A 56,045-nucleotide genomic window follows, 5' to 3' on the forward strand; every position below is an offset into this window, starting at 1 on the left:
CGACGAAGACCCAGTACACGGGAATCAGGAAGTACAAGGCGACCACCACCAAAAGTGCGGTGACGATGATGGTGGATGACCGTCGTCGTCCGGCTGAGCGGTCCGGGCCTGCCGAAGCCTTGCTGCGGACGGCGGTGGTGGTGGGCTTTGTGGCGGTGGCGGTCATGAGGACTTCCTGTTCGTCAGTGCGAGGAAGGCGAAGGAAAGGGCGAACGCGGCCACGGCGATGATGACCGACTGGGCTGCTGCGACGTTGTAGTCGTTGTAGGCAAAGGCCGTTGTGTAGGCGCTGAGGTTGGGTGTGTATTGGCTGTCGATTGCCGGAGCCACCGTCTTGAGGACTTGCGCCTCAGCGAAGAGTTGCAGGGTTCCGATGATGGAGAACACTGTGGTGAGCATGAGGGCCGGACGAATGAGGGGGAGCTGGATGCTCCGGGCGACGCGCCAGGTGGAGGCACCATCCACCTTGGCGGCCTCGTAGAGTTCCACCGGGATGGCCTTCAGTTGCGCCACGATGATCAGCATGTTGTAGCCCGTGTAGCTCCACGTGACGATGTTCGCGATGGACCACAGCACGCTGTTCGCTCCCAGGAAATCCGGGGTCAGGCCCACAACCTTGGCGACGTCGAACAACGGGCTGAGCCCCGGCACGTACAGGAAGGACCACAGAATGGTGGCGATCACGCCGGGCACGCCGTAAGGGAGGAAGTAGGCGGCGCGGAAGAAACCCGGCCATCTTGCAGAGGCCGATTCGAGCATGAGGGCCAGCGCCGTGCAGAGGACGATCATGACTGGCACCTGAACTATGCCGAACAGCAGCATTCGGCCGATGGATGCGACGAAGCTGCCGTCGGCAAGGGCTTGAGCGTAGTTGCTGAAACCGGCGAATTCGCTGGTGACGCCTGCCTCGCCGAAGAGTCCGCTGCGGGTTACCTTGGTGAAGCTGGACATGATGGCCACAACAATGGGCAGCAGGAACGTGAGGACAAAGAGTCCCAGGAACGGTGCCAGCAGGAGCCAGGGCGCGCGGGCAGCGGCGCCCGCGCGCTTGCCGGCCTGCTTACCGGCCTGATTACCGGAGCGGATTGTTCCGGCCGAGCGCTGGGCGGTGGGTGTGGTGCGGGTGGTGGTCATGCCGTTTCCTTCCGGATGCTGAGGCCCTTGTTCTTGAAAACGGTCATGATCTGCTGCTCCGAAGCGGCAATGGAATCCACCAGTGAGGTCCCGAAGGCCTTCTTGCGGAAGCCGTCGCTGAGGATGTTGAAGGACTGCTGGGTTACCGGCCACCAGGACCAGTCAGGGTTCTGCTGTTGGGTAGCGGGGACGAAAACTTCCTCGTTGTACCGTTGTCCGCCGAAGAATGCCGACGGTTGCTGCCGCTCGGTGCCGATGAACCCGGGGTTGGGTGACCAGCCGATGCCGCTGTTCTTGATCTGGGCGTCGATTCCCTCTGTGGAGGTGGTCAGCCACACTGCGAACTCGACTGCTTCCTTGGGATGCTTGCTGTTTGCCAGGACGGCGGCAGTGGATCCGCCGAGGTAGCTTGAGCCGAAGCCTGTGTCGCCCCAAGTGGGCATCGGAGCTGCGCGCCACTTTCCTTCGGAACCGCTGACACCCTGAACCAAGGCGTCACCCCAGCTGCCGGTGATGGTCGAGGCAATCCCGCCCTTGGCGGCAGCTGCAAACCAGCCCGGGGAGAAAGCGCCGTACGCGGTGGTGACGAGGTCGTCGTCGATCGCTTTGTCGAAGAAACGCGCGGTGTTGAGCGTGGCGTCGTCGGTCATGTTGATAACCCAGCCATCCTCCTCCGGGCGCAGCCACTGCGCGCCGGCCTGCCCCGCGAAAGAGGCAAACGGAGAGGCATCGCTAATGGGGAAACAGTCCAGGTAGCTGTCCACGGAGCGAAGCTCGGCGGCCAGCGCAGCCCATTCGTCCCAGGTTTTCGGAGCGACTCCGCCCACCTTGTCCAGGACGGCCGGTTGGTAGAACATGCCCATGGGGCCGGCGTCCTGGGGGATGCCGTAGACGCCTGCGGTATAGCTGACCTGCTTCCACAGGGTTGGGTCGTACAAGTGGGCGTGGTCATTGGCGCCGTAGCGGGACACATCAACCAGGCCATTTACCAACATGAACTCCGGGATGGAGCGGAACTCCACCTGGGCCAGGTCCGGTCCGCCTCCTGCTGCCAGAGCCGAGTAGAGCTTCTGATATCCGCCGTTGTTGCCACCCGGGATCCACACTACGTCCACGTGGATGTTCGGATTGGCTGCATTCCAGACGTCGGCGACTTTCTGGAAATCCTTGAGCCAAGCCCAGTAGGTCAGTCGCACGGGCTCGCCTGCGGCGGCAATGGTTGGTGCAGCGTTGACGGACTGTGTGCCTGGAGTAGCGCACCCGGTCAGCAGGCCCATGGCTGCTGTGCCCAGGCCTGCGCCCAGAAGTTGTCTTCGCGTAAATCGGGTCATGAGCCTTCACCTCTTCGTGTCAGGTTGACGATGACGCGGGCTTGGATTCTGGGTCCCGCCGCGGCAAGTGTGACCACGGTAACAGAAAATTCGAGTGGTTACTCGAATTTCATATGGGGCCGTAACACGCATGTACACTGGCTAGCCATGACCACAAAGGACGTGGGTCGCGCAGCGCGGCGGGGCCCCTACGCGAAATCCGAAGAAAGGCGCCGAAGCATCCTGGATGCAGCCCATGAGGTGTTTGCTGCCCACGGCTATCGTGGCGGATCGCTACAGTACGTTGCCGACAAGGTGGGATTGAGCCAAACCAGCCTTCTGCACTATTTTCCGTCCAAGCGCGATCTCCTGATGGCAGTCCTGGAGCGCCGTGATGAAATCACCGGCGATGCCTTCCCGGACGACATGGAAGAAGGCTTGGTTGACTCAGTAATCCGGACGGCGCTCTTCAACGAGAACATCCCGGGCGTGGTTGAGCTGTACACCGTTCTGTGCGCGGAGTCGGTCACAGATTCGCACCCGGGGCGGGTTTACTTCACCGAACGATTCGAACGTCTCCGCAAGAGCTACGCGCGGCGATTCGCCGAGCTGGCTGCCGAGGGCCGGCTCCGCCCCGGCGTCGATCCTGATGAAGCTGCCACGTCCTTGGTTGCCCTGTGGGACGGGCTTCAGACGCAATGGCTGCTTGCCCCCGACGAAGTGGACGTGGTGAAGGGCCTGCGTGGCTACTTCAATCTGGTGGTCCTCCCCAACCCCGAACCCTCACCCAAGTAGGTAGCAGTTCAGGTCGTTCTCAGACCTGAAAACGACCTGAACTGCTACTTAGTTGGGTGGGCTAGCCGCGGAAAGCCCCGATGCCCGTGATGTGCTGGCCCAGGATCAGGGTGTGGACCTCATCCGTGCCCTCGTAGGTCCGGACCGACTCCAGGTTGTTGGCATGGCGCAGCGGTGAGTAATCCAGCGTGACGCCGTTACCGCCTAGGATGGTGCGTGCCTCGCGGGCGATCTTGATGGCCTCGCGGACGTTGTTCAGTTTGCCCATGGAAATCTGTTGGGGCTGAAGGTGGCCGGCATCCTTCAAGCGGCCCAGGTGAAGCGCCAGCATGGTGCCCTTCTGGATCTCCACCAGCATGTTCACCAGCTTCTCCTGCGTGAGTTGGTAGCCGGCCAGCGGGCGGCCGAATTGGAGTCGGTTTCCGGCATACTCCAGCGCAGCTTCGTACGAGTCGCGGGCAGCGCCCATGGCACCCCACGCGATACCGTACCGCGCCTCGTTCAGGCAAGAGAAAGGTCCCCTAAGCCCGAACGCCCCCGGGAGGATGGCCTCGGGACTCAGCCTCACGCCGTCGAACATTACATCGCATTGAACCGAGGCGCGCATGGAGAGCTTCGGCTCGATGGGCGTCGCGGTCACGCCGGGCGTTCCGGCGGGAACAAGGAAGCCGCGGATTCCGTCCTCGGTGTTCGCCCACACCACCATGACGTCCGCGATTGAAGCAAGCCCGATCCAGCGCTTTGCCCCGTCCAGGACCCAGCCGTCGGCACTTTCGCGGGCAAAGGTGGTCATGGACGACGGGTCCGAGCCCGCCGTTGGCTCCGTCAGTGCGAAGCAACCGATCAGCTCGCCTGCGGCCATCCGCGGCAGCCACTGTTCTTTCTGCTCCTCCGAGCCCCACTTATGGATCGCTGTCATGGCCAGGGAGCCCTGCACCGAGACGAAGGTGCGGATCCCCGAATCCCCGGCCTCCAGTTCCATTGCCGCAAGGCCATATTCGACGGCGGTCCGCCCGGGACAGCCGTAACCCTCCAGGTGCATGCCCAGGACACCGAGCTCGCCCAACTCCGGGGCGAGCTCGCGTGGGAAATGAGCGTCCTCGTACCAGCGCGCGATGTTCGGACGGATCCGTTGCGCGGTGAAGTCGCGGACCCGGTCGCGGAGGTCCAGCTCGTCCGCAGTCAGCAGGGAATCGAGGGCAAGGACGTCGGAGGTGTTCGTCGTTGAGTCGCTCATTCCAGCATCCTAAGTGGCTAACCCGCCGGCCAGCAGCACCGCCTACTCACCGCGGACAGCCCCAGCCTCTGCGCGGTCACCCGTGAAGTAGCCACGGGTGGACGGTGCGAAGCGGCACACCACGGCCAAAACGACGCCCAGGGCCAGCAGCAGCACGCCGCTAACGAACGCCCCGCCGATGCCGAAGATCTGCGTGTCGCCATACGCCGGGTCCCACATCTGGACTGCGGAGATGAAGAACGCCACGGTGAGGGACAGCGCACCGAGGAACGGCAGGATGCCTCGGAACCACAGGTTCCGTGCCGAGTCCCGGAGCGTGGAGCGGAAGAACCATACGCAGGAGAAGCCGGTCAGTGCGTAGTAGAACGCGATGAACAGGCTGATGGCGCTGATGGAGTCCGAGAGCAGGTTTTCGCTCAGGAAGCTCATGGCCACGTAGTACACCACGGCCACCGCACCCATCACCTGAGTGGAGAAGCCCGGCGTCATGAAGCGCTCGTGGACCTTGCCAAACCGGGGCGGCAGCGCACCGTGGACCCCCATGGAGAGGGTTCCGCGGGCAGTCGGGAGGATGGTGGTCTGTGTGGAGGACAGGACGGACGCCAGCACGGCCACGATGATCAGCCAGCCCCAAGGTCCCAACACAACGTCCTTCATGGCTAGGAAGACGTCGTCTTGGTTTGCTTCGTTGCCCAGCCCGATACCGTCGGTACCGATCGTGGCGTACATCATCACCAGAAGGGCCACGGAAACGTAGATCGCCACCAGCACAGAGGCCGAGATCACGGCGCCGCGGCCGGGGGTCTTGGCCGGGTTTTCCGTTTCTTCGTTCAGCGCCAGGCACGTGTCCCAGCCCCAATAAATGAACAGGGCAAGCAGGACACCGTGAACCACGGCACCGGGGTCGGCAAAGGCGCCGGCAGGGTTGAACCACTCGAAGTCGAAGGGCTGCCCTTCGGGCGCGCCACCGGCGATACGGACGACGATGGCCACCGCGAAGATGCCCAGCGCGATGTACTGGATATAGGTCAGGGTGCGCTGGATGTGCTCGCCCAGCCGAATGCCGCGATGGTTCACATACGTCATGAACACGATGAACAGAACGCCGGTAGCGGTCACCAGCCACGTATTGTCGGCCAGGGAACCGTCCCCGATCAGCAGCCACAGATACTTGCCCGCGATTTGCGCCAGGTTGGCCAGCACCACCACGCCCGCGAGGGCCACGCCCCAGCCGCCCAGCCAACCAGCCCACGGGCCGAAAGCTTTGCGGGCCCAGAAGAACGTAGTGCCGCAGTCGGGCATGGCGCTGTTGAGCTCACGGAAGGCGTAGGCAATGAACAGCACCGGGATGAAGCCGAGGATCAGGATCAGGGGAGTGTAGTTGCCGTTGACCGCGACAATAAGGCCCAGCGTGGCAGCCAGCGAGTAGACGGGTGCGGTGGACGCAAGGCCAAGCATGACGGAGTCGCCCAGGTCAAGGATCCCGGCATGGAGGCCTTTGGAAGGCACGACGGCGGTACGGTCGCCGCCCGCTGGGCCGCCACCCGGCGTCGAAATTTCAGTGCTCATAGTGCAGCTCCGTAGGAAGTAGCAGGGGGCGCGACAGGCGCCGGGGCGTCGATGGTGTTGGGGACAAAGCGGCAGTAGTAGTCCGTGATTGGTCCGTCGGATTCGCGGATCCCGCACCCCACGGATTCGCCATCCACTACCCAGAGACCCAGTACCGGGTGGTTCCCGTCGAAGTCGGGGAGGGAATGGTATTGCTGGAAGCACCAGCCTTCGCGCCCGTAACCACCAGGCTGCTGGATCTCGATGCCCGGGGCATGAATGCGGATGTTGTCGCCCTCACGTCCGTGCAGCGGCTTGGCCACCCACTCCTTGAGGGGACCTGGATCGCCGAGGTAGGCGGGAAGCAGGTTCTCGTGATTGGGGTAGAGATGCCATAGCGCAGCCAGCAAGGCTTTGTTGGACAGCAGCATCTTCCACGCCGGCTCAACCCAGCGGGGGTTGTGGGCGCGTTGGAGGAGGCGGTGTCCGAAGGGCTCCTTCATCATCAATTCCCACGGGTACAGCTTGAACATGGTGCTGATCATGAAGTTGTCCAGGTCCACGAACCGGTTCAAGTTGGGGTCCCAGCCAATATCGGACATGTTGATGCCAATGGTGGTCCACCCGCCTTGGCTCGCTACATCGCGCATGTAGGCCGCAGTCATCCAGTCCTCGCCGGATTCCTCAGCCTCCGAGTGGGCAACGTGCAGGGTGCTCATGCCGGTACGGAACTGCAGCTTCTTCCACTGACGGATCAGGGCCTCATGGATTCCGTTCCACTGGTCCTTCTCCGGGAAAACGTCCTGCAGCCAGAACCATTGGGCCACGGAGGCTTCGATCAGTCCGGTGGGGGTATCGGCGTTGTACTCCAGCATCTTGGCCGGACCGCCCTTGCCGTCATAGATGAAGTCGAAGCGGCCGTAAATGTCCATGTCGGCGGCCAGCAGTGATTCGCCGGCGAGTTCCAACGCCTGCTGCCCGATGCCGATATCGCCCATGGCCCCGGTGGCCAGGTACTTCGCGGCCTCCAAGCACATGATGTGCATGTCCTCGGCCGTCTTCTCGAGGGTTTCCACCTCGTCCATGGTGAATTCGTAGTATGCCGATTCGTTCCAGTATTCGATTTTCCGGCCATCGGGCATGGTGGTAGTGGAAAATACCAGGCCCTGTTCTTCGATCTTTTGCTTCCAGTCCGGCCTGGGCTCGGAGGGCAGTCGACGCACGCCTAGCCTCCCGAGCTTCCGCCGCTTTTGGAGCTGCTGCCAAAGCCGCCGCGGCTTACTGTGCCGCCCTTGGTGCTGTATCCGGTGGCTGTCTTGGCCCCGGTGGGCACAGTCTTGGTGTAGCTCGGGTAGGAGCTGCGGTTCTGGCCCACGGCGGGCACACTGGCCCCGCGGGAATAGAAGTACCAGGCGTAGATCGCAGAGCTGCGGCCCGCCGAACTGCTGTTGTCGCACTGGTTGTCGTCAACGCGCTCGCCGGTTTCCTCATTGAAACAGACCTGTGCGTAGTCGGCTTCCTTCTCGTTGCTGGCTACGATCGCTGTGATGGTTCCGGCCAGGAGGGCAGTCACACCGAGACCCACCACCACGGTGCGGCGCTGCGAGCGCTTTTTCTTCTTTGCTGCCTCGGCTTCACCGCGTTCGCGTTCTTTGGCGAAGGGGTCAACCACGGGGAGGGGCTGGCCGGGCTGGGGTGCCCCGGATGGGAATGCTCCGCCCTGCTGTGCCCCGGCGGGGGTTTTCTTCCTCTTGCCAGTGCTCCCGTTGCCGGATCGGCCATTCACGGAGCGGCCATTCACGGGGCCGCCTTGACTCGGGTCCTTTTCCACGGGCATGAACAGCTCAGGATGGAGTTCAGGTTTGGGTACCTGCCATGGAGGAGGCTTGGGCTGGTTGTTGCCCGCTCCGAAGTCGCCGTTGTTGTCCCTGCTGCTGCCGTTGTTGCCGGCCGCGTCAGGGCTGTCTTTCGGGTCCATGTATATCCCCCTGGATAGACCGTTGAAGTGTCCGGCGCCACGCCGGACCAGAATGCTCAGAGCAAGCCTAGTCCTTGTGCGCGGTGCTGGCACTGATGACAGCCGTAAATGGGAAGAAGTCCCCATCTACGGAACCATGTAAGGATGTAGCCATGCCGGGACCTGAAGCACATAGCAACGTGGACGACGGCGTGCTGCTGCGGCTTCCGCCGGTTCGCGGCATTGGCTCCGCCCGGGTCATCACGGGTCTGGTGTTGGCTGTCCTGTTGCCGCCCGGCATTGAACTCCTGGTAACTGTCCTCGGGTTCCGCAACTTCGCCATGATCATGCTGTTGCAACTGGCAGTAGCTGTTGCGGTGGCGGCCATCGGTGGTTTGTGGCCGGCAGTGGTGGCCGCGGTGCTGGGCAGCTTCCTTCTTAACTACTTCTCCGCCGACCCCGTCGGGTCCCTGTCCATCGCCGATCCCACCACGTTGTTCACGTTGGTGGTTTTCCTTGCGGTGGCCTGTGGGGTGGCGCTCGCCGTGGGCCTCGCAAGCCGCCGTGCCCAGGAGGCGGCTCGGTCCGGGGCCGAGGCTACGGCCCTTAGTGGGCTCGCCCTGCAGATTCTTAGCTCGGATGGGAGCTTGGAATCGTTTCTTGAAAAAGTGCGCAGCAATTTGGGCATGGAGGCGGTAACACTGCTGGGTTCGTCCGGGCTGGGCTCATCAGCTCAAGGTTCATCAGCCGGTACCCCACCCGAGCTGCGTGTCCTGGCGAGTGCCGGCCCGAATCCGCCGTTGACCCATGCCGCCGCCCACCATGCCGCCGTCGTCGATCCCCACTACACCCTGCTGCTGCGTGGCGGGCCGTTGTCAGCGCAACATCAACGGTTGTTGGCTGCGTTCGGGGCTTTCGTGGTGGCTGTCCGGGAGAGGCAGCAGCTGGTGAAGAGCCGGCGGGATAACGTCCGGTTGGCCGAGGGCAACAAGATGCGGACGTCCATCCTCCGCGCTGTGTCGCATGACCTTCGGACGCCCTTGGCCGGGATCAAGCTCGCCGTCAGCAGTTTGCGCCAGGAGGATGTGCATTTTCCGCCGGATGTTGAGCGGGAGTTGCTGGAGACCATCGAGGATTATGCGGACCGACTGGACCATTTGGTGGACAACCTCCTGGACATGTCCCGCATCACCGCGGACGCGGTCAATCCGCTGTTGACCGGAATAGTGTGGGCTGAGGTGCTGCCGCAGGCGCTACGGGGGATCCCCCAAGAGCGGTTGCGCAATGAACTCCCGCCCAACCTTCCCCCGGTGCAGGCCGACGCCGGAATGCTTGAGCGGGTGGTGGCCAACATCGTGGAGAACGCCGTGAAGTACGCGCCGGACTCGGATGTGGTCCTCACCGCCCGTGCGGGCGCCGGCATTACCTTGGGGGACCGGCCCGCCAGCGAACTGAGGATCATCGATCACGGAAGCGGAGTAGGGCAGAAGGAAGTGGTGGATATTTTCCAACCGTTCCAGCGCTTTGGTGATCAGCCGTTGCCTGCGATGGGAGGCGGAGCCAGCGCTGGTGGCGGGATTGGCTTGGGACTGGCTGTCGCGAAGGGTTTCAGCGAGGCCATGGGTGGCAGGCTAGCAGCGGAGCCGACGCCGGGTGGCGGGCTGACCATGGTGGTCACGCTGCCGCTGTGGACCGGGGGCCCGCAATGACGCTGGTGCTGATTGTCGAGGATGAAGTCCGTATCGCCAGGGCCATGCAGATCACCCTTCAAGCCCATGGCTACCAGGCATTGACGGTGGGCAATGGTGCCGACGCCCTTCAGGCCGCGGCCAAGCAACCTGTGGAGATCGTGGTGCTGGACCTTGGCCTGCCGGACATGGACGGGGTGGAGATCATCCGACGCATCCGCGGCTGGAGCAATATGCCCATCATTGTGCTGTCCGCCCGACACGCCTCGGAGGACAAAGTTGAAGCGCTCGACGCCGGTGCGGACGACTACGTGACCAAGCCTTTCGGTCTGGATGAGCTGCTTGCGCGGCTTCGGGTCGCTTCGCGCCGTGTTGTGACCGAACATGAGGAACCAACGCTGGCCACTACGGACTTCATGGTTGACCTGGCGGGCAAGAAGATTCTCAAGGATGGCTCGGAAGTGCGCCTGACGCCCACGGAATGGAACATCCTGGAGTTGCTGGTCCGCAATAAGGGAAAGCTTGTGAGCCAGCAGCAGATCCTCACCCAGGTATGGGGGCAGGCGTACGCGAAGGAAACACAGTACCTGCGCGTATATATAGCCCAGCTACGGCGAAAGCTGGAGCGGGATCCCGCCGAGCCCCGGCACCTGCATACGGAAGCCGGTATGGGCTACCGATTCGATCCTTAATCTTGGAGCTGCCCGTCCGTACACTGTGAACATGAACACCGCATCCCTCCTTGCCGTCTGCCGTGTCCACCAGTTGCTGCCAGACCCCGAGGGGAGTGTGGGAGTCACGGGCATGGACAAGCGTCCGGTGGAGGGGCCAGCCAAGGTTCATAAACTTGGGCTCCACGGGGATGTTCAGGCGAACCGGGTGGACCACGGCGGCGAAGACCAAGCCCTGTACGCGTATTCCCAGGCGGATGCGGACTACTGGTCAGGTGAGTTGCAGCGGGAGTTGCCGGCTGGCGTCTTCGGAGAGAACCTTCGCGTGGCTGGAATCGAAACCACCGGCGCGGTCATCGGCGAACGCTGGAAGATTGGCTTGGATGTGGAGCTGGAAGTCACGTCCCCGCGTGTGCCGTGCGCCACTTTCCAGCGGGTGATCGGTGAATCCCAATGGGTGAAGCGCTTCACGCAGGCCGGCCGGGTTGGTACCTACCTCCGCGTGATCAAGACAGGCACCATTTCCGCGGGGGACCATATTCACCGCACCTTCGTTCCCAAACATGGCATTACTGTGGGGCAGTGGTTCAGCGAGCCCACCCCTGAACTGGTGCAGATCCTGTTGGATGCGGACGCCGATGGGGAGATCCGTTTGCAGGAGGACTACCACCCGGTTTTCGAAAAGGTACTGCGGAGAAACGGGCTCTAGAACCTTGGTGCGGGAGCCTTGCAACCCGGTGTGAACAAGCTCACCCGGACTTAGCGGACTCTCAACTCGCGGTGATGGGCCTCCGTGCCCTACACTTGAAATATCCCCCACTCCGGAAATCCCTTTATCCTGCCCAATTCTTGAGGCAGGACTGGTAAGTGTTGGGGCCCGCAAATGTGTGCGGGCATTTTCATAGGGAGAGCCGGCTAAAGAAAACGCTGTACAGACTGCTGGGATAGCAGCCAAGAGATGCAGCGGGAAGTCCTGCCATGGGATTGCGATAGCGCCGGACTTCTTGCGAAAGCAGGGCACCTTTTCCTGTTTCTCGCGACGAGTAATGCGGCCAGCCCAACCGGGCCGCGCCGACTGCCCTATGGATGAGGAATTTCCCCCTATGACCGAAAATCTCAACGAAAACTTCGACGCCACCACTGCTGAGTCCGCTGAAGTAGCAGAGACCTCCGCACCCGCCGAAGCTGAAGCACCGGCTGCTGCCGCTGCCCCCGTCGAGACCGCTGCAGCTGAGACTGCAGCCCCCACCTTCACCGAAGCTCCTGCCCCCAAGGCAGAAGACGAGGAAGAAGAAGGCGTCCGCTTCGTCGATCTTGGCATCGACGGACGCGTTCTGGCCGCCCTGCAGGATGTCGGCTACGAAAAGCCGTCCCCCATCCAGGCCGCCACCATCCCGCTGCTCCTCGAAGGCCGCGACGTTGTTGGCCTCGCCCAGACCGGTACCGGCAAGACCGCAGCTTTCGCTGTTCCTGCCCTGTCCCGCCTGGCCGAACTTCATGACCTCAACGGCCCGTCCCGCAAGACCCAGGCCCTGGTCCTGGCTCCGACGCGTGAACTGGCCCTCCAGGTTGCGGAGGCATTCACCTCCTACGCCAAGCACATTGACGATTTCACCGTGCTCCCGGTTTACGGTGGCTCGGCTTACGGCCCTCAGCTCGCAGGCCTGCGCCGCGGTGCACAGGTTGTTGTCGGTACCCCCGGCCGCGTGATTGACCACATCGCCAAGGGCTCCCTGGATCTTTCCGAACTCCAGTACCTGGTACTGGACGAAGCTGACGAAATGCTGCGCATGGGCTTTGCCGATGACGTGGAGCAGATCTTCCAGCAGACCCCGGAGACCCGCCAGGTTGCGCTGTTCTCTGCCACCATGCCGGGCCAGATCCGCCGCATGTCCAAGCAGTACCTGAACAACCCGGCCGAGATCTCGGTGAAGTCCAAGACCACCACCGGCGCCAACACCAAGCAGCGCTACCTTCAGGTCATGGGCCCGCACAAGCTGGATGCCCTGACCCGCATCCTCGAGGTGGAAGAGTTCGACGGCGTCATCGCCTTCGTGCGTACCAAGATGGCTACCGAGGACCTCGCCGACAAGCTGAAGTCCCGCGGCTTCCAGGCTGCCGCCATCAACGGCGACATCCCGCAGCAGCAGCGCGAGCGCACCGTTGACGCGCTGAAGGAAGGCCGCATCGACATCCTCGTGGCTACCGACGTCGCGGCCCGTGGCCTTGACGTTGAGCGCATCAGCCACGTGATCAACTACGACATCCCCCACGACACCGAGTCCTACGTGCACCGCATCGGCCGTACGGGCCGTGCAGGCCGTTCCGGTGACGCCATCCTCTTCATGACGCCGCGTGAGAAGTACTTGCTGCGTTCCATTGAGAAGGCAACGCGCCAGCCGGTGGAGCAGATGCACCTGCCCACGGCTGAGACCGTGAATACGCTCCGCTTGGGCAAGTTCGCCGAGCGCATCACCGAGACCCTCGCGTCTGAGGATGTTGCAGCGTTCCGCGATCTCATCTCCTCCTACGAGGAAGAGCACAACGTTCCGGCTTCGGAAATCGCTGCAGCCCTGGCCGTCATGGCCCAGGGTGGACAGCCGCTGCTGGTCAAGGAACTGCCTGCCGCTCCTGAGTACCAGAAGCGCGAGCGCTCCAAGGACGGCTTCGGCTCCCGTGGCCCCACCCGTGCACTCACCGAGGGCAACGCTACCTACCGGATCTCCGTGGGACGCCGCCAGCGCGTCATGCCGGGCTCCATCGTTGGCGCCATTGCCAACGAAGGCGGCATCTCCTCCGCACAGATCGGCGGCATCGACATCCGCTCGGACCACTCCCTGGTGGAGCTCCCGGCAGACCTGAGCCCCGAGCAGCTGCGCGCACTGTCCCGCACCCGCATCGGTGGCGAACTGATCAACCTCGAGCTGGATAACGGTCGCAGGCCCACTGGCGACCGTGGCAGCTACCAAGGCGGCGGCGCTGGTGGACGTGGTGGCTATGGCGACCGCGAAAACCGTGGCGGCGGAAACTTCAAGGGTGCCGGTGGCTTCAAGAAGGACTTCCGTAAGTCCGACGGCGAGCGTACCTCCGCCGACCGTGGCGGCCGCTCCTACAGCGACCGTTCTGAGCGCACCGCAGGCAGCTTCGGCGACCGCGATCGCGGCCAGGCCAGCGGGTCACGCTTCGGCGGTCACGGTGATGGCGCACGCAAGCCCCGCAGTGGCGGCGAAGGCGGACACCGCGATTTCAACCGCAAGGGCAAGTGGTAAACACTCTCTTGGTGATCATCACTAAGTAGTTCCCGTCAGGGGGTCGGCTTTCGAGCCGGCCCCCTGACGCGTTTAAGGCTTCACCCCGGGCCTTGTTCGCTTTTCTGGCCCTTCTGCGTGGGAGTCTCGAACGAGACCGGGTTCCATGGGGCCGGGCTCCGCCGTACGATCGAGGCACGGCTGAACGCAAGCAGAAATCAGGAGGGTGCTCCATGGGATTGCTGGATAACGTGAAGAAGAACCTGGGCTTCGGCGGCAAGGGTGCTGGCGAAAGAAGCGAGGCAGCTCCCGTGAACCGGGATGCGGCGAGCCAGGGCGCGGTAGACAAGGGCGCAGTAGACCAGGGCGCAGTAGACCAGAGTGCGGCGAGCCAGGCAGCGGAGGATGCTGCCGCCGTCGAGGTTTCCGCCGCGGACAAGGCCGCTGCGGAGGCTGCTGCCGCACAGGCAGCCCAGCAGCAGGCAGCTGCGGACGCAGCAGCAGCGCAGGAGGCCGAGCAGGAGGGCTTGGAACCCGAGGCCCCGGAAGTCCAGCCGCAGGCGCAGGAGGCCGCCTCTGAGGCCGCTGCAGGGACCGGCCAGCCGGGTCCGGTGGCGCCGCGGGTCACGGAGGTTGTGGTGGAGCAGGGAGACACCATGAGTGGAATCGCTGCGCAGTACGGTGTGGACCTTGGAGCGCTCATCGCCACCAACGCAGATACGGTGCCGAATCCGGACCGGATCTACCCTGGGCAGGTTCTCCGGCTGCCCTGATTCGATCCGCCCAAAGAGCCGACGGTGATTGCCAGCGGCGCGAAATATGGATCAGGAAATCTGCGTCTTCGCAAATTGTGTCGGCGCTGCTTTTCCGCGTTTTTTCGCCGATTTGTAGCTTCCGAAAACGTCCGGTAGAGTATTTACTCGTTGCCCCCCTAGCTCAGTGGTAGAGCGCGTTCTTGGTAAGAACGAGGTCACCGGATCGATTCCGGTGGGGGGCTCTGGATGAGGGCCTGTGTCAAGGCGGTTTTGACCGGCTTGACACAGGTTTTTCTCATTCGTGGCGGTGTAGCTCAGTTGGTTAGAGCGCACGACTCATAATCGTGAGGTCGGGAGATCGAGCCTCCCCACCGCTACAGAGCAAGACCCCGCAGCATTCGCCTGCGGGGTCTTTTTTCGTTCTGTGGGACAGAATGGGTCCATGAGCCGAATCGCAATCATTGGCGGCCACGGGAAAGTGGCCCTGCATCTGTCCCGCATTCTTAGTGGCGAAGGTCACGACGTCATGTCGTTCATCCGAAATCCCGATCATGTGGCAGATGTCACGGAGACGGGTGCAAGTGCTGAGGTGCTGGACGTGGAAAATTCGACGACGGCGGAACTCGCACAGGCGTTCAAGGGCCACGACGCCGTGGTCTGGTCGGCCGGGGCCGGCGGCGGCAATCCTGCCCGGACCTATGCCGTGGATCGTGACGCTGCCATCCGCTCGATGGACGCCGCGGCCGAGGCCGGCGTCAAACGGTATGTGATGGTGTCCTATATTGGAGCCGCCAAAGATCACGGCGTCCCGGAAGATCACCCGTTCTTCGCCTATGCCGAGGCCAAAGCGGCGGCAGACGACTACCTGCGGAGCACTGACCTCGACTGGACCGTCCTGGGCCCGGGAACTTTGACGAACGAGCCCGCGACTGGTCTGATCGAAACGGATCCAGCCAACCCCGGCAATGGCACCGAGACCTCCAGGGCCAACGTTGCCTTGGTGACGGCGGCCGTCCTGGAACTGCCGGGGACCATCCACAGGACCATCACGTTCAAGGATGGTACCGACGATGTTGTGGACGCCCTCACGGAGGACTGACACAGCGCTGCCGAATCAATCGCTGCCTATGCAAGCGTTGCCTATTCGCCGGGATAGGCCTGCGCACCGGGATATGTTGGTAGGGAACTTTTTCGGCTTCGCCTGGGGAAGTGCCGTGCAACTTCAGGGGAAGCAGGAAAATGGATCAGTTGGCGCTCATTGTCGGGTTGCTGCTTGCGACGGTGGTTGCAGTGGGCCTGGGGGACAGGCTCCGGCTTCCCTACCCCGTCCTGATGCTGCTTCTGGCTGTTGCGCTCACCTTCATTCCGGGCTTCCCCGAATTTGAGATTTCGCCTGAACTGATTCTGCCCATCTTCCTTCCACCCTTGCTTTTTGCAACGGCCCAGAAGAGTTCCTGGGCGGTTTTCCGTGTGCGTTGGCGGACGCTCCTGCTGATGGCTGTGGCCCTGGTGGTGGTGTCCACCGCAGTGGTGGCCGGTGCAGCCTGGCTGATGATCCCGGGTATCGGTATCCCGGCTGCCATTGCACTGGGTGCCATGGTGGCCCCGCCGGACCCCGTTGCCGTGGAGTCCGTGGCCGGCCGCGTGCACATGCCGCGCCGGCTCATCACGGTCCTCCAGAGCGAGGGACTCTTCAACGACGCCGCGGCAATCGTGATCTTCCAGGCAGCGGTGGCAGCAACAATGTCCGGCAAGGAAGTGGGCCCGGAAGTTATTCCGCAGTTCGTCATTGGCGCGGCGTTGGCTGTTCTGATTGGCATCGCGATGGGCTGGCTGACCAAGTTCATCACCAAGCTGGTCACCTCCATGGTTGCCCGTAGTGCCGTGACCTTGGTTGTTCCTTTTGCCGCCTATATTCTCGCGGAAGAGCTGCACGCCTCAGGTGTGGTGGCCGTCGTCGTCACCGCCTTGGAACTGCAGCGTCATACGCGGCCGCATGACGCTGCAGAGCGGATTACACGCACCGCCTTCTGGGACGTGGTGGAGCTGCTGGCCACAGGGCTGGCCTTTGGGCTGGTGGGGCTGGAGATCCGTCACGTCATCCGCGATGAAGGTACTGCCATATTCGGGATGATTGGCATGGCCGTGGTGATCTGCATCCTGGTGTTCGTGGTGCGCTTCCTCTGGCTGGGCCTCCTCGCCCTCACGGCACGTAAGCGCAGAAACCTGTTGCAACCAACGTCACCCAAGGAAGTGCTGATCCTGACATGGTGCGGCATGCGCGGCCTGGCCACGTTGGCCCTTGCTTTGGCCCTCCCCATGACCTTGCCGGATGGAAGCGACTTCCCGGCCCGTCACGAGATCCTGGTGATTGCCTGCGCGGTGCTTCTGGCCACCTTGGTCCTCCCCGGCCTCACCCTGCCGTGGCTCATGCGCGTCCTGGAAGCGACGGAGGACGGATCACATGAGCAGGACGCGGCCAAGGTCCTGGCCAAGCGCGCCCAGTCGGCGGCCGTGGCTGCTTTGAAAGACCATGACCTCATGAAGGAACTCCCCGCCGAAAAGGTGACCTTGGTCAAGGAAAAGATGCGCCGCCTCCATGCCGAGCTCTTGGATGGCACGCTGCAGAACGAATCCGTTGCTGAGAAGCGCAAGCGTGGACGGGAGCTGTCCATCGCCGTGCAGACCATCGCCCTCGATGCCGCCCGCCAGGAAGTGGTGGCAGCCCGCAACGAGCCAGGGACCGATCCGGAAGTGGCTGACAGGGTCCTGCGGCAACTGGACCTGCGGACCATGTCAATGCCGGACTAAGGTCCATGCCGGACTACGTTCTTGCCAACTCAGGTCAATCCCTGATCAGCCCGCGGCAACCTGCTTCGACAGTGAGGCCGGATAGAGATCCAGTGCATTCTCTTCCACATAGTCCAAGGCGTGGCGGATCGCGCCGAGGGACACAATGCCGTCTCCCAAAGCTGATGTTGCAAGGCGTGGGGGAGTGAAAGTGAACTCGGGCACCTGCTTTTCCATGGCTGGGATCAGGGTCTGGGCAGAAGCCGCGACGGCTCCGGCGATAACCACCAGCTCGGGATTGACCAACGTACTGATGGAGCCAATCACCCGGGCCATGCGGTGCGCCATACGGTCCATGACCTTGCGCGCTGCATGGTCACCTTCCTTTGCCGCCCTGAAAACCATCTCCGCCGTCAGGACTTCGGGATCACCACCGCACAGAACCCGCAGTTTCGTTTCCGCGCCGGAATCGAGGGCTTCCCTGCCCCATAGTGTTGCGTAGTGGGCAATGCCGTAGGTGTCGCCTACGCCGTCCACGTTGTCCAGGTATCCCAGTTCGCCGAAACCACCAACCTGCCCGTGGAGCAAACGGCCGGATTCGAGGATGCCGGACCCCAAACGGTCGCCGGCGAGCATGACTACCAGGTTGTCGACTCCCTGTGCGCTGCCCTGCCAGCGTTCTGCGAGGGCTGCGAGGTTGGCGTCGTTTTCCAAAAGTACGTGCCAACCGTGTCGCTCGGACACGATCTTGCGGACATCAAACGACTTCCAGAATTCCTGTGCCCTGAGGACCTCGCCCGCGCGGCTGACCGGGGCGGCCACGCCAACAGACACGGCGAGAACAGAGTCGGCGGATACGTCCGCCTTTTCCAAGGCCTCTGCCGCGATTCTGTCCAGCACGTCTGCGCGTTCCTTGGCGGGCACGTTGTAGGCGCGGAAAGGCATCGTGACCTGGGACAAGGCCGTACCGGCCATGTCGGCCACAATCGCTGTGATCTTGTTGGCGCCGATGTCAATGCCGATCACGCTGGCCGCACTGTCGTCAAAAGCGAAGCGCCGCGCAGGCCTGCCTTTGACGTAGTCACCGGCTCCTCGCTGGTTTTCCAATTCCTGGAGCCAGCCGAGTCGGACCAGTTCGTCGCAGATCGAAATGACGGTGGCTCGTGAGAGCCCGGTGGCAGCCATCAGCTCGGTGCCGGTGACGATGCCCGCGCCGCGCATGGCCTTGAGCATGGCGCTGGCGTTGACCCTGCGTACCAGTTGCGTTGACGGTGCGGTCCCGGTCTGCATACGGAGCTCCCACTTTTCAGCCGTCCCATCGGAGTGATAGATCGATCTCTCTAAATTTAGTACATAAATTTAGATGACGACGCATTTCACCAAACTCTTGACCCTGTGGCGGGCATCACTCACCATGGTTAGCGATAGGGCATAAATTTAGCACCTATCTAAACTTCGGGTGGCGATGCGCATGGTCCGCCTCACGATGGAAATGCGGCCACTGAGGTCCGCAAGACGAAAGGGCTACGGTGTCTGTGAAATCGACACGCAGGAAACGCTTGGCAGCAATAGGCCTGGGCTTGGCATTGCTCGCCGGCCCACTCTCCGGCTGCGCCGGGGACTCAGGTAGTAGCGGGAATTCGGACAAAGAGACGATCCGCTTCACGTTCAGCAAACGCGAAGCCATCGGGTTCATGACCAAACTTGTTTCCGACTACAACGCGTCCCAGGATGAAACCGAGGTGGTACTCGACACTTCCGGCGTCGACGTCGTGTCCGCGAGTTTTGTTCGCGGAAACCCGCCGGACATCGCCCTGGCCAACTACAACATGGAGACGTCCCGGTTCGTCCAGCGCGGAGCGTTGAGCGACTTGTCCGGGACGGAGGCAGCATCCCGCATCCGCGAGGACCTCCGGCCGCTCATGGAGCAGTACGGTTCGTATCCCGGCCGGACCAGTGCCCTGCCGTATTCGGTCATGGCGTCCTCCGTGATCTACAACAAGGAAATCTTCGCTGCCAACAACATTGCCGTGCCCACCACCTGGAGCGAATTGATCGCAGCGTGTGAAGCGCTGAAAGCCGCTGGAGTAACGCCGTTTTATGCCACCTGGAAGGATGACTGGACCATTGCCCAAGGGTGGTTTGACTACTCGGTAGGCGGCCAAGTGGACACCCTTGACTTCTTCAAGAAGCTTGAAGCTGAAGGTGTGGACGTCGGGCCGGAGTCTTCAGTGTCATTCCAGAAGGATTTTGACCAGCCCGTGCAGAAAATGTTGACGTTGGCCAAGGGCTACGTGAACAAGGACGCTGCCAGCCGGGCGTACGGTGACGGCAACCTGGCGTTTTCACAGGGCAAAGCTGCGATGTATCTGCAAGGTCCGTGGGCCTTCAGCGAGATCGCCAAGACCGCCCCGGACCTGAAGCTCGGAACCTTTCCGCTGCCGATGACTGAGGACCCCGAGGACTTGCGGGTCCGCGTCAACGTGGACCTCGCAGCCTGGATTCCGGAGGCCTCCAAGCATAAGGACGCTGCCCGAGGCTTCCTCGAGTATTTGTACCGGCCCGAGGTGATTGATGCCTACAACAAATCGCAGCTGGGTTTCACGCCCACCAAGGAGACCGCAAACGTCCCGGACCCTCGGATTGAGGGAATGGTGGAGTACTACGACAACGGCAAGGTCTATCAGGGTCCCTCGGTGCTCGTTCCCCGCACCATCCCCATCATGAACTACACGCAGGCAATCGTGTTCGGCGCACCCCCTGCATCCACCCTCCGCACCCTCGACGCAGATTGGGCGCGCCTGGCGTTCCGCCAGTAGTGCAGACCATAGGGAGTCAGCTACATGTCCACCATCACCACCCCCACCACGTCCAAGCAGGGCCTTCACAAGCAGGGCCGCCAAAAGCAGGGGCACCAAACCCCCCGCAGCAGGCGGCGCGTTGAACCGATCTTCTACCTTTTCCTGGTGCCCAGCCTGATTCTGTTCACGCTGGCCATCACGATTCCGGGCATCATGGGCATCTTCTTCAGTTTCACGAACTCCATCGGAATCGGTGATTGGGAGTTCATTGGCCTAACCAACTACATCGCGATCTTCAGTGACCCGGCGATCCTGCAGAGTTACCTCTTCACTTTCGGGTTCTCCATTGTCACAGTGATCGCGGTGAACGTGATCGCCTTCCTTCTTGCCGTCGGGCTTACCGCGCGTATCCGGATGAAGTCGGCGCTTCGGACCATCTTTGTCATCCCCATGGTGGTTTCCGGCATCATCATCGCCTACGTCTTCAACTTCCTGTTTTCGAACTCCCTGCCGTCGCTTGGTACTGCAGCAGGAATTCCATGGCTGGAAAGCAGCCTGCTGGCCAATCCCGACCTCGCCTGGATTGCGATCGTGCTGGTCACAGCCTGGCAGGCAGTCCCCGGGGCTCTGCTCATTTATATTGCGGGCCTGGTTGCGGTGCCCGGAGATGTGTATGAGGCCGCGGAAATCGACGGAGCGAGCAAATTCCAGCAGCTTCTGAAGATCACGCTTCCGCTGGTGGCCGGTTACGTGGTCATCAACATCATTCTCGGGTTCAAGGGCTTCCTCAATGCCTACGACATCATCGTCGGGCTGACGAACGGAGGCCCGGGAACCTCTACGCGGAGCATCGCGATGACCGTCATATCCGGCTTCAACGGCGGCGACTACGCCTATCAGATGGCCAACGCAACGATCTTCTTCGTGGTCGCCATCCTCATCTCTCTCGTACAGCTCTCGCTGACTCGCGGACGGAATGCACTGTAATGACCAACGAATCGATGACCAACCAACTGATGACCAAAAAATCCAGCTCCAAAGTGGAACGCGTCAACTGGCCGGCAACCACTGTCCTCGTTCTTTGTGCAGTGACTGTGCTTCTTCCCCTGTATGTCACGGTCTCCATGGCTTTCAAGACCCAGGGGCAGGCGGTGGACGGCAATGCCTTCTCCTTCCCCGCACCCTTCAGTCTCGAGGGCTTCTTCCAGGCCTGGACCCTCACGAACTTCCCGGTGGGGGCCGCGATGTCGTTGCTGGTGACGGCGGGGACCGTAGTTGCCACGATCATCCTGGCTGCCTTCGCCTCCTACGCGATCGTGCGGAACTGGGAACGGCGGTTGTTCAGGTACTCGTTCTTCTACCTTTTGGGAGCCATGTTCATCCCCTTCCCTGTGGTTGCCCTGCCGCAGATTCAGCTCACCGGCCGCCTCGGCCTGGACAACCCGTTCGGCGTGATCCTGCTGGCCACCATGTTCCAGCTGAGCTTCAGCGTCCTGCTCTTCACCGCATTCCTGCGTTCCATCCCGATGGAACTGGAAGAGAGCGCCAGAATAGACGGCGCAACAACCTGGCAGACCTTCTGGAAACTGATTTTCCCGCTGCTGGCACCGATGAGCGCAACCGTGGGGATCTTCGCGTTCCTCTACGCCTGGAACGATTTCATGATGCCGTCGCTGATTATTTCCGATCCGGCAATGCAGACGCTTCCCGTGCGGCAGAACCTTTTCCAAACGCAGTTCAGCAACAACTACCACGTGTCCTTCGCCTCTTACCTGATGGCGATGGCGCCGGCGATCGTCGCCTACCTGTTTACGCAGCGCTGGGTCATGGCCGGCGTGACACAAGGTGCCGTAAAGGGCTAGCCGTTGTTGACCTTCCCGGACCGGCGTTTCATACTGGTCCAGAAGATAAATTTAGATTCTAAATCAAAGGAGTTTCGTGAGCACTTCCGCCACTCAGGCACACCGCACTGACGCCCGCCGCATGTCCGATCCCAATTGGTGGCGCCAAGCGGCCGTCTACCAGATCTACCCGCGCAGCTTCTACGACGCGAACGGTGACGGACTTGGAGACATCAAGGGCATCACGGCCAAAGTCCCGTATCTGAAGGAGCTTGGGATCGACGCCGTCTGGTTGAGCCCGTTCTACCCGTCGGCGCTCGCGGACGGCGGCTACGACGTGGACGATTACCGCAATGTGGACCCGAAGCTGGGGACTCTTGAGGACTTCGACGAGATGGCCGCAGCCTTGCACGCCGCAGGGATCAAGATCGTGGTGGACATCGTTCCCAACCACTCCTCTGACCGCCACGAGTGGTTCAAGGAAGCGCTGGCCTCACCCAAGGGCTCCGCGGCACGCGACCGCTACATCTTCCGCGACGGCCGGGGCGAAAATGGCGAGTTGCCGCCGTCGGACTGGGACTCTGTCTTCGGCGGACCCATCTGGGAGCGCATCACCGAGCCTGACGGCACGCCCGGACAGTGGTACCTGCACATCTTCGCCAAGGAGCAGCCGGACTTCAACTGGGAGAACCCGGAGGTCCGCGAGGACTTCTTGAAGACCTTGCGCTTCTGGTCGGATCGCGGCGTGGACGGTTTCCGCATCGACGTCGCCCACGGCATGGCCAAGGATCTTTCCGAGCCGCTGCCCATGAAGGCTGACCTGGAAGCCAAGGCCCATGGCACGGACGGCTTCACCGACGGTTCCCACCCGTTCTGGGACCGCGACGAAGTCCATGAGGTCTACGCCGAGTGGCGCAAACTCTTCAATGAGTACAACCCGCCGCGCACCGCCGTCGCGGAGGCCTGGGTCCACGAGTCCCGCCGCTCCCGCTACGCCAGCCCCGAAGGACTGGGCCAGGCTTTCAATTTCGACCTCCTGCAGTCCGATTACGACGCTGCCTCTTTCCGGAAGATCATCACGGACAACCTGGTAGCAGCCAAGGAGTCGGGGGCTTCCTCCACGTGGGTCTTCTCCAACCATGACGTCGTCCGTCACGCCACCCGTTACGGCTTGCCCAAGGGCGGTTCCGTAGCGCAGGGAACCAATGCGGCGCAGGACATCACCGGCGACAAGCCCAAAGGCCAGGACGGCAAGGGCTGGCTGCTGGCCGGCGCGCCGGCTGAAGAGCTCGACGTCGAACTTGGCTTGCGTCGTGCACGCGCCGCGACGCTCTTGCTGCTTGCGCTCCCCGGCTCTGCCTACCTCTACCAGGGTGAAGAGCTAGGCCTGCGTGAAGTCTCGGAAATTCCTGACTCCGAACGTCAGGACCCGTCCTTCTTCCGTAACCCAGGGGTCGAGATTGGCCGCGATGGTTGCCGTGTACCGCTGCCGTGGACCGCGGAGGGTCCTTCCTTCGGATTCGGCGCGGGCAAGGCACACCTTCCGCAGCCGGAGTGGTTCAAGGACTATGCAGTGTCCAAGCAGGAGGCCGTGGAAGGTTCCACCCTGGAGCTCTACCGGAAGGCACTGAGCCTGCGGAGCGAACTCCAGACCGATGAGGAACTTGAGTGGGTGGAGACCGGCAACCAGGACGTGCTCCACTTCAGCCGCCCCGGCGGCTGGCACACGGTGACTAACTTCGGCAGCAAGCCCGTGGAGCTTCCGGAAGGCAACATCGTGGTAGCAAGCGGACCCCTGGAGGGCGGCAAATTGCCCTCCGACACCACTGCGTGGATTGTCCGCAACGCCTAAGCGCTGCGGACAATCCGGACGCTGGGGCAGAATACTGAAGTTATGACATATGCGAACGGGCGGGGACGCCTTATTTATGGCTGCATGGGACTCGGCGGCCCTTGGGGCGGTACGTCCTACGGGCCTTCGGAGATCGATCAGGCAGCCGCGGTGATTGAAGCTGCGCTGGGGATCGGCATTGAGCTTTTCGACCATGCAGATATCTATCGCAGCGGAAAGTCCGAGGCCGTGTTTGGTGAAGTCCTCGCCCGTTCGCAGGGTCTGCGCGACAAGATCCAGCTTCAGACCAAATGCGGGATCAGGCTGGGGGAGCGCGGGCTGGAGACACATTACGACCTCAGCCGTGACGCCATCCTCGAACGGGTCAATGAAAGCCTGAAACGGCTCCAGACGGACTACGTGGACGTGCTGCTCCTGCGCCGGCCCGATCCGTTGATGGACCCGCGCGAGGTGGCGGACGCCGTCGGACAGCTCATGGCGGAAGGCAAGGTGCGGCAGTTGGGTGTGTCCAACATGTCCGGCGCCCAGATCGCCTTCCTGCAGGACGAGTTGGAGACGCCCATCGTGGCGAACCAGCTGGAAATGAGCCTGCTGCGACGGGATTGGCTGGAGAGCACTGTGCTGGTCAACCACACGGAGGGTCTGGAATACAGCTTTCCGCATGGGACTCTTGAGCACTGCATGGCCAAGGGAATTGAATTGCAGGCATACGGGTCGTTGGCCCAAGGGCGCTATACAGGTGCGCCGTCTGCGGAGTATTCGCTTGCCGAATCGGCTACCGCGGACATGCTTGAAAAATTGGCGGGGGAGAAGAACACCACGCCGGAGTCGGTACTGCTGGGCTGGCTGATGAAGCACCCTGCCAGGATCTCGCCGGTAGTGGGAACCACCAATCCTGCCCGTATCGCTGCTTGCGCCGATGCCGCCTGCGTGGCTGCTGACATGACCCGTGCCGAGTGGTACGGACTGTGGGTCGCAGCGCGGGGAAACAACATCCCCTGACGCCGGTTTTAACCCAACTGAGTCGCAGTTGAGGCCGTTTCCAACGCGCTGAATCATGCGGTGATCGCAACACCTGATTATTGAAGGGTGTCGATTGCCATGGTGAAGTTCACGAATCGTTTGGTTGCTGAGGTTGTCCAGTCGTTCTGGCAGCAGGTTGCGGACGGTGCCCGTTTTGAAGATGCTGGTGCGTTCGTCGGGTGGTCCGTAACGACGGTCCGCCGTGAGCTGAGGTCCTCAGGAGGGGTCCGGCCCCGTCGGGGCCGGACCCTGACCGGCCGTTCCCTATCGTTCCAGGAGCGGGAGTTGATCTCGTTATGGCGGGGCAAGGAATCGGTCCGTGAGATCGCCAGACGTTTGGGTCGTTCCCCGTCAACGATCTCCCGGGAGCTCCGGCGGAACGCTGACAAGGTCTTTTTCTACCGGGCTACCACCGCCCATGCCCGCGCCCACGCCCGGGCAGCCAGGCCCAAGACCGCTAAGCTCAACAGCAACAAGCCCTTGCGCCTGGAAGTCGAAAAGCGGCTCGAAAAGAAAGACTCACCGGTCCAGATCGCTGGCAGACTCCGCAAGGACTTCCCGAACAACCCGGAGATGTGGGTGTCACACGAGACCATCTACCAGTCCCTCTATCTCGAGTCCCGGGGCGGGCTAAAGCGGGAACTGGTCAAGAACCTGCGCACCGGCCGGACCCTGCGCAAACCCCAACGCCGCCCCGACGAACGCCGCGGCAGAATCCAGGACAAGGTCATGATCGCCGACCGTCCCGCCGAGGTCGAAGACCGTGCCGTGCCAGGGCATTGGGAAGGGGACCTGATCGTAGGCAAGGACGGAAAAACCGCCATCGGCACCATCGTGGAGCGCACAACCGGGTTCGTGATGCTCCTCCATGTCCCGACCGGTCAAAACCGTGCCGAGTCTGTTCGGGATGGGCTGATCCGCAAAATGGGCGCCCTTCCCGACGAACTGAGGCTCTCACTGACCTGGGACCAAGGCACCGAAATGCGCAGGCACAAGGAAGTGAAGATCGCAGCCGACATCGACATCTACTTCTGCGATCCCCACTCACCTTGGCAACGCGGCTCGAACGAGAACACCAACGGGCTCCTGCGCCAGTACTTCCCCAAAGGCGCAGACCTAAGCATCTACAGCCAAACCGACCTCGACTACGTCGCCCACGAACTCAACGACAGACCCCGCCAACGATTCGACTTCTGCACCCCCAATGAGATGATCAGAACCTTCCTGTTGCGATAACCGCTAGAAACCACCCGCTCAGAACGGCCTTAACTGCGACTCAGTTGGGTGCGAACAGCAACACATACTACGAGGCGCGGCTGATCGGCGCGACCACGGAGTAGGTGCTCGAGTCACCCTGCAAGGCCTGGCTCGGCTTGCCATCGATGCTCACCGGAATGTCGCCCGCAATGGTCACGCGGTTGAGCTTGCGGGGCTGGCCGTCGTAGTTGTCCGGTGCGTAATGCTGCGTGATGCGGTTATCGAACAGGACCACCTGGTTGGGCTCCCAATTCACCCTCACCACGTTCTCCGGACGCGTTACGTAGGCCTGCAGCAGGCGGATGATGTCCTTGGATTCGGTGTTGGACAGGCCAACGATCCTGAGCCGCTGCGCGAAGCCTCCAATAAACAATCCGCGCTCGCCGGTCAACGGGTGGACCCGCACCACAGGGTGGGCGGTTTCGAACTTCAGCCGGGTGAATTCCTTGCGTCGTTCTTCCGCGTTGGAGTGCTCAAGGTTCTTGGGCACCGAGTAGTCGTAGTCGTTGGTGTGGATGGCCCACAGGGTGTCCGCGAAATTCCGCAACTCCTCCGGGAGGTCCTGGTACGCCCCGGCCGAGGACGCGATCAGGGTCTCGCCACCGTAGGCGGGGAGATCGATGCTCCGCAGTGTGGAGGCCTGCGGCGGGTTGACCACGAAGGTGACGTCCGTGTGCCAATTGTTGGCCGAGCCATTCTCGCTGTCCACGGGCAGGACATTCTCTTCGCCGTCCACAGAAGCCACCGTCGGGTGCGCCTTGGTGAGCGGGCCGAAGTGGCTGGCGAACTTCACCTGGGCTTCGTCGGTGAGGATGTTGGCCTCGCGGAAAACAAGTGCCTTGTGCTCGTTCAGCGCAGCCCGGATCTGCGCAACAGTTTCTTCACTCGGGTCTCCGCTGATGTCCAGGCCACGAATTTCGGCGCCGATGCGGGAGCCGAGTTTGGCGAACTCGAGTTTGGTTTCGGTAATGACGGTCATGACGTTTTCCTTACTTGTTGATGGATCTTTTTGTGATGCTTGCGGAAGGTGCCGCGGGGTGGGTCAGGAAGCGGCAGCGCCAACAGCGGTCCGCCAACGGGAGAAGTGCTTTTCGAGGGCAACCAGCAGGAAGTTCACGCCGAGCCCCAGCAAGGACACTGTGAGGATGCCCGCGTACATATCCGGGATGAGGAAGCTGCTTTGCGCATTCACGATCAGGTAACCCAGCCCAGCCTTGGCTCCCACCATTTCAGCGGCGATCAGCACCAGGATGGAGGCGGTGCCGGCCATACGAATGCCCGTGAAGATCGTGGGCACGGCCGACGGGAGAATGACCTTCTGGAAGAGCCTGAAGCTATTAAGCCCCAGGGAGCGAGCGGCCCTGATCAGCAGAGGGTCCACCGTCTTCACACCAGCAATGGTGTTCAGGAGCACCGGGAAGAAGGCCGCGTACGCCACGATGCTGATCTTGGACTCCTCACCGATGCCCAGCAGCAGCGTGAAAACGGGCAGCAAGGCAAGAGCGGCAGTGTTCCGGAACAATTCCAGCAACGGGTTCAGGACTGAGTTCAGGCGCCCGTACCAGGCAATGAGCAAGCCTAATGAGACACCCGCCACCAGAGCCGCGCCAAAGCCGGCCACGGAGCGGGTGAGGCTGGCCGCAATATGGCCCTGAATGGTGCCGGCTTCGAAGAGCTTGCCCCAAGCCAACAGCACTTCATGCAGCGGCGGAAGGAACACCCTGGTGGACGGGCTCGCCAAATACGTGGGTCCAAGCTCCCACAGCGCCAGGAAAGCCAGGACCGCTGCGGACTTCCACAGACCCGACCCCACGGCACCGGCGACGCGCCGCACTATGCCGGGTGCCGGCGTCGTACGCTCTTCAGCTGCTGCCCGAGTGTCGGAAGGCGCCTGAGTACCTGAAGGCTCGACGGCGGCACTTGGGTCAGTCGCCGCACCCGCCTTGGACCCTGCAGCGGCAGTTTCGGCTTGAGTGAGTGTGGTGGTCATCAGGCGGCGCTCCTTTCGGCGATGGTTGCCGGTTCGTCCGGCGCGCTGCCGTCAGGCAGGATCTTGCGGTGGCCGGCGTCCTGCGCCCGGCGGACTTCATCGTGCAGGAGCGTCCACACCTGGTGGCGGTGCTCCACAAAGGCTTGGTTGGAACGGATGTCCTCGTTGCCGTCACGGTCCGGGATGTTGATGTCCACGATTTCCTTGAGCCGGCCCGGGCGGGCGCTCAGCACCGCGACGCGCTCGCCGAGGTACACAGCTTCATCGATGCCGTGCGTGATGAAGACAATGGTCTTGCCGGTGGCCTTCCAGATCCTGAGGAGCTCATCCTGAAGCTGCTCGCGGGTCTGGGCGTCCAAGGCCGCGAACGGCTCGTCCATCAGCAGCACATCCGGCTCATAGGCCAGGCTTCGGGCGATGGCAACACGCTGCTTCATACCGCCGGAGAGTTCGTGAGGGTAGCGGTCCTCGAAGCCCGCCAGGCCTACGAGGGCCAGGTATTCGCTGGCTTTCGCGGCGCGTTCGCGGCGGTTCAGCTTCTTGCCGTCCGGTCCCACACCTTCGAGCCCAATGGAGACGTTGGCCGAGGCCGTACGCCAGGGGAACAACGCATACTGCTGGAACACCACGGCGCGGTCCTTGCCCGGCGCGGTGACGGTTTTGCCATCCACCAGGACTTCACCGGAAGTCGGGGTGGAGAGCCCGGCCAGGAGGTCCAGGAGCGTGGTCTTGCCCGAGCCGCTGGGCCCCACCAAGGTGAGGAATTCGCCGTCGCGGACGTCCAAGCTCAAGGAATCTACGGCGGTGAGGCGGGTGGCGCTTGTGGTTTTGGTGGCCCGTACCGTGAATTCCTTGGTAACGTTCCGGAGGCTGATTTTGGCGGTCATGGCTATCCCTTCGCTGCAGCGAGCTCGTTGAACTCGTTCGTGTAGTACTTGGAAGGCGTGAGCTTGTCCCTGACGATTCCCGACGAGTTCAGCCAGGCCTCCCAGCGGGTGAAGTCCTCATCCTTGACCACACCGTTTTCCGGAACGCCGGGGCTCTTCCAGAACTTCAAATTGGCTGTGCTCTCATTGCGGCCACGGCTCTCGATGATCTTGGTGTAGCGCGCAATGACCTCCTCGCGGGGCGTTTCAGTGGCCCACTTGAGTGCTTTTGCGATGGCCGTGGTGAAAGTCCGGGTGGTTGTGTTGTTCTTTTCGATGAAGTCGTTGCGGAGCACAATCTGGCCGCCGGCGAACGTGCCGAACAGCTCGTAGTCGTTGAACAGCGACCTCAACCCGCCTGCCTCGATGGCCCGGTCCTGCAGGACGCCCCCCAAGGTTCCGACGTCCACTTGTCCGCGGCGGATGGCTTCTTCGGTGTCATTCGGCGCGAGTGGCACCAGCTGGACTTGCTTGATCTCGTCCTGGCTGAGCCCGTTCTTTGTCAGGTAGGTGTTGATGACGGCCTCATGGTGGGCGCCGAGGGTGTTGACGGCGATTTTCTTGCCGATCAGGTCCCGCGGTTCCTTGATGGCGCTGTCCGCCTTCACGTAGTACCCGCTGAAGTTCTTCTCGTCAGCACCGTAGTAGTTGATGACGCCTTTCACGGGCGCCCCGGCTTCTATCAGCTTGGTGACGGCGCCGGTGAAGGCGCCACCAAAATCGGTCTGGTTCGTGGCCGCGGACTGGATGTCTTGGGGACCGCTGGTGGTGTTTCCCACCCACTTCAGCTTGACGTCACCGAGGTATCCAAGGTCTTCCGCCAGTTCCGGGAAGGTGACCTGGTTTGCCCAGCCTTGGTACCGGAGTTCCGTAACTTCATCGCCGGACTTGCTGGATTCGTTCGATTGTCCGGCATCGGCTGCACCGCCGCAGCCGGACACCGTCAGCGCTAGTACGACGGCGGCCGCGACGCTCAGCAGGGGCAGGTGCAGTTTCATTGGGAGCTACTTTCGATGGGTTGTGATGTGTTGGGTGGCCGGCTTACGCAAGGGCTTGGGAGCCTTGCAACGGCTTGGGAACGATGTAAACCCATCCCGACGCCGACTGGGAAGTGCAGTGGTAACTCCCGGAAACGCTGCGAAACAGCCCGAAACGGAACGAAATCCGGAGCCACTCCCGGCAACCCAGGGACACAAAGACGCAGTGTTGAGCCCTGTGAACAACAGCGACAGGTAGGCCGGATATGACTGGCGCGTACCGTCGTCGCGCGTTCATACTGCGGGACCCCACAGTCATATGGGGTTTAGTTCGTATTGATCCTCACAACCGGGCGGAATTCTTCGCTGTGCGGGGCGCCGGACGGATACGGTAGATACATGACGTCTAGCATCGCCGCCGAATCAGTTCGGCCTACCCGCAATATTCCCGCCGATATCGCCCGTTCATGGCTCCTTGTGAATGCCATGAAGACTGAGCTTTTTGACGAATCCGCGGGTTCACGGGCAGACGCCATCATCCTCGATATCGAAGACGCTGTTGACCCTTCCCAGAAGGACATTGCCCGCGAGAACGTGGTCAACTGGCTAACCGCCGGCGGCAAGGCGTGGGTCCGCATTAATGACGCCACCAGCAAGTTCTGGGCCGACGACCTCGCGGGATTGCGCGGCACTCCGGGCCTGCTCGGCGTTATGCTCGCCAAGACCGAGTCTGCCGACCAAGTCACCGAGTCCTACCACCGCATGGATGGCAAGACTCCCGTAGTCGCACTGGTTGAGTCCGCCCTCGGCATTGAGGAAGCCAACCACATTGCGCGTGCACAGGGCGCATTCCGCCTTGCTTTCGGTTCCGGCGACTTCCGCCGCGACACCGGTATGGCGGCCACCCCGGAGGCCATGGCCTACCCGCGCGCCAAGCTCGTCGTCGCCAGCCGCGTTGGTAACCTGCCGGGCCCCATCGACGGCCCCACTGTGGGCACCAACCACCCCATCCTGCGTGAGCAGACGGGCATCACCGTGACCATGGGCATGACCGGCAAGCTCTGCCTGGCCATCGACCAGACCACCGTGATCAACGAAGTCATCAGCCCCACGCCGTCGGACGTCGCCTGGGCCACGGACTTCATGAACGACTTCGAGGCCAATGGCCGCGTCATCCGCGATGGTTCCGACCTCCCGCGCCTCGGCCGTGCTGAGAAGATCATGAAGCTCGCAGTGGCCTTCGGAGTCCAGCCTTCCCTGTAAGCATGCTTGTCCACGGGGTCGCTTGGGATACTTCGTCCCCTTCCTTGCGAATGTTCACGCCGGACGCGGAGTTCGCCGATGTTGCGTTGGCCCAGGGCTCAGCCTTGGGCCTGCGCGTTATCCCCGGTTTGTGGTGCCTTGGCCACACCAAAGTCCACGGCCCCGGGGATCGGACGCATGTCCCGTGCCGCAGCGGCTCTCCAGCCGAGCGTGGGAAGCAATGCGGAGCCTGCTTCGCCCGGGACGACTCCCGGCTGATGCACGACTTCCACCGCGGCACCTCCGTTCCCACCGGTCTGCGCGCTTACCTGATGCAACCGCACTGGCTCTACGTGGCCACGTTCGGGAACGGCGCCACCAAAGTGGGGACGGCCTCTGCTCCGCGCAAGTGGAATCGGCTCGCCGAACAGGGTGCTGTGCACGCCTCCTATGTGGCGCACACCGAGGACGGCCGTGTTGTTCGTGTTCTCGAGGACTTGGTGACCAGGGAGCTCGGTCTCGTCCAACAGGTCCGTTCCGCAGCCAAGGCTGCAGGACTCGTGGAGCCGCGTGCCGGCGTCGAGCTTTTGGCGCTGAACCGTCAGCACGCCACTCGGGTGCGCGAATTGTTGGGCGGGCTGGCGATGACGGGCTATTCCGTTGTGGAGGAAGAGTGGGAGCGGCCGGAAGTGGCTGAGCGGCTCTGTGTCGCCGACGCTGAGGCGAGTCGTCGCCATGCGTACCCCGCAACGTTCGACGGCGGCGGGCACGGTTTGCGGATCCACTCGCTCTCCGGGGCGATCGCCTTGGCGGGACTCCCGGACGCTGCGGGTAACCAGGTAGAGGGCAGCTTCGTAGCAGACCTGGGTGCTTTGAAGGGTCGCAAGATCGAGTTCGGCCCGTACACCACGGAGATCCCGGCGTTACAGGACTCCTTGTTCTAATTCGTTGTGAGGCCCGCTTTGCGGGGATGCAGAGTAGGCCTCGCAACGCACCCCCTTTCGTTGTGAGGCCCGCTATGCAGGGTATTTCGGGGTTTTGGGGTGCAGAGTAGGCCTCGCAACGCACCCCTTTTCGTTGTGAGGCCCGCTTTGCGGGGTATTTCGGGGTTTTGGGGTGCAGAGTAGGCCTCGCAACGCCCCCCCTTTCGTTGTGAGGCCCGCTATGCAGGGTATTTCGGGGTTTTAGGGTGCAGAGCAGGCCTCGCAACGCACCCCGTAGACTTGGACGGTGCTAGAAGAATTTTGGGCCACCGCCTCCACGTCCTACAAAGCGCTGGTTTTCAGCGCCATGGGGCTCATCGCCGTCGGGCTCGTGCTCTCCATCGTGGGGAACACCTCCGGCAACCAGGGCTTGGCCATTGCTTCGTTGCCCGTCATTGGCGTCGGCCTGCTCCTCCATGTTGTAGGACTTGTGGTTCGAGGCCAGAAGATCCGCAAGAGCTACAAGAAGTAACGCCTTCACCCAAGCATCGTGCTGCACTCGAGCTCCCGAGGCCCGATAGGGTTGGAGCATGAGTATCAATCCGGACCTGCAGGGCCGAAGCTACCCTGCCGCAGAGGTATACGACGTCGGCCGAGAAAAGATCCGCGAGTTTGCCACGGCTGTGAAAGCCAACAACCCCGCGCATTTCGATGTTGAGGCAGCCAAGGCCTTGGGCCACAGCGACCTCGTAGCCCCGCCGACCTTCGCCATCATCGTCGCCCAACGTGCTGACGCCCAGTTGGTGCAGGACCCGGAGTCGGGCATTGACTTCTCCCGGGTGGTCCACGCCGACCAGCGGTTCACGCACCACCGGGCCATCGTCGCCGGCGACCGCCTTGTTGCCGAGCTACACGTTGACGGAGTGCGGGCCATGGGCGGGGGAGCCATGATCACTACCCGTTCCGAGATTTCCACCGAGGCAGGCGAAAAAGTCGCCACCACCACGTCGTCCATCCTGGTCCGCGGAGAGGGACAGTAACCATGAGCCCCACATTCGAAGAACTGACGGTCGGCCAGGAAATCGGCAGCCGCAGCATTGATGTCACCCGCCAGGACCTGGTCAAGTACGCAGGGGCCTCGGGTGACTTCAACCCGATCCACTGGAACGAATCTTTCGCAACCTCCGTGGAACTGCCGGGGGTCATCGCGCACGGCATGTTCACCATGGGTGCCGCAGTGCAGTTGGTGAGCGACTGGGCAGTGGACCCCGCCGCCGTCGTCGACTACCAGACCCGTTTCACCAAGCCTGTCCTCGTCACTGACACCACGGGGACGGATGAGGCCGGCGCTGTCATCGACGTCACGGGCGTGGTGGGAGCGCTCGACGCCGATGCCCGCACCGCGCGTATCGATCTCACCGTTGTTGCGGGCGGGCAGAAGGTCCTCATGAAGTCGCAGGCGGTTGTGAAGCTCTCTTGAACCAACCGAACACCACTCAACGGCGCGCCACTTCGACTGAAATGTCGCGGTGGCGCGCCGCTGTTCTTGCTTCATACGGGGCCAGCGGTATCGCCTTCGCAACGTGGGTTTCCCGCCTCCCTGCCATCCGTGACGGACTGAACCTCACGCCGGGTGGCATCGGTCTTTTGCTCATGTGCATGACGGTTGCCTCGTTCATCTCGATCTCAGCCTCGGGGCTTATCGTGCTGCGGCTCGGTCCCAAGCTGACCACGAGGATCGGCAGTTGCATGGTGGGTGCGGGTCTTGTCATCGTGGGTGTGGGCACCTCTATTGCAGCCAATCCACTGGTGGTTGCGGCAGGCTTGGTAGTTCTTGGCCTGGGCACAGCCAGCTGGAACACTGCCTCCAATGTGGAAGGTGCGTCGCTCGAACGCGAGTTGGACCGGCACATCATGCCCCATCTGCACGGTGCATTCAGCCTCGGAACCGTGGCCGCTGCGGGATTCGGTGCCTGGGCCGCTGCCATCCACATGCCGGTGTTCTGGCACTTCCTGATTTCGGGCGTCGTAGTGACGGCGTCGGTGGTGGCAGCAACGTTGTGGTTCCGTGCTGAAAAGACCGCTGCAGCTACGCAGACCTACCGCTCCAAGGAAACGGACACTTTCCAGGATCCTTCCACGGGTCCTCTGCCCATCATCACTCCCGAATCGGCCGGCCCCCAGACGGACGCTGGCATAGCTGCCGCTCCTCTGGATAACAAGCGGCTCGTGGCTCTTGCGTGGCGTGATCGCCGGACTTTGCTGATCGGAGTCCTGGTCCTCGGTTTGGCCTTGGCAGAAGGAGCCGCCGGGGACTGGGTGGCACTGGCACTCGCTGACGGCTACGGGCAGTCCGATGCGGCGGGAGCTGTCGGTTATGGGCTTTTCGTCACCTTCATGACCATCGGGCGTTTCACCGGCACAGTCATCCTGGATCGTTTTGGCCGAGTAGTGGTGATGCGCTGGTGCTCGGCTACCGCCGTCGTGGGCCTTGCGCTGTTTGTTTTTGCTCCGGTCCCGTGGCTCGCGTTCGTGGCCTTGGCAGTGTGGGGCCTGGGAGCCTCACTCGGATTCCCGGTGGGGATGTCTGCCGCTGCGGATGATCCTGTGCACGCAGCGGCCCGTGTGTCGGTGGTATCCACCATTGGCTACGGCGCCTTCTTGTGTGGTCCTCCGCTCCTGGGGCTCTTGGCTGAACATTTTGGCATCCTGCATTCGCTGCTTGCACCGCTGGCATTGCTGGTGGTCAGCTTCTTCCTGGCACCTTTGGCTGGCCAGCAGAGGGCGAAGTCTGCGCTGCCCAACGAAGCCAGTTAGGCTTGATTGGTGACCCAAACGCTGCTTTCCGAACTGACCACTGCTGCCGTTGGCGGCCCCGCGGGCAACTATGTTGAGGCCCGCACTGAGGCAGAAATCATCGACGCCGTCCGGTCGGCCGACGCTGCCGGCGAAAAACTCCTGATCATCGGCGGTGGCTCCAACCTGCTGATCTCCGACGAAGGCTACCCCGGTACGGTCCTGAAAATCGCTTCCGAGGGCTTCACCGTGAACTCCGAAGACAGCTGTGGAGGCGTCTCGGTCGTAGTTCAAGCGGGCCACAACTGGGATGCCCTGGTGGAACACGCGGTGCTGCACGCCTGGTCAGGCCTGGAAGCACTGTCCGGAATTCCGGGAGCAACCGGCGCCACGCCCGTGCAGAACGTGGGAGCCTACGGCGCAGATGTTTCACAGACCATAGCGGCTGTCCGCACGTGGGACCGCGAACGCAACGCAGTGCAGACGTTCACCAACTCAGAGCTCAAGTTCGGATACCGCGATTCCATCCTGAAGCAGACCACAGTTGAGGGCTCGCCCCGCTACGTTGTACTGACCGTGGAGTTCCAGTTGCCGCTGGGACGGATGAGTGCCCCCATCAGGTACGCCGAGCTGGCAAGGGTGCTGGGCGTAGAGGCCGGTAAGCGCGCCTACTCCAACGATGTGCGGCGCGAAGTCCTCCGGCTCCGCGCTTCCAAGGGAATGGTCCTGGACTCTGCGGACCGCGACACCTATTCCACGGGTTCATTCTTCACCAACCCGATCGTCCCAGCGGAGCGTGCCTCAGCTTTGCCGGAGAACGCGCCCAAGTATCCTGCCGGGGACGACGGACTCGTGAAGATCTCCGCTGCCTGGCTCATCGATCAGGCCGGATTCGGTAAAGGCTTCGGACTCGAGGAGTCCAGCGTTTCCGGCGGGCGGGCTTCCCTGTCCACGAAACACACGCTTGCCATTACCAACAGGGGTTCAGCAACGGCTACCGACATGGTGGCCATCGCGCGTGAGGTGCGTTCCGGCGTCGTCGAGCGTTTTGGCATTGAACTGCACCCGGAACCGTTGTTGATCGGCGTCAGCCTCTAGCGTGTGCGCCTCTCGGCTATCGGCAGGACCTTGTTGAGCAGCAGGAACGTGAGGCCGCAGCTGACCGCTCCCAGCAGGAAGATCTGGCTGAACGCGATACTTTGCGGCGACGGTCCGCTGGGCATGAACAGTCCGGCCGTGGCGAAGCCGACCAAACCCAGGAGCAGGACGATCGCCCCGAGCAGGAAGCTGCGGACCTGGGCTGCGGCTGCCGGGTAGAACCAGGGTTCGGGGGCGTCGTCGTCGCGGTCGGCTACGGGCTGGGTGGCGGCAGCGGTTCCGATGAGAAGCGCGGCTGCCGCAGTTGCCACCAGACTGACTGTCTGGATGGCCTGCATTGAAGGGGAGAGGCTCACGCCGGTCCCTACCGCCACGATCAGCCCGGCGCCAAGTCCGGCGAGCGTGCAGAACCAGCCGCCGGTAGCCAACCACCGGCTCATCGGTCGCACGAACGGAGCAAGATCACCAAAAAGCATGAACCCATCCTAGGATCTACTGCTGGGTGACGGCTGGGAGGCGCGGTAAGGTTCCCTGTGCTCGCCGGTCCTCTTAGGATGAAGCATGCCTGCAGAGAGAAGCGCTCCCACTCCGCGCATCATGGGCCGGTTGCGGCTAGCCAGCCAAGGCTTGTTGGGTGGCGGCTTCACCACAGTTTCGGATGCGGTCCGTTGGATGACCGCCATGCAGGCACAGGACCTTGGCTCAGCGTTGTGGGCAGCCGGCCAGCGCGTTCCGGGCACGGTTGCGTCGGACGTCCGGGCCGCCCTCGACGCCGGGACGGTGGTCCGCTCATGGCCCATGCGCGGGACACTTCACTTGCTTGCCCCCGAGGACCTCCAGTGGATTCTGGGCATCACCAGTGACCGTCTGATGAATTCACTGGCAGCTCGCCACCGTGAACTCGGCATCACGCCCGATGACATCAGCCATTGCCGGGACATCGCGTTCAAAACCACCGAGGTCCTCAAGGCAGAGGGCGCGCCAGGAGCCACACGGGAGCAACTGTTTCAAGCGTTCGAGGAAGCCGGCCAGCTCACCAAAGCGCAGCGGGGCATTCATATGCTGGGGAGCCTTTGCCAGCGCGCGTGGCTGGTCCAAGGACCCATGGCAGGGACCAACGGCAAAGTGGGTGTGCAGCAACTGTTCGTGCCGTTCGACGAGTGGATCCCGGAATCGAGGGAGCTGGGACGCGAGGAGGGAATTGCCGAACTGCTGTTCCGCTACATCCAGAGCCACGGCCCCGCCACCATCAGGGATTTTTCGTGGTGGAGCCAGGTGCCCATGACGGCAGCGCGCCAAGCCCTGAACGAGGTGCAGGGCCGGCTGGTTGAGCTGCAGATGGGCGGCGCCAGTTACTGGCTCTCGCCGGAGACAGCAGAAATGCTCGACGACGGCGTCCCCGGCTCGCGCTCGTTCCTGGCGCTCCCGGGGTTCGACGAATTCCTGCTCGGGTACCAGGACCGGAGCCTGGTGCTGGCACCCGAATATGCGGAATTGGTGGTGCCTGGTAAAAACGGAGTCTTCAAAAGAATCATGGTGTCCGGCGGAGAAGTGGTGGGAACGTGGGCGAGGACCGTGAGCGGCAAGAACATAGGTGTCGCGCCGGAACCGTTCACGGGACAGCTGGGTCCGGCCGCTGAGCGTTCGTTTCAAGCCCAGGGCCGTGCCTACCTGAACTTCATGGCCGGTTGACTTGGAGGCTCACCAACGCGTTCCCGGCCCGCAATTACGTTGCCGGCCCGCAACGTAATTGCGGCCGCACAACGAGTTTGTCCACATACGGCGCCCGGCAGCTCGCTGCATAGACCGCCCCAGATACACGATGGGCCCATGCAACGCAGAAAACTTGAAGCCCAAATCGTCACCCATTGGCCGGACACCGTCATTGCCACCACCTCGGATCTTGCACTGAAAGGGCTGAGTGACCGGGTCCTGACGCTGGGCGTACGTTCCGGAACGCTGATCCGGCTCCGGCGGGGCGCCTTCATTCGGACACGTGACTGGCGCCAGCAGAAACCGTGGGAGCAAGAGCTACTGCGAATACAGGCACATCATTCCAACGTGAGCCGCATAAGTGTCTACAGTCATGCAAGTGCCGCCCGGTTGCATGGGTGCTCTCCGTGGGATGGGGGTTCCTCGGTTCACGTCACAATGCCTTTCTCACCTGCCCAAGCAAGCTCTGGTGAGGACGTCACAGCCCATGGCGGCCTTTTGGAGCCGTCGGAGATTGTTGAGTTACAGGCGTCGTGGCCCCGGCCCGTACGTGTCACCAGTTTGGAGCGTACTGTCGTCGATTGTGCCCGGACCATGGACTTGGAACGGGCCGTGGTTATCGCAGATCAAGCGCTCCGCCGCGGTGCGAACCAGCTGTTGCTTCAAGCCTATGTGGACAGCGGACGCATCACGCGGGGTGTTCGCCGCGTGCGCCGTGTCTTTGAAGCAATGGATGCCAGGTCCGAATCGGTGGGGGAGACCCGCACACGGATTCTGCTGAGCAGGCTAGGCATCCGGGGCGCCGTCCTCCAACTCGACGTGGACACCCCTCTCGGGCACTACCGGGGCGACTTCGGCTGGAAGGACCATCGCGTGATCCTCGAGTTCGACGGCCGCGCCAAGTATTTCGACTATGCACCTACTGACGAGGTCCTTTTCAACGAACGTCGTCGGGAGAAGTCCCTTGTGGACTCTGGTTGGGAGGTCGTCCGTATCGACTGGGAACAACTCAGCAGGCCGTGGGAAGTGGAACGGAAGCTCAAAGCGGCGTTGGAGCGAAAGCCGTATGAACGTCGAAAACCCGCTGTTCCGTTGCTGGGCAGCAACGGAACAGCGGGTTAGCGACTTGCTAAGCAGGGCAGCCTAGAGCTTGCCCGTCACAATGTTGAGCATGCGACGGAGCGGCTCGGCTGCGCCCCACAGGAGCTGGTCTCCCACGGTAAAGGCGCTGATGTATTCCGGGCCCATTTCGAGCTTGCGGATACGGCCCACGGGGATGTCCAGAGTGCCGGAAGCGGCCACGGGGGTCAGGTCAGCCATGGAGGCTTCCTTGGTGTTGGGAACAACCTTGGCCCACTCGTTGTCCTTGGCCAGGAGGTTCTCGATTTCCGTCACGGACAGGTCTTCGCGCAGCTTGAGCGTGAGGGCCTGGGAGTGTGAACGCATGGCACCGATACGGATGCACAGACCGTCCATGGCGATGTGGTCCTTGCCCGCGGTGCCGTTTCCGGTGCCGAGGATCTTGTTGGTTTCCACCCCGGCCTTCCACTCTTCCTTCGACTGGCCGTTGCCAAGATCGGCGTCGATCCAAGGAATGAGGGAGCCGGCCAGTGGCACGCCAAACTGGGTGGCGTCAACGCCGGTGCGTTGGGCGGCGAGGACCTTGTGGTCGATTTCGAGAATGGCCGACGCGGGATCGTCCAGTTCGCTGCTGACCTCGTTGTTGAGGGTGCCGAACTGGTTGAGGAGCTCACGCATGTGCCGGGCGCCGCCACCTGAAGCTGCCTGGTATGTCATGGAGGTGCCCCACTCGACCAAGTTGTTCTTGAACAGGCCGCCGAGGCCCATCAGCATGCAGGAAACCGTACAGTTGCCGCCGATGAAGTCCTTCACGCCACCGGACAGTCCGGCGTCGATGACATCGCGGTTGATGGGGTCCAGCACGATGATCGAGTCGTCGTTCATGCGAAGGGTGGAAGCTGCATCGATCCACAGGCCATCCCAGCCGCGGTCGCGGAGTTCGCCGTGGACCTGCTTGGTGTAGTCGCCACCCTGGGCTGTGACAATAATCGGCAGCTTGGCCAGCGTCTCAATATCGAACGCATCCTCGAGCTTGCCAGCCCCATCAGCGAACGACGGGGCAGCACCTCCTGCGTTCGAGGTGGAGAAAAATACCGGGTTGATGTTGGCGAAGTCGTTCTCGTCCTGCATGCGCTGCATCAGGACGGAACCGACCATGCCACGCCAACCGACCAGTCCAACGGACGGATTAGCTGCTGTAGTCATTCACCAAGTCTAAACTTTCGGAGCAAAGTGCCGCTGTTGGTTACGTCACGCAGGCGAAGCGCGACGACGGCACTCGCCTGCACCAGCAAGATGCGGCTGACGCGCGTGGCTAGAGGCTGCCGGCGTCGGGCTCCTGGAGAAGGAGGGCTTTGCGCTTGCGCAGGGCAAAGAAGGCGCCAAACGTGAACACCTGCGTGACAACAATCAACACGATGATCCCGGCAATTCTGTTGCCGCCCAAGATCATGGTGAGACCCACAATGGCAGAGATCAGGGCGAAGAGCGGCAGCAACATATAGCCCAGCACGAACAGGGTTTCAGGTTTTTTCAGCATGCTTAGTCTTTCTGGGTTTCCTGGCTTGCGTTCCGGCGCCATGTGGTGAACCGGTAGTTGGTGCCGTTTTTGGCGGTGAGCCAGCCTTCGGACGGGGCTACGGCGTCGAAGGTCCAATCATCACCGAGTTCCGGAGCGAAGGTGTCGCCTTCCAGGTCCGCATCAATAATGGTGACCACGGCTAAGTTGGCGATACCCATGGACTGTTCAAAGATTTCGCCGCCGCCGATAATCCACACCTTCTGGCCACCGGGAGCGAACTGCGATTCCAGCAGTGCCGCATCAAGGGATGAAACCACGACGGCGCCTTGGGCCTCGGGGGTGGAGGCCCACTCGGCGTTGCGGGTCACCACAATGTTGGTGCGGCCGGGTAGCGGACGGTACGTCTCAGGGAACGACAGCCAGGTCTTGCGGCCCATGATGACGGGGTGCCCCGTGGTGAGTTGGCTGAAGTGCTTTAAGTCCTCGGGGAGGTGCCATGGCATGGCGCCGTCCTTACCGATCACACCGGACTTGGTTTGGGCCCAGACCAGTCCGATGCCCGTCATGCGGGCCGCGGTCTCCTGGGTGAAGATGACGCCGGGAAGCTGGGATGGAGTCTCAGAGGTAGGCATGCTCATACCGCGATCGGTGCCTTGATGGTGGGGTGGTGGCGGTAATCCACAACCTCGAAGTCATCCAGCGTGTAGTCGAAGATGGAGTCCGGCTTGCGGAGAATCTTCAACTGCGGGTACTCATACGGCTCGCGGCTGAGCTGCTCGGCAACCTGGTCAACATGGTTGTCGTAGACGTGGACGTCGCCGCCGGTCCAGACGAATTCTCCTGGCTCCAGTTCAAGCTGCTGCGCCACCATGCGCGTGAGCAGGGCGTAGGAGGCAATGTTGAAGGGGACGCCCAGGAACGTGTCCGCTGAGCGCTGGTACAGCTGGCAGGACAGCTTGCCGTCCGCCACGTAGAACTGGAAGAACGCATGGCACGGCGGCAACGCCATGTCTTTGAGCTCGGACACGTTCCAAGCCGACACAATGTGGCGCCGGGAATCGGGATTGGCGGCCAGGTTGGTCATGAGCTCGGAAATCTGGTCGATGTGGCCGCCATCGGGAGTTGGCCAACTGCGCCACTGGACGCCGTAGACGGGGCCCAGTTCGCCGTCGGCGTCCGCCCATTCGTCCCAGATGGAGACGCCCTGATCCTGCATCCACTTCACATTCGAGTCACCGCGCAGGAACCACAGGAGTTCTACTGCCACGGATTTGAAGTGAACCCGCTTGGTGGTGATGAGCGGGAAGCTCTCGGCGAGATCGAACCTCAACTGGCGGCCGAAAACGCTGCGCGTTCCCGTTCCGGTGCGGTCCGACTTGTGTGTGCCGTTGGCCATGACGTCACGCAGAAGGTCTTCATATGGGGTGGGGATGCTCACGACTCCAGCTTACTTGTTTCGGTAACGCGCCAGCGGCGCAGATCGATGAGTGCCTTAGTCGTCAAAAGGCTTGACCTGCTCCACTGACACGATTTTCCGTTCAGATCCCCGCGCTACCTGGCAAACAATGACCTCACCCGGCGACAGGTACGGATCAGAGGAAGGAAGCAGGGCACGCAGGGCCTGCGACATGTGCTGGCCCAGCTGCTTCAACGCCGTGGGCAGGGCGGGGCGGTGCGTGCACACGGCGATCGGTACCTGTTTGTCGAACAGGGCCTCAACAGCGGCTGCGGTCTTCTTGGGGGAGCGCTGGTGGGTGTGCTCGGTGAGTGCTTCCACCAGTTTCACCTTGGCTCCGCTGGACTTGGCATAGGGGGCGATAGTGGCGACACAACGCGCCCAAGGGCTGGTCACAATACGTTGCGGTTTCCACACCTCCAGGAGACGCTGGACAGCCACTGCCTGGCGCTGGCCGGTTGCTGCCAAGGGGCGGTCTCCCTCGGCCTTTGTCCATGAGGAGCGCGGCTTCGCTTTGGCATGACGGATCAGTACCAGCGGCCACGTGTCCAGTTCCCCGTGGACGTGGGCCTTCTCGAGGTATTCGAGCGGCTCCACGTCCGTGGGGTTACTTAGGAAGCTGGCTGCCCGGTCCGGGCTGCACCACATGACGCTGTCCACTTCTTTGCCGTCGGGCCGAAGCTGCGCTCCATTGACCTTGACGGCCCAGTACCGGACCACCTTCAAGCCGGCAGCCACATGGTAGTGAATCGCCGGAAGGGGTATGCCCAGTGGTGCCTGTAGCCCAATTTCTTCCCACACTTCGCGGGCGGCGCATTCAGGAACTGTTTCGCCGGCGTCGAGCTTTCCTTTGGGCCATGACCAATCGTCATAACGTGGACGATGGATCAGGAGGACCTCAAGGCCACCCTTTGTGACCCGCCAAGGAATGGCGCCGGCGGCAACAACCGCCACAGCCTCGCCGGGGTGGTCTGTTTGATCCGCCACAGGGGTATCGCTGTTCAACTGGGTCCTTACCGCCGGGCCGCAGCGCGTTGGCGTGAGCGGGAAGCCAGAAGCCAGGATTGCATGTCCAGCAATGGCTTGCCGTCCTCGTCCAAATGGTGCCTGGTCCAGTGCCCACTATCGTTCAAGTGCCAGCTGGCCGTGCCGTCGTCAACGTAGCGACGCATCAAGTCCATCACCGTTGCAGTGTCTTCCTTGCTGGCGAGCTGCACCAGTGCCTCCACGCGGCGGTCCAGGTTGCGGTGCATCATGTCGGCCGAGCCAATAAACACTACGGGCTCGCCACCGTTGCCAAAAGCGAAGACGCGTGAGTGTTCCAGGAAGCGGCCCAGCACGGAGCGCACCGTGATGTTTTCGCTAAGCCCCGGCACTCCCGGACGCAGCGAGCAAATGCCGCGGACCACGACGTCTACCTTCACACCGGCCTGCGAGGCCCGGTAGAGGGCGTCGATAATGGCTTCGTCCACCATCGAGTTGACCTTGATCTGCACCAAGCCCGGGACGCCGGCGCGTGCATTGCGGATCTCGGTTTCAATCCTGTCCACCAAGCCTGCGCGTACCGAGCGTGGTGCCACGAGCAACCTCTTGAACGTTGACTTGGGTGCGTAGCCGGAGAGCTGGTTGAACAGCTTGGAGAGGTCTTCTCCCACTTGTTCGTTGGCGGTCAGCAAGCCAAGGTCTTCGTAATAGCGGGCTGTGCGCGGGTGGTAGTTTCCTGTACCGATGTGGCAGTAGCGACGCAGTCCGTCCACTTCCTGGCGGACCACCAGGGACAACTTGCAGTGGGTCTTCAGGCCCACGATGCCGTACACCACGTGGACGCCCGCTTGTTCGAGCTTTCGCGCCCAGGAAATGTTGGCTTGCTCGTCAAAGCGCGCCTTGATCTCCACCAAGGCCAAGACCTGCTTACCTGCTTCCGCGGCGTCAATAAGAGCATCAACGATCGGGGAGTCACCGGAGGTCCGGTACAGGGTCTGCTTGATGGCCTGCACCTTGGGATCCGCTGCAGCCTGTTCCAGGAAGGCCTGGACGGAGGTGGAGAAGGAGTCGTACGGGTGGTGCAGGAGGATGTCCCTGCGGCGCATCGCGGCAAAGACGTTTGCGGCCTTGGACGTTTCCGACTCGTTGAGGTACCGGGAAGTGTGGGGAACGTGCTTGGGGTAGTGGAGATCGGCGCGGTCGATGCCGCTGATGGCGGACAAACCACGGAGGTCCAAGGGTGCAGGTACGGAGTAGACCTCGGACTCTTCAACCCCCAGTTCACGGATCAGTAGTGCCTTGATGTTCGGGTTGATATCGGTGGTGACTTCGAGGCGGACCGGCGGGCCAAACCGGCGGCGCAGGAGTTCCTTCTCCAAGGCCTGCAGGAGGTTCTCGGCGTCGTCCTCTTCTACTTCAAGGTCCTCATTACGGGTGACGCGGAAGGTGTGGTGTTCCAGGACTTCCATACCGGGGAAAAGCTTGTCCAAGTGGACAGCGATGACTTCTTCCAAGGCGATGAAGCGGGCTACGCGGCCGGGAATGGCGCCGGCGCGCGGTCCGTCCACGGAAATGAGGCGGGGCAGCTGATCGGGAACTTTAACGCGGGCGAAGAGCTCTTTGTCGCTGATCGGGTTGCTGACGATCACCGCAAGGTTGAGGGAGAGGCCCGAGATGTAGGGGAAGGGGTGCGCAGGGTCAACAGCCAGCGGCGTCAGGATGGGGAAGACCTTCTCCTGGAACATGATGCTGATCCGGTGGCGGGCATCCTCGTCCAGTTCGTTCCAGTGCATGATGTGGATGTGCTCGTAGGCCAACGCGGGACGGATCTGCTCGGCGAAGACCCGGGCATGGCGTTCCTGCAGCTTGTGGGCCTCTTCGCTGATCTGTTCCAGCACCTCGATGGGACTCAGTCCTGCGGGGGAGGGCACGGCGAGCCCTGTGGCGATGCGGCGTTTGAGGCCAGCCACGCGCACCATGAAGAACTCGTCAAGGTTGGAGGCGAAAATGGAGAGGAAATTGACACGTTCCAGCAGGAAGAGGTCAGGATCTTCGGCGAGTTCCAGCACGCGGGAGTTGAAGGCCAGCCAGCTCAGCTCGCGGTCCAGGAAGCGATCCGGGGAGATGTCGCCCTCGGGCTCCAGGCTAGGCGCGAATTCCGGAATATCGATGCGGTCCTGGGTGGCTCGCGAGGCCGGCACTTCCGATGATCCGAAGCGTGGGGGCAGGGTTGCACCCTTCGAGGTGGATCCGGCGGTGCCGACGGGGTCCGGCTGCATGGGGTTCTCCTAAGCTCAGGACGGGGTTTCCTCCCACATTACAAGCAATTTCGGTGCTCGAATCCAAGATGTCACCGGCTTTCCGGCAAGTCATCCCGTCAGGTTAATTTTTGGTTAAAGGCCCATACATCACGTCGGTGTCCCAGCGTACAAAGCCAAGCTTCTGATATAGAGCTACTGCTGCCTCATTGTCAGCATCAACATAGAGCATCACGGCATGCAGTCCTTGGTCCTGGAGGTGCTTGATGCCCGCAACCGTGAGGGCTTTGCCAAGACCCAAACCTTGCGCTGCCGGTGTCACACCCACCACGTAAACCTCCCCGATGGCCGGGTGGGGACCTTGCCGGGGGTGGACTTTGGTCCAGTGGAAACCCAGCAGCTCACCTTCAGCGTTCACGGCCAACAGGAAGCCTTCAGGATCGAACCAATCTTCGGCCTTCCGTGCCTCGAGGTCCGCCAGTGTCATGGATCCTTGTTCGGGGTGATGGGAGAACGCAGCCCTGTTGGCGGCCAGCCACGCCTGCTCATCCTGGCCCGGAACGAAGGCACGGATCGAAACACCGTCAGGGAGTCCGGCGTCGGGGAGTGCAGCGGTTGAAGACATCAATCGCATCTTCCACAGTTCGCGCATGGGACCGTAACCGAAACGCGTGGCCAACTCGGCGGCGGCCTCATGGTTGCCGTGTGACCACGCGCTTAATCCGTCGATGCCCCGCTTGCCCTGCAGGGCGCCCAGTAGCCTTCCAGCAACGCCCTGGTTGCGGTAGCTGGGGTGGACGGCCAACTCCAGGACACCGCTTCCGTCTTCGCTTTCGACGACGACGGCGACGCCCGCCAGATCCTCTCCGGTGGCCGGATCAGAATCTTCGTCCGGTGCGTACAGGACGAAGGACAAGACGGAATGCTCGCCGGAGTCCGCTCCGCGCAGCATGACGAAGGTCTGTTCGGAGAAGGGCGGATTCCCGTCGGACTCCCCGGCGGCTGCTGCGAGAGACTTGACGTCCCTCAGGAGTTCGGTGTCCAAAGCGCCGGCAATGATCAGTACGGGCCAGTTTTCCGGGTGCGCGTGACTCATGATGCAAGGCTATACGTCCGGTGCAACCCTGATGATTTGATGTCACTGGAAATGGGAGGTAGTCTCAATATCTCGTTCGGCTTTGCGGTTTGTTCGTGAGTCAGCGCAGGGGGGATCCACCAGTGGGGTGGCCTCGATACGTTCGACCCGTATGTCCTCCACCAAGAATTGAAGAAGAGGCCGGGATCCGTGTGGATCCCGGCCTCTTCTTTATTTTGCTTCATCTGTCCGGATTGCCGCTCAGGCTTCGGACAACTCATCGTCCGGGAGGCGGACAAGGGTGAGCCGGTAGCCAACGTTGCGGACTGTGCTGATCAGGTTCTCGTGATCCACACCCAGCTTGGCCCGAAGCCGCCGGATGTGGACGTCCACTGTCCGGGTGCCTCCGTAGTAGTCGTAGCCCCACACTTCAGTCAGCAGCTGCTGGCGGGTGAAGACCCGGCCAGGGTGCTGAGCCAGGTACTTCAGGAGTTCGAACTCCTTGAACGTCAGGTTGAGTGGCTGGCCGCTGACTCGAGCGGTATAGCTTGCCTCGTCAATCACGACGCCGGCTGCCCGGATTTCGGTTTGGGTTTCCTCTTCGCCGGGGACGGCGCGCGCCATCGCCAGCCTGATGCGGGCCTCTACCTCGGCGGGCCCGGCGGAGTCCAGCACAATGTCATCCACTGCCCAGGCTGAGGAGACAGCAGCCATGCCGCCCTCTGTGAGAATCAACATGAGCGGCGCGCTGAGGCCGGTGGCCTTCAACAACTGGGTCAGTGAGCGGGCACCCACCAGATCCTTCCGGGCATCCAGGAAGACGATATCCGTGGGATCAGTTTCGAGTAGTGCTGTGGGTTCTGCCGGGAGGATGTGCACGCGGTGGTTCAGCAACTCCAAGGCAGGCAAAATGTCCACCGAAGAGCCGGTGCTGTTCGTTAGGAGCAGGATGTGCGACATAGTTCCTCCAATGGGCTGTACGCGCATCATCGGGCGTCGAAACCGGAGTCTCACCGGTCGGTCACAGCGCATTGGCAGCCTCTCCCGTTGTAACGGGATCGCGGCAAACACAGTGCGCTGTTGAAGTCTGAGTATACCCATCAGTGCCTTACGACACATGGATTCGTGACGGGGAAGCGCTGGAATTACGACATATTGGGTCGGCTTAAGGCAGGATTGTCGAGAGGTCGTAAGGCGCATCGGATTGAGGTCGGCACACAGTGAAGTCTTGGAGCATCGGGGTATTCGGACTCGTGGCGCTCGCAGCCATCGTGGCCAGCACCTTCGTTTCCCGGGAAGCCATGGTGGGTGCAGGCATCATGGCGTCAGCGGCTGTCGGGATCGGCTGGCCGCATTTCCTGGCTGTCCCGGCCAAGAAAACGCTGGCCGCTGTCATTGGTCTCGCCGGCGCGGGATCTGCCGTGACTGCGGCCTATATGCCGGCGCCCGGATTCCTGGACGGTACACCCGCATTCGTGGCTCTGGGTGTGATGGCAGTGTTCGTGGTCCAGTTGGTCAGGGGCACCGGGCAGGCCCAACGCTTGGAATCCACCCTCGGCTGCTCTGCCGGTGTGCTGCTGAACTGCCTTGGCGCGGGATGGATCGCCAGTGCACGGTTCAACGGCGTCAAGGAAATGGTCCTGGTGGCCGGACTAAGCGCCGCGGTTGCCCTGCTGGTGGGAATCATCCGCTGGCCGGACCGGATCGTGGCTCCGCTCGGCGTTGTCATGGCTGGACTGATGGGTCCGCTGGCGGGTCTTGTTTTCTCCGATATCGCCGTCCTTCCGGCCGCTTTGGTTGGCGTGGTGGTGGGATCGGTCCTGGTGTGCTTCCGGCGGATGACCACCCTCCGGCGGGGGCGCCTGAACATCCCGGCAGCAATAGGAATGGGCGTAGCGCCCGTTTGGGCTGTGGGGGCCGTGGCTTACTTCATAGACAAACTACTCATCTACTAACGGTTAGGATTGCATCATGTCTGTACTCGCATTTGAAATCTTCTTCCTCGTCCTCCTTGGCCTGGCCAGCGTCGCCATGGCATGGTTTGCGGGATTTGTCGTTTACCGCCTTTTCAAGGGCCAGAAGTAACCTTCTGATCCTGCAGCTCGACAGAGGTAATCGTTGTGCCTATTGAGATCCCAACAGATCTGACGCCTGAACTCGTTCCTCTTTCCTGGCTCATTGGTGAGTGGGAAGGCCGCGGCCGGCTCGGCAGCGGAGACGAGGATTCCGAGCATTTCGTCCAGCACGTGTCCTTCACCCACAACGGGCTCCCGTACTTGCAGTACCGGGCCGAAACCTGGCTCAGTGACGACGCCGGCGAAAAGCTCCGCCCGTTGACCGTTGAAACAGGCTTCTGGGCCTTGGAGCGGAAGCTTGAAGAGGGCGACGGCGGCCCCGGCCTGATCCCGGCCGACATCGTCCCCGTCCTCAAGACAGCTGACGAAGTCGAGGAACGTCGCAACAAGGAGGGCGGCTTCGACATTTCGGTGTCGATCTCCCACCCCGGCGGAATCACCGAGCTCTACTACGGCCAGATCAAGGGACCCCAGATCCAGCTGAGCACCGACATGGTGATGCGTGGAAGCCACTCCAAGGAGTACACGGCGGCCACCCGCATCTTCGGTCTGGTTGATGGCAACCTCTTGTGGCGCTGGGACGTCGCTGCCAGCGGCAAGGCTCTCGAAGCGCACGCCTCGGCATTCCTCCACAAGGTGTCCTGACCCGAGGCCTCACTGTACGTTCCACGGCAACCAGCAGAAGGAGCAGATAGTGAACAACCTCAAACCGGAGGGCTACAGCGGGCTTAAGGCTGTCTTTTTCAATGGGACGCTGAAGCCCTCGCCGCAGCTCAGCAACACCGATGGCCTGATCAAAATCAGCCGGGACATCATGGAGAAGCAGGGCGTCAGTACCCGCCTCATCCGGACAGTGGACCACGACATCGCCAGTGGTGTGTATCCGGATATGCGCGAGCACGGCTGGAAGACCGACGAATGGCCAGGGATCTACCCGGATGTCCGCGACGCCGACATCGTTGTGGTTGCCGGGCCCATCTGGTTGGGCGACAACTCGTCCATGACCAAGAAACTCATTGAACGGTTGTATGCCCACTCGGGTGAACTGAACAACAAGGGTCAATGGGCGTTCTACCCCAAAGTAGGTGGTTGCCTCATCACCGGCAACGAAGACGGCATCAAGCACTGTTCCATGAACGTGCTGTACAGCCTTCAGCACATCGGCTTCACCATTCCGCCCCAGGCCGACGCCGGGTGGATCGGCCCGGTGGGACCCGGACCCAGCTATCTTGATGAAGGATCGGGCGGGCCGGAGAGTGATTTTACTAACAGGAACGCCACCTTCATGACGTGGAACCTGCTCCACATGGCCAAGCTCCTGCGGGATGCCGGCGGAATTCCTGCCTACGGCAACCTGCCGGAGGAATGGAAAGCGGGCACCCGATTCGATTTCGAAAACCCGGAATACCGCTGACCCGCAAGGACTTCTACTACATATGACTTACAAGAGCCCCCTGTTGTCGCGCCCTGGTGCCGTTGAAGATACCGGCCTCGATGCCGGCGTTGCGGCCCACTACGGTGAACCACTGCGTGAGCAGCGCGCCCTGGCAACCGGTACCGCCGTCGTCGATCTTTCGCACCGTGGCGTGGTGACCGTGACCGGCCCGGACCGGCTCAGCTGGCTGAACACACTCTCGTCCCAGCAGCTCACCAATCTCCAGCCGGGGGTCGCCAGCGAACTGCTGCTGCTCAGCGTCCAAGGCCGCATCGAGTTCGATGCCCGCGTCATTGACGACGGCAGCACCACTTGGTTGATCGGTGAGACCGCCGAGGCCGCGCCACTTGCTGAGTGGTTGAACAGGATGAAGTTCATGCTCCGCGTCGAGATCGAGGACGTCTCGGAGCAGTGGGCCGTGTTGGGCGCCACCAAGCCGGTGGAGCAGCTGTCCGGCGGCTTGGTGTGGGAGGATCCATGGCCGCACGTCAGCCCTGGGGGATACGCGTACAGCATCGTCCCCGAGGAATCGCATCCTGGGCTTGAACGCCCTTGGTTCGAGTACCTTGTACCGGCCACCGGGTTGGAACAATCCGTGGAAGGCCTTGCCTTGGCAGGCGCCATGGCGGCAGATGCCCTGCGGGTTGCAGCGTGGCGGCCACGCCTTGGTGCCGAGACTGATGAAAAGACGATTCCCCACGAGTTGGATCTCTTGAGGACCTCGGTGCACCTGAACAAGGGCTGCTACAAGGGACAGGAGACCATAGCGCGTGTCCACAACCTTGGCCACCCGCCCCGGCGCCTCGTGTTCCTTCAGCTTGATGGATCACAGCACACGCTGCCGGCCGTCGGCAGTGTCGTATTTGCCGGGGAGCGCAAGGTAGGTACTCTGACATCGGTGGCGCAGCACTTTGAAATGGGACCCGTTGCTTTGGCCGTGATCAAGCGGTCCGTTTCGGCGGAGGAAACCCTGACGGTGATGGACGGTGAGGAGCCTTACATCGCAGCCCAGGAAGTGATCGTCGCCCCCGACGCCGGCCAGGTTGTCGGGCGCCAGACCGGATTCCTGAAGGGACCCCACCGATGACCCAAGCCACAGGCCCCGACGACGAAACGTTGGCACTGGCACACGCCTTGTTCGATGCTGCCCGCGAAGGTAATACTGAACTGCTGCGTGGCTACTTGAACGCCGGCGCTCCTGCCACGCTGACGAATGCCGCTGGCGACTCCCTGCTGATGCTGGCGGCCTACCACGGTCACGAGGAAGCCGCGCAGCTCATCCTCCATCACGGTGCTGACGTGAACGCCGCAAATGATCGGGGACAAACTCCACTCGCCGGAGCGGTCTTCAAGGGATACACAGGTGTGGCCCGGGTTCTGCTGGATGCTGGAGCAGATCCCGACGCCGGAACTCCCACGGCGCGCGAAGCCGCCTCGATGTTCGCCAGATCAGAGATTCAAGCCCTCCTGGGGTAACACTTAGGCAACCCCAAGAGAGCCCGGTCACAGCGATCGGGCTTTCTTGCGCCTAGATACTCCACGTGGAATAGTTGTTGTGGAGTATCTGATGGGAAAGGGCGTTGTCGTGGCCAAATTCGCGGAATTGACGCCGCTCGGCGTCGCATCACTGGCGCTCTTGGCAGAGGAACCCATGCATCCTTACGAGATGTACCAAGTGTTGATGGCACGTCATGAAGACCGCCTCGTCAAAGTCCGCCCCGGTACGCTCTATCACGCAGTGGGCCGGCTGGCGGAAAGCGGGTTTGTGGAGGCCACAGGAACGGAACGCGAAGGCAACCGTCCCGAACGGACGACGTACCGGATTACCGCCGCAGGACATGACGCCCTTAACGCGCGACTCCAAGGCATGCTCTCCACGCCCGTCAACGAATACCCCGTGTTTCCCCACGCAATCGCCGAAGCCCATAACCTTCCCGCGGATGTTGTGAAGGACCTGCTGGCGGAGCGGCTGGTAGCCCTCGGCGCCGATCTCGACTTCCTCGTTCATGCCGAGGCAACCGTGACGGCCAAGGGGCTTGATCGCAAGTACTGGATCGACATCACGTATCAACAAGCAATGCGCCGAACGGAGATCGCGTGGATCCGCGAACTCCTTGAGGAGTTGGGCAACGGGCGCCTGCCCTGGGATGAACCCCGGTCCACTCCAAGTGAACTTACATACAAGCCAAAGGAATCCCTTGGAAAACGTAACTAAGCCGTGGCCCGCCCTGTGGTCATTGGTGGTGGGCTTCTTCATGATCCTCATCGACACCACTATTGTGTCGGTGGCCAATCCTCGGATCATGGAGGGCCTCAACACCGACATCAACGCCGTCATCTGGGTCACCAGCGCCTACTTGCTGGCCTACGCAGTGCCCTTGCTGATCACTGGCAGGCTGGGTGACCGCTTCGGGCCCAAGAACCTGTATCTGATCGGCTTGGTCGTCTTTACGCTCGCCTCGCTGTGGTGCGGACTCTCCGGCGACGTCACCATGTTGATCGCTGCCAGGGCAGTCCAAGGCTTGGGTGCCGCCATGATGACTCCGCAGACCATGGCCGTAATAACGCGCATCTTCCCTCCGGACCGCCGTGGTGCAGCCATGGGGTTGTGGGGAGGGACGGCCGGCATGGCTGTGCTGATCGGACCGATCCTCGGTGGTTTGCTGGTGGACAGCCTCGGCTGGGAGTGGATCTTTTTCGTCAATGTCCCCATCGGGATCGTGGCCTTCATCCTGGTGATGCGTTTCGTGCCGAAATTGACCACGCACAGCCACACGTTCGACGTCGTGGGAGTGGTGCTGTCCGCCGTCGGTATGTTCCTGCTGGTCTTTGGCATCCAAGAGGGCCAAACGTACAAATGGGGAACGGTCACAGGCTTCGTTTCCGTGTGGGGCCTGATCATCACGGGACTCGTAGTCCTGGTGCTGTTTGTCGCCTGGCAGTGGCTCCTTGAACGCCGCGGCGGGGAACCCCTGCTGCCGCTTGGCTTGTTCAAGGACCGCAATTTCTCCCTGGGCAACACCACCATCATGGCCGTTGGGTTCACGGTGACCGCCTTCCCGCTGCCCACCATCTTCTACTACCAGACCGTGCGAGGCCTGACGCCTACGCAGTCTGCGTTGCTGATGATTCCCATGGCCGTTATTTCGGGTGCGCTGGCCCCGTTCGTAGGCAAGCTTATGGACCGTGCCAACCCGCGCTGGTTCGCATCCTTCGGCCTCGTCTGCCTGGCCGGGGCATTGTTCTGGACGGCGTCGCTTCTGGGGCCGGATACTCCCATCTGGATGTTCCTGCTGCCCAGCGCACTGCAGGGCGTTGCCAACGCCTTCATCTGGGGGCCGGTGTCCAACGCGACCACCCGCAACCTGGAACCACGTCAGGCAGGGGCAGGTTCCGGCGTCTTCAACACCACGCGCCAAATTGGGGCTGTTCTCGGTTCGGCTGCCATCGCAGCCCTCATTCAGTCGCGGCTCGCGGCGGAGTTGCCCGCAGCTCCCGCGGGGGCTCCTGTGGGCGAAGCCGCCATGGGCGGAGTGTTGCCGGAAGCGCTGCACGCAGGATTCTCGACGGCGATGAGCCAGTCCATCTTATTGCCCGCATGTGCGATTCTGCTGGGTGCCGTGGTGGCGTTGTTCTTTGGCAAATCGAAGTCGGTCAGAGGTTGGGGCGGGAAAGCCGCTGAAGAACAGGCAACACAGGAAACTGTCCGGAAGTAGCATTTTTTTCGGTGTCGGGACCAGCCCACTTTTGGGCTGGTCCTGCCCTGTTTAAGGACTGTTCCCAGCCTCTACCTGCCCAAAGCCGGGCCAATTCGGTTCCTCTTTAGCCGAGGAGTACGCTCGCGTGGAGCCCGCCCGTGGCAAAGCCAAGGCTGCGGGCCATCGCGAGAGCTCCGGTGTTGCTGACATCGGCTTTCCATTGAAGGGTCAGCCCGGATGCCAAGGCCTCGTGCGCAGCGATGGACGCGGCCAGGGTGCCCAAGCCGCGCCGTCGCCAGGGAGGCGCAACCAGGACGCCCATATTGGCCAGGATGCCTTCCCACTCGGAATAGGCGCCGCAGGCCACGGGCGTCGGCTGGTCCTCTTCGGGGTGCATGATGGTGAAGCGATGCTCGAGCCCTTGCAGGCCAACCTCATTGACGTCATCCGGAGGGCACAAACCTTCCAGGCTGATTGCTTCGGGGTTGCCCTGCGAAACCGTAAGTTCGTCGGAGGGCTGCTGGAGCGGTAGGTCGTCTGCAAAGAACAAGGCCGAGGAGCCAAGTCCATGTCCGCCGTGTGATCGCGTGATGGTCAACAGCGTCACGTGTTGGGCGAGTTGGGTGTCAGGGATTGTTGCAGCATTATCGAGTGCCCATTGCGGTCCCACGAGCGCCGAGACGCCAAAAAGGCGGAGGAAAACCAAGGCCCGCGCAGATTCATCCACGCGGACTATACGGTTGCCGGGGTCTCCTGGGTCTGCCGCAGAAGCGGTGAGCCGGTCAGCTGCGGTGGCGAAAGCGTCGTCGTCGAGCCCCAAACGGCGAGCCCACGCCAGCTGAATGATGGCAGCAGACGTGGGCTCTAGAGTCATGGATTCAGCCTAGCCGACTAGCCGAACAGCACAGACGCTTCGTCGTAGCGGTGTTGCGGCACGCTCTTGAGTTTGCCGAGTGCTTCTTCGAAGCCTACGTGGGAGATGTCCGTACCCTTCAGGGCCACCATGGTTCCCCAGCGCCCTTCCACCACGGAGTCGATGGCTGCCATGCCCAAGCGCGTCGCCAGGACGCGGTCGTAGGCGGTGGGGACGCCACCACGCTGGATATGGCCGAGGATGGTGGCCCGGGTTTCAATGCCCGTGCGCGCTTCGATTTCGGGTGCCAGCTGATCGGCGATGCCGCCAAGACGGGGACGGCCGAAGGTATCCAGGCCGCGCTCGGAGTGCGGGGACTCCATGTGGTCCGGGACGAAGCCCTCGGCAACCACCACCAGCGGCGCACGGCCACGGTCGTGGGCTTCCTGGACCCACTCAGTGATTTGCTCGATGCTTGCCTTCTGCTCCGGAATCAGGATGGCGTGGGCGCCTGCTGCCATGCCGGCGTGCAAAGCGATCCAACCGACGTGGCGGCCCATGACTTCGGCGATCATGCAGCGGTGATGGGATTCGCCCGTGGTACGCAGCCGGTCGATGGCCTCAGTGGCGATCTGCACGGCGGTATCGAAACCGAAGGTGTAATCAGTGGCATCGAGGTCGTTGTCCACGGTCTTGGGGACGCCAACAATCTTCAGGCCCGCGTCGGTGAGGCGCTTGGCAGCTGCCAGTGTTCCCTCACCACCGATTGCGATGATTGCGTCGATGCCAAGGCGTTCCATGTGGGCCTTGATGACGTCGGGGCCACCGCCGTTTTCGAACGGGTTGGTGCGGGAGGTGCCCAGAATGGTGCCACCCTGTTTGGCGATACCGCGGACCATGGTGCGGGGGATGTCGATGACATCACCTTCAACTACACCGCGCCAGCCGTCGCGGAAGCCCACAAACTCCTGGCCGTGGATGGCAATGCCCTTGAGGACTGATCCCCGGATCACTGCGTTGAGGCCGGGGCAGTCGCCACCGCTGGTAAGAATGCCAATTTTCATGTTTGCTCACTCATGGCTTGGAGGAATACGTGCAGAGCGCCACGCTGAGCTCCCAATGATTGTAGACGCGCATGTGGGGTGGGACACAAACGGTTACTTTTGCCCCGGGCCGTGCGGTATTGGAAACCTGGCTGAAAACTATGGAACGCCCCGCCAAAAGGCGGGGCGTTCCATTGTTTTCGGCTGATTCGTAACCGGCAACTACCGGGAACGTTGGCTGATGAAGGATTCGAGCGCGATCTTGTTGTTCTGGTCCGGCAAGATGAGCCAGCCCAGGATATAGACCACGAATGCGGGGCCGGGCAGTAGGCAGAAGAGCAGGAAAGCGACCCGGACGTACGCTACGTCGACCCTGAGCTTCGCTGCGATTCCGCCGCAGACTCCGCCGAGCCAGCGTTGCGGACCACGCTTCAGGCCGAAGCCCCTGACGATGCTGAAGAACTTGTCCATGGCTACACCCTTCCCTGTTGCGGTTGCTTTGTCACGTTGCTGCTTCCACTCACTTCGCCGGGCTCTTTGATGTCCTTGTACCTTTACGGGCGGACAGGAGACCGCCGACCACCAGCGCCGCACCCGCGCCGATCATCAGGCCGATCAGGACATACGTACCGTTCAGCGTGACCCAGCCGAGTGTCGAGATGACGATCAAGGCTGCGAGGGCGATCACAATCAATCCCCACACCACGGTGCCTATCCGTGCCTGCCGGGGTTCGTCGTCGTCCGCGTGCTCAACCCGGAAGCTGGGTTCCAACGGTGGCGTGAGCGGGATCTGCTGGAGGCTCGGCTTGGGAAGGGCTTCCGTGGGGCGGGTCTCCTTGGGCAGTGGTTCGGTCGGTTGGGCTTCGCGTGCTTTCCTGGGCTCGTTGATGCTCATATCAGTTTCCTTCCTGGATGGTCACGTTGCTGAACGTGCCGTCGATTTCCACCACGAGGTTGGCTCCGGGCTTTTCGGTGTTGTAGAGCGTCCTCTCGT

Annotated in this window: 56 protein-coding genes and 2 tRNA genes (2 of these 58 only partly in view); 32 read left to right on the forward strand and 26 right to left on the reverse strand. The window is 62.2% G+C overall.

The annotated features are described in order from the left end of the window. The 3 genes in view from M1D89_RS08080 to M1D89_RS08090 are tightly spaced (each overlapping or abutting the next) and all read right to left on the reverse strand, a layout consistent with a single transcriptional unit that may run on beyond the window. Positions 1–166: the 5' end (the start) of a carbohydrate ABC transporter permease gene (locus M1D89_RS08080; protein ID WP_498649638.1), read on the reverse strand. It extends 749 nt beyond the left edge of the window; the window shows 166 of its 915 coding nt (coding positions 1–166); it begins with the start codon at positions 164–166; the stop codon falls past the left edge of the window. Next, on the reverse strand, positions 163–1,134 hold the full coding sequence (locus M1D89_RS08085; protein ID WP_498649641.1) for a carbohydrate ABC transporter permease: 972 nt from the start codon (positions 1,132–1,134) through the stop codon (positions 163–165). Before M1D89_RS08085 ends, M1D89_RS08080 begins: the two co-directional genes overlap by 4 nt. Beyond that, complete coding sequence (locus M1D89_RS08090) at positions 1,131–2,465, reverse strand: ABC transporter substrate-binding protein (protein ID WP_498649643.1); 1,335 nt, start codon at positions 2,463–2,465, stop codon at positions 1,131–1,133. Before M1D89_RS08090 ends, M1D89_RS08085 begins: the two co-directional genes overlap by 4 nt. Positions 2,466–2,612: 147 nt before the next feature. Between M1D89_RS08090 and M1D89_RS08095 the strand changes: the two genes are divergently transcribed. Then, positions 2,613–3,239 carry a TetR/AcrR family transcriptional regulator gene (locus M1D89_RS08095; RefSeq protein WP_498649645.1) on the forward strand — a complete coding sequence of 209 codons (627 nt, stop codon included), beginning with the start codon at positions 2,613–2,615 and terminating at the stop codon, positions 3,237–3,239. 61 nt (positions 3,240–3,300) lie between these two features. Here the strand turns inward: M1D89_RS08095 and M1D89_RS08100 are convergent, their stop codons facing one another. From M1D89_RS08100 to M1D89_RS08115, 4 genes are read right to left on the reverse strand one after another with little or no spacing between them, the layout of a single operon-like run. Next, complete coding sequence (locus tag M1D89_RS08100; RefSeq protein ID WP_498649647.1) at positions 3,301–4,476, reverse strand: acyl-CoA dehydrogenase family protein; 1,176 nt, start codon at positions 4,474–4,476, stop codon at positions 3,301–3,303. Positions 4,477–4,518: 42 nt separating this feature from the next. Beyond that, positions 4,519–6,045, reverse strand: a complete 1,527-nt coding sequence (locus M1D89_RS08105; RefSeq protein WP_498649649.1) for an APC family permease — start codon at positions 6,043–6,045, stop codon at positions 4,519–4,521. Next, positions 6,042–7,247, reverse strand: a complete 1,206-nt coding sequence (locus M1D89_RS08110) for a glutathionylspermidine synthase family protein (RefSeq protein WP_498649651.1) — start codon at positions 7,245–7,247, stop codon at positions 6,042–6,044. Before M1D89_RS08110 ends, M1D89_RS08105 begins: the two co-directional genes overlap by 4 nt. Before the next feature lie 2 nt (positions 7,248–7,249). After that, complete coding sequence (locus M1D89_RS08115) at positions 7,250–8,002, reverse strand: Tat pathway signal protein (protein ID WP_498649653.1); 753 nt, start codon at positions 8,000–8,002, stop codon at positions 7,250–7,252. Between the two features lie 152 nt (positions 8,003–8,154). On the opposite strand from M1D89_RS08115, the gene M1D89_RS08120 reads away from it, so the two are divergent. From M1D89_RS08120 to M1D89_RS08160, 9 genes are all read left to right on the forward strand, one after another. Beyond that, complete coding sequence (locus tag M1D89_RS08120; RefSeq protein ID WP_498649655.1) at positions 8,155–9,690, forward strand: sensor histidine kinase; 1,536 nt, start codon at positions 8,155–8,157, stop codon at positions 9,688–9,690. After that, positions 9,687–10,361 (forward strand): response regulator, encoded by a 675-nt coding sequence (locus M1D89_RS08125; protein WP_498650920.1) that lies wholly within the window; start codon positions 9,687–9,689, stop codon positions 10,359–10,361. The genes M1D89_RS08120 and M1D89_RS08125 overlap by 4 nt, the downstream gene beginning before the upstream one ends. Positions 10,362–10,392: 31 nt before the next feature. Further along, positions 10,393–11,049: an MOSC domain-containing protein gene (locus M1D89_RS08130; RefSeq protein ID WP_498649657.1), complete on the forward strand. Its 657-nt coding sequence runs from the start codon at positions 10,393–10,395 to the stop codon at positions 11,047–11,049. A 394-nt stretch (positions 11,050–11,443) separates the two neighbouring features. Further along, positions 11,444–13,609, forward strand: coding sequence for a DEAD/DEAH box helicase (locus M1D89_RS08135; RefSeq protein WP_498649659.1), 2,166 nt, complete (start codon positions 11,444–11,446; stop codon positions 13,607–13,609). A 212-nt stretch (positions 13,610–13,821) separates the two neighbouring features. Further along, the gene (locus M1D89_RS08140; protein WP_498649661.1) at positions 13,822–14,361 is read left to right on the forward strand and encodes a LysM peptidoglycan-binding domain-containing protein; all 540 of its coding nucleotides are present in this window, start codon (positions 13,822–13,824) and stop codon (positions 14,359–14,361) included. A gap of 152 nt (positions 14,362–14,513) precedes the next feature. Beyond that, a tRNA-Thr gene (locus tag M1D89_RS08145) sits at positions 14,514–14,585 on the forward strand. Positions 14,586–14,646: 61 nt separating this feature from the next. Beyond that, positions 14,647–14,720, forward strand: a tRNA-Met gene (locus tag M1D89_RS08150). A 65-nt stretch (positions 14,721–14,785) separates the two neighbouring features. Then, positions 14,786–15,442, forward strand: coding sequence for an SDR family oxidoreductase (locus tag M1D89_RS08155; protein ID WP_498649663.1), 657 nt, complete (start codon positions 14,786–14,788; stop codon positions 15,440–15,442). A gap of 140 nt (positions 15,443–15,582) precedes the next feature. After that, the gene (locus tag M1D89_RS08160) at positions 15,583–17,154 is read left to right on the forward strand and encodes a Na+/H+ antiporter (RefSeq protein WP_498649665.1); all 1,572 of its coding nucleotides are present in this window, start codon (positions 15,583–15,585) and stop codon (positions 17,152–17,154) included. Between the two features lie 45 nt (positions 17,155–17,199). Here the strand turns inward: M1D89_RS08160 and M1D89_RS08165 are convergent, their stop codons facing one another. Next, positions 17,200–18,423 carry an ROK family protein gene (locus tag M1D89_RS08165; protein WP_498649667.1) on the reverse strand — a complete coding sequence of 408 codons (1,224 nt, stop codon included), beginning with the start codon at positions 18,421–18,423 and terminating at the stop codon, positions 17,200–17,202. A 239-nt stretch (positions 18,424–18,662) separates the two neighbouring features. Between M1D89_RS08165 and M1D89_RS08170 the strand changes: the two genes are divergently transcribed. The 6 genes from M1D89_RS08170 to M1D89_RS08195 all read left to right on the forward strand — a co-directional run bounded on the left by M1D89_RS08170 (position 18,663) and on the right by M1D89_RS08195 (position 25,886). Continuing rightward, a complete protein-coding gene (locus tag M1D89_RS08170) occupies positions 18,663–19,952 on the forward strand; it encodes an ABC transporter substrate-binding protein (RefSeq protein WP_498649669.1) in 1,290 nt (429 codons plus the stop codon). 24 nt (positions 19,953–19,976) lie between these two features. Then, positions 19,977–20,921, forward strand: a complete 945-nt coding sequence (locus M1D89_RS08175; protein ID WP_498649671.1) for a carbohydrate ABC transporter permease — start codon at positions 19,977–19,979, stop codon at positions 20,919–20,921. Further along, positions 20,921–21,796, forward strand: coding sequence for a carbohydrate ABC transporter permease (locus M1D89_RS08180; RefSeq protein ID WP_498649673.1), 876 nt, complete (start codon positions 20,921–20,923; stop codon positions 21,794–21,796). Before M1D89_RS08175 ends, M1D89_RS08180 begins: the two co-directional genes overlap by 1 nt. Positions 21,797–21,872: 76 nt before the next feature. Continuing rightward, positions 21,873–23,627 (forward strand): glycoside hydrolase family 13 protein, encoded by a 1,755-nt coding sequence (locus tag M1D89_RS08185; RefSeq protein ID WP_498649675.1) that lies wholly within the window; start codon positions 21,873–21,875, stop codon positions 23,625–23,627. A 42-nt stretch (positions 23,628–23,669) separates the two neighbouring features. After that, the gene (locus tag M1D89_RS08190) at positions 23,670–24,629 is read left to right on the forward strand and encodes an aldo/keto reductase (RefSeq protein ID WP_498649677.1); all 960 of its coding nucleotides are present in this window, start codon (positions 23,670–23,672) and stop codon (positions 24,627–24,629) included. Positions 24,630–24,728: 99 nt separating this feature from the next. After that, positions 24,729–25,886 carry an IS30 family transposase gene (locus M1D89_RS08195; RefSeq protein WP_498645340.1) on the forward strand — a complete coding sequence of 386 codons (1,158 nt, stop codon included), beginning with the start codon at positions 24,729–24,731 and terminating at the stop codon, positions 25,884–25,886. A gap of 67 nt (positions 25,887–25,953) precedes the next feature. Here the strand turns inward: M1D89_RS08195 and M1D89_RS08200 are convergent, their stop codons facing one another. The 4 genes from M1D89_RS08200 to M1D89_RS08215 form a co-directional block, all read right to left on the reverse strand. Then, positions 25,954–26,886: a TauD/TfdA dioxygenase family protein gene (locus M1D89_RS08200; RefSeq protein WP_498649679.1), complete on the reverse strand. Its 933-nt coding sequence runs from the start codon at positions 26,884–26,886 to the stop codon at positions 25,954–25,956. A gap of 63 nt (positions 26,887–26,949) precedes the next feature. Next, positions 26,950–27,897, reverse strand: coding sequence for an ABC transporter permease (locus tag M1D89_RS08205; protein ID WP_498649681.1), 948 nt, complete (start codon positions 27,895–27,897; stop codon positions 26,950–26,952). Next, positions 27,897–28,784 (reverse strand): ABC transporter ATP-binding protein, encoded by an 888-nt coding sequence (locus tag M1D89_RS08210; RefSeq protein ID WP_498649683.1) that lies wholly within the window; start codon positions 28,782–28,784, stop codon positions 27,897–27,899. Before M1D89_RS08210 ends, M1D89_RS08205 begins: the two co-directional genes overlap by 1 nt. Before the next feature lie 2 nt (positions 28,785–28,786). Beyond that, on the reverse strand, positions 28,787–29,821 hold the full coding sequence (locus M1D89_RS08215; protein ID WP_498649685.1) for an ABC transporter substrate-binding protein: 1,035 nt from the start codon (positions 29,819–29,821) through the stop codon (positions 28,787–28,789). A gap of 378 nt (positions 29,822–30,199) precedes the next feature. Between M1D89_RS08215 and M1D89_RS08220 the strand changes: the two genes are divergently transcribed. The 7 genes from M1D89_RS08220 (at position 30,200) to M1D89_RS08250 (ending at position 35,859) form a co-directional block, all read left to right on the forward strand. Further along, entirely contained in the window at positions 30,200–31,063 is an 864-nt protein-coding gene (locus M1D89_RS08220) for an HpcH/HpaI aldolase/citrate lyase family protein (RefSeq protein WP_419200511.1), read from the forward strand. 2 nt (positions 31,064–31,065) lie between these two features. Next, complete coding sequence (locus M1D89_RS08225; protein WP_498649687.1) at positions 31,066–31,986, forward strand: DUF2797 domain-containing protein; 921 nt, start codon at positions 31,066–31,068, stop codon at positions 31,984–31,986. 286 nt (positions 31,987–32,272) lie between these two features. Then, entirely contained in the window at positions 32,273–32,497 is a 225-nt protein-coding gene (locus M1D89_RS08230) for a DUF3188 domain-containing protein (protein ID WP_498649690.1), read from the forward strand. 58 nt (positions 32,498–32,555) lie between these two features. Next, a complete protein-coding gene (locus M1D89_RS08235) occupies positions 32,556–33,005 on the forward strand; it encodes an FAS1-like dehydratase domain-containing protein (protein WP_017200232.1) in 450 nt (149 codons plus the stop codon). Positions 33,006–33,007: 2 nt separating this feature from the next. After that, a complete protein-coding gene (locus M1D89_RS08240) occupies positions 33,008–33,445 on the forward strand; it encodes a MaoC family dehydratase (RefSeq protein WP_498649693.1) in 438 nt (145 codons plus the stop codon). A gap of 41 nt (positions 33,446–33,486) precedes the next feature. Further along, entirely contained in the window at positions 33,487–34,782 is a 1,296-nt protein-coding gene (locus M1D89_RS08245) for an MFS transporter (protein ID WP_498649695.1), read from the forward strand. A gap of 9 nt (positions 34,783–34,791) precedes the next feature. Next, the gene (locus tag M1D89_RS08250) at positions 34,792–35,859 is read left to right on the forward strand and encodes a UDP-N-acetylmuramate dehydrogenase (protein ID WP_498649696.1); all 1,068 of its coding nucleotides are present in this window, start codon (positions 34,792–34,794) and stop codon (positions 35,857–35,859) included. Here the strand turns inward: M1D89_RS08250 and M1D89_RS08255 are convergent. Further along, positions 35,856–36,335 carry a hypothetical protein gene (locus M1D89_RS08255; RefSeq protein WP_498649698.1) on the reverse strand — a complete coding sequence of 160 codons (480 nt, stop codon included), beginning with the start codon at positions 36,333–36,335 and terminating at the stop codon, positions 35,856–35,858. The two genes, M1D89_RS08250 and M1D89_RS08255, sit on opposite strands and share 4 nt — an antisense overlap. A gap of 85 nt (positions 36,336–36,420) precedes the next feature. On the opposite strand from M1D89_RS08255, the gene M1D89_RS08260 reads away from it, so the two are divergent. Beyond that, positions 36,421–37,551 (forward strand): winged helix DNA-binding domain-containing protein, encoded by a 1,131-nt coding sequence (locus tag M1D89_RS08260; protein WP_498649702.1) that lies wholly within the window; start codon positions 36,421–36,423, stop codon positions 37,549–37,551. A 138-nt stretch (positions 37,552–37,689) separates the two neighbouring features. Then, entirely contained in the window at positions 37,690–38,694 is a 1,005-nt protein-coding gene (locus M1D89_RS08265; RefSeq protein WP_498649704.1) for a hypothetical protein, read from the forward strand. 21 nt (positions 38,695–38,715) lie between these two features. On the opposite strand, the gene asd is transcribed toward M1D89_RS08265, so the two are convergent. The 8 genes from asd to M1D89_RS08305 form a co-directional block, all read right to left on the reverse strand. Continuing rightward, the gene (gene asd / locus M1D89_RS08270) at positions 38,716–39,858 is read right to left on the reverse strand and encodes an aspartate-semialdehyde dehydrogenase (protein ID WP_498649707.1); all 1,143 of its coding nucleotides are present in this window, start codon (positions 39,856–39,858) and stop codon (positions 38,716–38,718) included. Between the two features lie 109 nt (positions 39,859–39,967). Continuing rightward, on the reverse strand, positions 39,968–40,192 hold the full coding sequence (locus M1D89_RS08275; protein WP_054809086.1) for an NF038396 family protein: 225 nt from the start codon (positions 40,190–40,192) through the stop codon (positions 39,968–39,970). Between the two features lie 2 nt (positions 40,193–40,194). Next, positions 40,195–40,812 carry a dihydrofolate reductase gene (locus tag M1D89_RS08280; protein ID WP_498649710.1) on the reverse strand — a complete coding sequence of 206 codons (618 nt, stop codon included), beginning with the start codon at positions 40,810–40,812 and terminating at the stop codon, positions 40,195–40,197. After that, entirely contained in the window at positions 40,809–41,612 is an 804-nt protein-coding gene (locus M1D89_RS08285; RefSeq protein ID WP_498649712.1) for a thymidylate synthase, read from the reverse strand. Before M1D89_RS08285 ends, M1D89_RS08280 begins: the two co-directional genes overlap by 4 nt. A 54-nt stretch (positions 41,613–41,666) precedes the next feature. After that, positions 41,667–42,635, reverse strand: a complete 969-nt coding sequence (locus tag M1D89_RS08290; RefSeq protein WP_498649714.1) for an NUDIX hydrolase — start codon at positions 42,633–42,635, stop codon at positions 41,667–41,669. 8 nt (positions 42,636–42,643) lie between these two features. Further along, the gene (locus M1D89_RS08295) at positions 42,644–44,893 is read right to left on the reverse strand and encodes an RNA degradosome polyphosphate kinase (protein WP_498649716.1); all 2,250 of its coding nucleotides are present in this window, start codon (positions 44,891–44,893) and stop codon (positions 42,644–42,646) included. A gap of 103 nt (positions 44,894–44,996) precedes the next feature. Continuing rightward, a complete protein-coding gene (mshD, locus tag M1D89_RS08300; RefSeq protein WP_498649718.1) occupies positions 44,997–45,968 on the reverse strand; it encodes a mycothiol synthase in 972 nt (323 codons plus the stop codon). A gap of 240 nt (positions 45,969–46,208) precedes the next feature. Beyond that, entirely contained in the window at positions 46,209–46,907 is a 699-nt protein-coding gene (locus tag M1D89_RS08305; protein ID WP_018776718.1) for a winged helix-turn-helix transcriptional regulator, read from the reverse strand. Between the two features lie 260 nt (positions 46,908–47,167). On the opposite strand from M1D89_RS08305, the gene M1D89_RS08310 reads away from it, so the two are divergent. The 7 genes from M1D89_RS08310 (at position 47,168) to M1D89_RS08340 (ending at position 53,173) form a co-directional block, all read left to right on the forward strand. Further along, positions 47,168–47,902 carry a permease gene (locus tag M1D89_RS08310; protein ID WP_498649721.1) on the forward strand — a complete coding sequence of 245 codons (735 nt, stop codon included), beginning with the start codon at positions 47,168–47,170 and terminating at the stop codon, positions 47,900–47,902. 165 nt (positions 47,903–48,067) lie between these two features. Continuing rightward, complete coding sequence (locus M1D89_RS08315; RefSeq protein ID WP_159733525.1) at positions 48,068–48,667, forward strand: nitrobindin family protein; 600 nt, start codon at positions 48,068–48,070, stop codon at positions 48,665–48,667. A 49-nt stretch (positions 48,668–48,716) separates the two neighbouring features. Beyond that, the gene (locus tag M1D89_RS08320; protein WP_498649722.1) at positions 48,717–49,436 is read left to right on the forward strand and encodes a flavodoxin family protein; all 720 of its coding nucleotides are present in this window, start codon (positions 48,717–48,719) and stop codon (positions 49,434–49,436) included. Between the two features lie 22 nt (positions 49,437–49,458). Then, positions 49,459–50,544, forward strand: a complete 1,086-nt coding sequence (ygfZ, locus tag M1D89_RS08325) for a CAF17-like 4Fe-4S cluster assembly/insertion protein YgfZ (protein ID WP_498649724.1) — start codon at positions 49,459–49,461, stop codon at positions 50,542–50,544. Beyond that, the gene (locus M1D89_RS08330; protein WP_498649726.1) at positions 50,541–50,933 is read left to right on the forward strand and encodes an ankyrin repeat domain-containing protein; all 393 of its coding nucleotides are present in this window, start codon (positions 50,541–50,543) and stop codon (positions 50,931–50,933) included. The genes ygfZ and M1D89_RS08330 overlap by 4 nt, the downstream gene beginning before the upstream one ends. Before the next feature lie 109 nt (positions 50,934–51,042). Next, positions 51,043–51,672 carry a PadR family transcriptional regulator gene (locus M1D89_RS08335; protein WP_498650921.1) on the forward strand — a complete coding sequence of 210 codons (630 nt, stop codon included), beginning with the start codon at positions 51,043–51,045 and terminating at the stop codon, positions 51,670–51,672. Next, complete coding sequence (locus M1D89_RS08340; protein WP_498649728.1) at positions 51,656–53,173, forward strand: DHA2 family efflux MFS transporter permease subunit; 1,518 nt, start codon at positions 51,656–51,658, stop codon at positions 53,171–53,173. The genes M1D89_RS08335 and M1D89_RS08340 overlap by 17 nt, the downstream gene beginning before the upstream one ends. Positions 53,174–53,279: 106 nt before the next feature. Here M1D89_RS08340 and M1D89_RS08345 read toward each other — a convergent pair whose 3' ends face one another. The 5 genes from M1D89_RS08345 to M1D89_RS08365 form a co-directional block, all read right to left on the reverse strand. Beyond that, positions 53,280–54,029, reverse strand: a complete 750-nt coding sequence (locus tag M1D89_RS08345; RefSeq protein ID WP_498649730.1) for a GNAT family N-acetyltransferase — start codon at positions 54,027–54,029, stop codon at positions 53,280–53,282. 17 nt (positions 54,030–54,046) lie between these two features. Further along, positions 54,047–55,072, reverse strand: coding sequence for an ATP-dependent 6-phosphofructokinase (locus M1D89_RS08350; RefSeq protein ID WP_498649732.1), 1,026 nt, complete (start codon positions 55,070–55,072; stop codon positions 54,047–54,049). A 201-nt stretch (positions 55,073–55,273) separates the two neighbouring features. Beyond that, the gene (locus tag M1D89_RS08355; RefSeq protein ID WP_017200254.1) at positions 55,274–55,522 is read right to left on the reverse strand and encodes a PspC domain-containing protein; all 249 of its coding nucleotides are present in this window, start codon (positions 55,520–55,522) and stop codon (positions 55,274–55,276) included. A gap of 49 nt (positions 55,523–55,571) precedes the next feature. Continuing rightward, positions 55,572–55,946: a hypothetical protein gene (locus tag M1D89_RS08360; RefSeq protein ID WP_498649734.1), complete on the reverse strand. Its 375-nt coding sequence runs from the start codon at positions 55,944–55,946 to the stop codon at positions 55,572–55,574. 1 nt (position 55,947) lies between these two features. Further along, a protein-coding gene (locus M1D89_RS08365; RefSeq protein ID WP_498649736.1) for a PspC domain-containing protein crosses the window boundary here: on the reverse strand, positions 55,948–56,045 show its final stretch. Its footprint extends 1,564 nt past the window's final position; the window shows 98 of its 1,662 coding nt (coding positions 1,565–1,662); its start codon lies off the right edge, out of view — the gene reads right to left on this strand; the stop codon is at positions 55,948–55,950.

This window comes from Arthrobacter sp. D3-18 (assembly GCF_054408525.1).

Bases quoted from the DNA above. Each gene is read 5' to 3' on its own strand.
- M1D89_RS08085 (WP_498649641.1), bottom strand. From the start codon at position 1,134: ATGACCACCACCCGCACCACACCCACCGCCCAGCGCTCGGCCGGAACA.
- M1D89_RS08090 (WP_498649643.1), bottom strand. From the start codon at position 2,465: ATGACCCGATTTACGCGAAGACAACTTCTGGGCGCAGGCCTGGGCACA.
- M1D89_RS08095 (WP_498649645.1), top strand. From the start codon at position 2,613: ATGACCACAAAGGACGTGGGTCGCGCAGCGCGGCGGGGCCCCTACGCG.
- M1D89_RS08100 (WP_498649647.1), bottom strand. From the start codon at position 4,476: ATGAGCGACTCAACGACGAACACCTCCGACGTCCTTGCCCTCGATTCC.
- M1D89_RS08105 (WP_498649649.1), bottom strand. From the start codon at position 6,045: ATGAGCACTGAAATTTCGACGCCGGGTGGCGGCCCAGCGGGCGGCGAC.
- M1D89_RS08115 (WP_498649653.1), bottom strand. From the start codon at position 8,002: ATGGACCCGAAAGACAGCCCTGACGCGGCCGGCAACAACGGCAGCAGC.
- M1D89_RS08120 (WP_498649655.1), top strand. From the start codon at position 8,155: ATGCCGGGACCTGAAGCACATAGCAACGTGGACGACGGCGTGCTGCTG.
- M1D89_RS08125 (WP_498650920.1), top strand. From the start codon at position 9,687: ATGACGCTGGTGCTGATTGTCGAGGATGAAGTCCGTATCGCCAGGGCC.
- M1D89_RS08130 (WP_498649657.1), top strand. From the start codon at position 10,393: ATGAACACCGCATCCCTCCTTGCCGTCTGCCGTGTCCACCAGTTGCTG.
- M1D89_RS08135 (WP_498649659.1), top strand. From the start codon at position 11,444: ATGACCGAAAATCTCAACGAAAACTTCGACGCCACCACTGCTGAGTCC.
- M1D89_RS08140 (WP_498649661.1), top strand. From the start codon at position 13,822: ATGGGATTGCTGGATAACGTGAAGAAGAACCTGGGCTTCGGCGGCAAG.
- M1D89_RS08155 (WP_498649663.1), top strand. From the start codon at position 14,786: ATGAGCCGAATCGCAATCATTGGCGGCCACGGGAAAGTGGCCCTGCAT.
- M1D89_RS08160 (WP_498649665.1), top strand. From the start codon at position 15,583: ATGGATCAGTTGGCGCTCATTGTCGGGTTGCTGCTTGCGACGGTGGTT.
- M1D89_RS08165 (WP_498649667.1), bottom strand. From the start codon at position 18,423: ATGCAGACCGGGACCGCACCGTCAACGCAACTGGTACGCAGGGTCAAC.
- M1D89_RS08175 (WP_498649671.1), top strand. From the start codon at position 19,977: ATGTCCACCATCACCACCCCCACCACGTCCAAGCAGGGCCTTCACAAG.
- M1D89_RS08180 (WP_498649673.1), top strand. From the start codon at position 20,921: ATGACCAACGAATCGATGACCAACCAACTGATGACCAAAAAATCCAGC.
- M1D89_RS08190 (WP_498649677.1), top strand. From the start codon at position 23,670: ATGACATATGCGAACGGGCGGGGACGCCTTATTTATGGCTGCATGGGA.
- M1D89_RS08195 (WP_498645340.1), top strand. From the start codon at position 24,729: ATGGTGAAGTTCACGAATCGTTTGGTTGCTGAGGTTGTCCAGTCGTTC.
- M1D89_RS08200 (WP_498649679.1), bottom strand. From the start codon at position 26,886: ATGACCGTCATTACCGAAACCAAACTCGAGTTCGCCAAACTCGGCTCC.
- M1D89_RS08205 (WP_498649681.1), bottom strand. From the start codon at position 27,897: ATGACCACCACACTCACTCAAGCCGAAACTGCCGCTGCAGGGTCCAAG.
- M1D89_RS08210 (WP_498649683.1), bottom strand. From the start codon at position 28,784: ATGACCGCCAAAATCAGCCTCCGGAACGTTACCAAGGAATTCACGGTA.
- M1D89_RS08215 (WP_498649685.1), bottom strand. From the start codon at position 29,821: ATGAAACTGCACCTGCCCCTGCTGAGCGTCGCGGCCGCCGTCGTACTA.
- M1D89_RS08220 (WP_419200511.1), top strand. From the start codon at position 30,200: ATGACGTCTAGCATCGCCGCCGAATCAGTTCGGCCTACCCGCAATATT.
- M1D89_RS08225 (WP_498649687.1), top strand. From the start codon at position 31,066: ATGCTTGTCCACGGGGTCGCTTGGGATACTTCGTCCCCTTCCTTGCGA.
- M1D89_RS08235 (WP_017200232.1), top strand. From the start codon at position 32,556: ATGAGTATCAATCCGGACCTGCAGGGCCGAAGCTACCCTGCCGCAGAG.
- M1D89_RS08240 (WP_498649693.1), top strand. From the start codon at position 33,008: ATGAGCCCCACATTCGAAGAACTGACGGTCGGCCAGGAAATCGGCAGC.
- M1D89_RS08245 (WP_498649695.1), top strand. From the start codon at position 33,487: ATGTCGCGGTGGCGCGCCGCTGTTCTTGCTTCATACGGGGCCAGCGGT.
- M1D89_RS08255 (WP_498649698.1), bottom strand. From the start codon at position 36,335: ATGCTTTTTGGTGATCTTGCTCCGTTCGTGCGACCGATGAGCCGGTGG.
- M1D89_RS08260 (WP_498649702.1), top strand. From the start codon at position 36,421: ATGCCTGCAGAGAGAAGCGCTCCCACTCCGCGCATCATGGGCCGGTTG.
- M1D89_RS08265 (WP_498649704.1), top strand. From the start codon at position 37,690: ATGCAACGCAGAAAACTTGAAGCCCAAATCGTCACCCATTGGCCGGAC.
- asd (WP_498649707.1), bottom strand. From the start codon at position 39,858: ATGACTACAGCAGCTAATCCGTCCGTTGGACTGGTCGGTTGGCGTGGC.
- M1D89_RS08275 (WP_054809086.1), bottom strand. From the start codon at position 40,192: ATGCTGAAAAAACCTGAAACCCTGTTCGTGCTGGGCTATATGTTGCTG.
- M1D89_RS08280 (WP_498649710.1), bottom strand. From the start codon at position 40,812: ATGAGCATGCCTACCTCTGAGACTCCATCCCAGCTTCCCGGCGTCATC.
- M1D89_RS08295 (WP_498649716.1), bottom strand. From the start codon at position 44,893: ATGCAGCCGGACCCCGTCGGCACCGCCGGATCCACCTCGAAGGGTGCA.
- mshD (WP_498649718.1), bottom strand. From the start codon at position 45,968: ATGAGTCACGCGCACCCGGAAAACTGGCCCGTACTGATCATTGCCGGC.
- M1D89_RS08305 (WP_018776718.1), bottom strand. From the start codon at position 46,907: ATGTCGCACATCCTGCTCCTAACGAACAGCACCGGCTCTTCGGTGGAC.
- ygfZ (WP_498649724.1), top strand. From the start codon at position 49,459: ATGACTTACAAGAGCCCCCTGTTGTCGCGCCCTGGTGCCGTTGAAGAT.
- M1D89_RS08330 (WP_498649726.1), top strand. From the start codon at position 50,541: ATGACCCAAGCCACAGGCCCCGACGACGAAACGTTGGCACTGGCACAC.
- M1D89_RS08345 (WP_498649730.1), bottom strand. From the start codon at position 54,029: ATGACTCTAGAGCCCACGTCTGCTGCCATCATTCAGCTGGCGTGGGCT.
- M1D89_RS08350 (WP_498649732.1), bottom strand. From the start codon at position 55,072: ATGAAAATTGGCATTCTTACCAGCGGTGGCGACTGCCCCGGCCTCAAC.
- M1D89_RS08355 (WP_017200254.1), bottom strand. From the start codon at position 55,522: ATGGACAAGTTCTTCAGCATCGTCAGGGGCTTCGGCCTGAAGCGTGGT.
- M1D89_RS08360 (WP_498649734.1), bottom strand. From the start codon at position 55,946: ATGAGCATCAACGAGCCCAGGAAAGCACGCGAAGCCCAACCGACCGAA.